At 63.3% G+C, this 57,671-nt stretch carries 39 protein-coding genes and 1 tRNA gene (1 of these 40 running past the window's edge); 23 read left to right on the forward strand and 17 right to left on the reverse strand.

Annotation, left to right across the window (positions count from 1 at the left end; genetic code table 11):
- A protein-coding gene (locus G3574_RS07250) for a bifunctional protein-serine/threonine kinase/phosphatase (RefSeq protein WP_163961518.1) crosses the window boundary here: on the reverse strand, positions 1-781 show its beginning. Its footprint begins 923 nt before the window's first position; only the first 781 of its 1,704 coding nucleotides appear in the window; the start codon lies at positions 779-781; its stop codon lies beyond the left edge, outside the window.
- Between the two features lie 99 nt (positions 782-880).
- A complete protein-coding gene (locus tag G3574_RS07255) occupies positions 881-2,095 on the reverse strand; it encodes a nitrate/nitrite transporter (protein WP_163961521.1) in 1,215 nt (404 codons plus the stop codon).
- 309 nt (positions 2,096-2,404) lie between these two features.
- On the opposite strand from G3574_RS07255, the gene nirB reads away from it, so the two are divergent.
- From nirB to G3574_RS07320, 14 genes are all read left to right on the forward strand, one after another.
- A complete protein-coding gene (nirB, locus tag G3574_RS07260; protein ID WP_163961522.1) occupies positions 2,405-4,843 on the forward strand; it encodes a nitrite reductase large subunit NirB in 2,439 nt (812 codons plus the stop codon).
- Between the two features lie 86 nt (positions 4,844-4,929).
- Positions 4,930-5,052 (forward strand): hypothetical protein, encoded by a 123-nt coding sequence (locus G3574_RS28650; RefSeq protein WP_268958867.1) that lies wholly within the window; start codon positions 4,930-4,932, stop codon positions 5,050-5,052.
- A gap of 12 nt (positions 5,053-5,064) precedes the next feature.
- Positions 5,065-5,436, forward strand: a complete 372-nt coding sequence (gene nirD / locus G3574_RS07265; RefSeq protein ID WP_163961524.1) for a nitrite reductase small subunit NirD — start codon at positions 5,065-5,067, stop codon at positions 5,434-5,436.
- Positions 5,433-8,216: a nitrate reductase gene (locus G3574_RS07270; RefSeq protein WP_205609689.1), complete on the forward strand. Its 2,784-nt coding sequence runs from the start codon at positions 5,433-5,435 to the stop codon at positions 8,214-8,216. The genes nirD and G3574_RS07270 overlap by 4 nt, the downstream gene beginning before the upstream one ends.
- Positions 8,217-8,305: 89 nt before the next feature.
- Positions 8,306-9,313, forward strand: coding sequence for a DNA-binding protein YbiB (ybiB, locus tag G3574_RS07275; RefSeq protein ID WP_163961526.1), 1,008 nt, complete (start codon positions 8,306-8,308; stop codon positions 9,311-9,313).
- Positions 9,279-10,073: a uroporphyrinogen-III C-methyltransferase gene (cobA, locus tag G3574_RS07280; RefSeq protein WP_163961528.1), complete on the forward strand. Its 795-nt coding sequence runs from the start codon at positions 9,279-9,281 to the stop codon at positions 10,071-10,073. The genes ybiB and cobA overlap by 35 nt, the downstream gene beginning before the upstream one ends.
- Before the next feature lie 158 nt (positions 10,074-10,231).
- Positions 10,232-11,425 carry a BaiN/RdsA family NAD(P)/FAD-dependent oxidoreductase gene (locus tag G3574_RS07285; protein WP_163961530.1) on the forward strand — a complete coding sequence of 398 codons (1,194 nt, stop codon included), beginning with the start codon at positions 10,232-10,234 and terminating at the stop codon, positions 11,423-11,425.
- Positions 11,426-11,526: 101 nt separating this feature from the next.
- Positions 11,527-11,739 (forward strand): 30S ribosomal protein S21, encoded by a 213-nt coding sequence (gene rpsU, locus G3574_RS07290; protein WP_005665410.1) that lies wholly within the window; start codon positions 11,527-11,529, stop codon positions 11,737-11,739.
- Between the two features lie 122 nt (positions 11,740-11,861).
- Positions 11,862-12,311, forward strand: coding sequence for a GatB/YqeY domain-containing protein (locus G3574_RS07295; RefSeq protein WP_163961532.1), 450 nt, complete (start codon positions 11,862-11,864; stop codon positions 12,309-12,311).
- 137 nt (positions 12,312-12,448) lie between these two features.
- Positions 12,449-14,242 (forward strand): DNA primase, encoded by a 1,794-nt coding sequence (dnaG, locus tag G3574_RS07300; protein WP_163961534.1) that lies wholly within the window; start codon positions 12,449-12,451, stop codon positions 14,240-14,242.
- A 284-nt stretch (positions 14,243-14,526) separates the two neighbouring features.
- Complete coding sequence (gene rpoD / locus G3574_RS07305; protein ID WP_163961536.1) at positions 14,527-17,022, forward strand: RNA polymerase sigma factor RpoD; 2,496 nt, start codon at positions 14,527-14,529, stop codon at positions 17,020-17,022.
- 87 nt (positions 17,023-17,109) lie between these two features.
- Positions 17,110-17,188 (forward strand) — tRNA-Ile (locus G3574_RS07310).
- A 182-nt stretch (positions 17,189-17,370) separates the two neighbouring features.
- Complete coding sequence (locus tag G3574_RS07315) at positions 17,371-19,722, forward strand: YHYH protein (protein WP_163961538.1); 2,352 nt, start codon at positions 17,371-17,373, stop codon at positions 19,720-19,722.
- Positions 19,719-20,795, forward strand: a complete 1,077-nt coding sequence (locus G3574_RS07320; RefSeq protein WP_163961540.1) for a HupE/UreJ family protein — start codon at positions 19,719-19,721, stop codon at positions 20,793-20,795. The genes G3574_RS07315 and G3574_RS07320 overlap by 4 nt, the downstream gene beginning before the upstream one ends.
- A gap of 59 nt (positions 20,796-20,854) precedes the next feature.
- Here G3574_RS07320 and G3574_RS07325 read toward each other — a convergent pair whose 3' ends face one another.
- Positions 20,855-21,547 carry an endonuclease III domain-containing protein gene (locus G3574_RS07325; RefSeq protein ID WP_163961542.1) on the reverse strand — a complete coding sequence of 231 codons (693 nt, stop codon included), beginning with the start codon at positions 21,545-21,547 and terminating at the stop codon, positions 20,855-20,857.
- A gap of 118 nt (positions 21,548-21,665) precedes the next feature.
- Entirely contained in the window at positions 21,666-21,860 is a 195-nt protein-coding gene (locus tag G3574_RS07330; protein ID WP_163961544.1) for a hypothetical protein, read from the reverse strand.
- A 498-nt stretch (positions 21,861-22,358) separates the two neighbouring features.
- Between G3574_RS07330 and G3574_RS07335 the strand changes: the two genes are divergently transcribed.
- A complete protein-coding gene (locus G3574_RS07335; protein WP_163961546.1) occupies positions 22,359-23,792 on the forward strand; it encodes a DEAD/DEAH box helicase in 1,434 nt (477 codons plus the stop codon).
- 87 nt (positions 23,793-23,879) lie between these two features.
- Here G3574_RS07335 and gluQRS read toward each other — a convergent pair whose 3' ends face one another.
- From gluQRS to G3574_RS07395, 12 genes are all read right to left on the reverse strand, one after another.
- A complete protein-coding gene (gene gluQRS / locus G3574_RS07340) occupies positions 23,880-24,755 on the reverse strand; it encodes a tRNA glutamyl-Q(34) synthetase GluQRS (protein ID WP_163961548.1) in 876 nt (291 codons plus the stop codon).
- Positions 24,756-24,888: 133 nt separating this feature from the next.
- Entirely contained in the window at positions 24,889-25,632 is a 744-nt protein-coding gene (locus tag G3574_RS07345) for a class I SAM-dependent methyltransferase (protein WP_163961550.1), read from the reverse strand.
- 40 nt (positions 25,633-25,672) lie between these two features.
- Complete coding sequence (locus tag G3574_RS07350; protein ID WP_163961552.1) at positions 25,673-26,011, reverse strand: DMT family transporter; 339 nt, start codon at positions 26,009-26,011, stop codon at positions 25,673-25,675.
- A complete protein-coding gene (locus G3574_RS07355; protein WP_163961553.1) occupies positions 26,008-26,937 on the reverse strand; it encodes a glycosyltransferase family 2 protein in 930 nt (309 codons plus the stop codon). Before G3574_RS07355 ends, G3574_RS07350 begins: the two co-directional genes overlap by 4 nt.
- 31 nt (positions 26,938-26,968) lie before the next feature.
- Positions 26,969-29,212: a hypothetical protein gene (locus G3574_RS07360; protein ID WP_163961555.1), complete on the reverse strand. Its 2,244-nt coding sequence runs from the start codon at positions 29,210-29,212 to the stop codon at positions 26,969-26,971.
- Positions 29,213-29,217: 5 nt separating this feature from the next.
- Positions 29,218-32,412 (reverse strand): glycosyltransferase family 4 protein, encoded by a 3,195-nt coding sequence (locus G3574_RS07365; RefSeq protein WP_163961557.1) that lies wholly within the window; start codon positions 32,410-32,412, stop codon positions 29,218-29,220.
- The gene (locus tag G3574_RS07370) at positions 32,409-33,758 is read right to left on the reverse strand and encodes an FkbM family methyltransferase (protein ID WP_163961559.1); all 1,350 of its coding nucleotides are present in this window, start codon (positions 33,756-33,758) and stop codon (positions 32,409-32,411) included. The genes G3574_RS07365 and G3574_RS07370 overlap by 4 nt, the downstream gene beginning before the upstream one ends.
- The gene (locus tag G3574_RS07375) at positions 33,755-34,978 is read right to left on the reverse strand and encodes an ABC transporter ATP-binding protein (protein ID WP_163961561.1); all 1,224 of its coding nucleotides are present in this window, start codon (positions 34,976-34,978) and stop codon (positions 33,755-33,757) included. The genes G3574_RS07370 and G3574_RS07375 overlap by 4 nt, the downstream gene beginning before the upstream one ends.
- Before the next feature lie 343 nt (positions 34,979-35,321).
- Positions 35,322-36,425: an acyltransferase family protein gene (locus G3574_RS07380; RefSeq protein ID WP_163961563.1), complete on the reverse strand. Its 1,104-nt coding sequence runs from the start codon at positions 36,423-36,425 to the stop codon at positions 35,322-35,324.
- Positions 36,426-36,645: 220 nt separating this feature from the next.
- Positions 36,646-37,485 carry a Crp/Fnr family transcriptional regulator gene (locus tag G3574_RS07385; RefSeq protein ID WP_163961565.1) on the reverse strand — a complete coding sequence of 280 codons (840 nt, stop codon included), beginning with the start codon at positions 37,483-37,485 and terminating at the stop codon, positions 36,646-36,648.
- A 187-nt stretch (positions 37,486-37,672) separates the two neighbouring features.
- A complete protein-coding gene (locus tag G3574_RS07390; protein ID WP_163961567.1) occupies positions 37,673-38,968 on the reverse strand; it encodes a tetratricopeptide repeat protein in 1,296 nt (431 codons plus the stop codon).
- Positions 38,965-40,800, reverse strand: coding sequence for a CHASE2 domain-containing protein (locus G3574_RS07395; RefSeq protein ID WP_163961569.1), 1,836 nt, complete (start codon positions 40,798-40,800; stop codon positions 38,965-38,967). The genes G3574_RS07390 and G3574_RS07395 overlap by 4 nt, the downstream gene beginning before the upstream one ends.
- Positions 40,801-41,071: 271 nt before the next feature.
- On the opposite strand from G3574_RS07395, the gene G3574_RS07400 reads away from it, so the two are divergent.
- The 8 genes from G3574_RS07400 (at position 41,072) to G3574_RS07435 (ending at position 56,873) form a co-directional block, all read left to right on the forward strand.
- Positions 41,072-42,418: a FecR family protein gene (locus G3574_RS07400; protein ID WP_235953130.1), complete on the forward strand. Its 1,347-nt coding sequence runs from the start codon at positions 41,072-41,074 to the stop codon at positions 42,416-42,418.
- A 499-nt stretch (positions 42,419-42,917) separates the two neighbouring features.
- Positions 42,918-49,094: a beta strand repeat-containing protein gene (locus tag G3574_RS07405; protein ID WP_163961571.1), complete on the forward strand. Its 6,177-nt coding sequence runs from the start codon at positions 42,918-42,920 to the stop codon at positions 49,092-49,094.
- Positions 49,095-49,335: 241 nt separating this feature from the next.
- Positions 49,336-50,118 (forward strand): SapC family protein, encoded by a 783-nt coding sequence (locus G3574_RS07410; protein ID WP_163961573.1) that lies wholly within the window; start codon positions 49,336-49,338, stop codon positions 50,116-50,118.
- A 274-nt stretch (positions 50,119-50,392) separates the two neighbouring features.
- Complete coding sequence (locus G3574_RS07415; protein ID WP_163961575.1) at positions 50,393-50,578, forward strand: DUF6447 family protein; 186 nt, start codon at positions 50,393-50,395, stop codon at positions 50,576-50,578.
- A gap of 310 nt (positions 50,579-50,888) precedes the next feature.
- Positions 50,889-51,770: an SAM-dependent methyltransferase gene (locus tag G3574_RS07420; RefSeq protein WP_163961577.1), complete on the forward strand. Its 882-nt coding sequence runs from the start codon at positions 50,889-50,891 to the stop codon at positions 51,768-51,770.
- 517 nt (positions 51,771-52,287) lie between these two features.
- Positions 52,288-54,027 carry a type I secretion system permease/ATPase gene (locus G3574_RS07425; RefSeq protein ID WP_163961579.1) on the forward strand — a complete coding sequence of 580 codons (1,740 nt, stop codon included), beginning with the start codon at positions 52,288-52,290 and terminating at the stop codon, positions 54,025-54,027.
- Positions 54,028-54,048: 21 nt separating this feature from the next.
- Positions 54,049-55,401, forward strand: coding sequence for an HlyD family type I secretion periplasmic adaptor subunit (locus tag G3574_RS07430; RefSeq protein ID WP_163961581.1), 1,353 nt, complete (start codon positions 54,049-54,051; stop codon positions 55,399-55,401).
- 2 nt (positions 55,402-55,403) lie between these two features.
- Positions 55,404-56,873 (forward strand): TolC family outer membrane protein, encoded by a 1,470-nt coding sequence (locus G3574_RS07435; protein ID WP_328804756.1) that lies wholly within the window; start codon positions 55,404-55,406, stop codon positions 56,871-56,873.
- A gap of 132 nt (positions 56,874-57,005) precedes the next feature.
- On the opposite strand, the gene G3574_RS07440 is transcribed toward G3574_RS07435, so the two are convergent.
- A complete protein-coding gene (locus G3574_RS07440) occupies positions 57,006-57,455 on the reverse strand; it encodes a GNAT family N-acetyltransferase (RefSeq protein WP_163961583.1) in 450 nt (149 codons plus the stop codon).
- Positions 57,456-57,671 lie beyond the last annotated feature (216 nt).

The raw sequence follows: 57,671 nt of genomic DNA on the forward strand, positions 1-57,671 counted from the left end.
TGAGCCTCGGCGGCAAGGGCAACTGCTGCGAGACGGACAGCGCGTCGCGCAGGTTTTCTTCCGGCAGCGCGTCGATGCGCAGCATCAAGGCGCTGACGTTGTCCGACGAGCCGGCCCCGAGCGCGGCATCGACCAGCCGGCGCGACCCGTCATCGCAATTGCAGTTGCCGAGCGCCACGTCGGCCAGGCAGCGCACCACGTCGATTTCGCCGAGCGTCGCCCACACGCCGTCAGTCAGCAGCAGGAAGATATCCCGCTCCTGCAGTTCGCCCATGCCATGGTCGATGGCCAGCAGGGAATCGAGTCCGATGGCGCGCGTGAGCACATGCTGCATCTCCGGGCGGTCCCACACATGGTCGGTGGTGAGCTTGCTGAGGGCGCCGCCGCGGTAGAGGTAAAGCCGGGTGTCGCCGACGTGGGCGAAGTAATAGAACCGTCCGCGCAGCACGACGCTGGTAAGCGTGGTCGCCATGCCGGACAGCTCCGGCCGCACCGACCCCTGGCGCTGCACCCAGCTGTTGATCGCCTTGAGCACCTTGTCCATGGACTGCGTCACCGGCCAGGTTTCCGGCGTGGCGTAGTAGTCTGCCAGCAAGCCGCGCACGGTGTACTCGGACGCATCCCTTCCCCCGGCGTTGCCGGAAACGCCATCCGCAATGGCGGCGATCAGCCCCTTGCTGGAAAGCTCGGGCTCGTTAGGCGTGACCATGCCAACGAAGTCTTCGTTGCGTTCGCGCAGCCCGGCAGCGCTGGCATGGCCGACTGAGACGGTAAGGGACATGAAGTTCACGGGTGAATGCAGGGATTGTAGCGTCGCGCAAGACGAACGCCGTTCACGCGATGCATGAACGGCGTTACCGGAAGGGACAACAGGTGTCGGTCAGATCTTGGCCGAGGTCAGGGCGGCGCTGCCCCAGGTGGTACGCCAGCGGGTCTTCACCATGCTCAGACCGAGCAGGGCAAGGACGGCCAGCATGGCGAACAGGGTCAGGCCGAGCTGGTAGCTGCCCGTCACCTGCTTGGAATAGCCGAGGCTGGAGGCGAGGTAGAAGCCGCCGACGCCGCCGGCCATGCCGACCAGGCCCGTCATCACGCCGATCTCCTTGCGGAAACGCTGCGGCACCAGCTGGAACACCGCGCCGTTGCCGGTGCCCAGCGCCAGCATCGCGCAGACGAACACGACCACGGCCGCGGCCGCGGACTGCAGGCCGGTGCTGGCAATGAACAGGAACAGGGCAGCCAGCACGTACATCACCGACAGCGTCTTGATGCCGCCGATCCGGTCGGCGATGCGTCCGCCCATCGGCCGCACCAGCGAGCCGGCGAACACGCAGGCGGCGGTGAAGTAGCCTGCGGTGACTGGCGACAGGCCGTACTGCGAATTGAAGTAGATGGTCAGCGAAGAAGCGAGCCCGGAAAAGCCGCCGAAGGTGACGCTGTAGAAGAACATGAACCACCAGGCGTCGCGGTCCTTGAGCACATGCAGGTATTCCACCAGGGACTTGGGCGGCGGCGCGGACGGGGCGTCCTTGGCAAAGACCAGGTAGATGGCGAACGCGACGCCCAGCGGGATGAGGCACAGGCCGAAGACGTTCTGCCAGCCGAAGGCGATTGCGAGGGAAGGCGCGAACAGCGCCGCGAAGGCGGTGCCGGAGTTGCCGGCGCCGGCGATGCCGAGCGCCGTGCCCTGGTGTTCGGGCGGGTACCAGCGCGACGCAAGGGGCAGCGCGACCGCGAAGGCGGAGCCCGCAACGCCCAGCAGCACGCCGAGCGCGAGCATGGTGTCGTAGGACTTGAGCGTGCCCAGCCAGGCCCAGGCGAGGCCGGCCATGACGATGACCTGCCCGATGGCGCCTGCCTTCTTGGGCTTCAGGTGATCCACCAGCACGCCCATCACGATGCGCAGCAGCGCCCCCGCCAGCAAGGGAGTCGCTACCATCAAGCCCTTCTGCGCGGGGCTTAGGCCGATGTCCTTGGAGATCTGCACGGCCAGCGGGCCGAGCAGCACCCACACCATGAAGCTGAGATCGAAGTAGAAGAAGGAAGCGAGGAGGGTCGGGGTATGGCCCGCCTTCCAGAACGACGTCGTTTGCATTGATGCTCCTTTGCACCGGGGATGGATTTGCGCTTGCCTGATGCAATCGCTATGCCACGGTGAAATCGCCGTATTTCGCGGTGTCTTCAATGGCGACCGGCCATGAATTGCACCATGGCGCGCACCAATCCCGCCGCTTCCATCGAACCGCGGCAAGGTTTTGCACCGCTGCAGTGCACAAATCGTCCTCCGCCCGGATCTTTTCCCCGCAAATCGCGTGGCACCGCTTTTGCTAAGACAGCAGGGAACACTCTTTTCACCAGGCTTCAATGGCGAAGCTGTTGTGCTCTGAACGCTGGAGGCGCTTTAATGAAGAAGCTCAAGTTGGTCATGGTTGGCAATGGAATGGCAGGCGTGCGCACGCTCGAGGAGCTGATCAAGCTCGCTCCCGACGTGTATGACATCACCGTCTTCGGCGCCGAACCGTATGCGAACTACAACCGCATCCTGCTGTCGCCCGTGCTGGCAGGCGAGCAGACCATCAAGGACATCATGCTCAACGATGTCGATTGGTATGAGCAGAACAACATCACGCTTTATCTCGGCAAGAAGATCGTGCGCATCGACCGCGTGAAGCGCCAGGTCGTTGCCGACGATGGCGTCGTTGCCGAATACGACCGGCTGCTGCTGGCCACCGGCTCGAATCCCTTCATCCTTCCCGTGCCCGGCAAGGAGCTCGATGGCGTGATCTCCTACCGCGACATCCAGGACACCAATGCCATGATCGACGCGGCCGGGCGCCACAAGCATGCGGTCGTGATCGGCGGCGGCCTGCTCGGCCTGGAAGCGGCCAACGGCCTCAAGCTGCGCGGGATGGACGTCACCGTCGTGCACCTGCCTGCCTGGCTGATGGAGCGCCAGCTCGACCCGACGGCCGGCAGAATGCTGCAGCAGTCGCTCGAAGACCGCGGCCTGAAATTCCTGCTCGACAAGAACACCAGGGAACTGGTCGGCGACGAGCAGGGCCGCGTGAAGGCGATCCGCTTCACCGACGGACTGGAAGTGCCCGCCGAGCTGGTGGTCATGGCGGTCGGCATCCGTCCCAACACCACGCTGGCCGAATCGGCCGGCCTGTACTGCAACCGCGGCATCGTGGTCAACGACACCATGCAGACCTACGACCCGCGCATCTACGCGGTGGGCGAGTGCGTCAATCACCGCGGCACCGCCTACGGGCTGGTCGCGCCCCTGTTCGAGATGGCGCGGGTTTGCGCGAACCATCTCGCGAACTTCGGCATCGGGCGCTACCAGGGATCGGTGACGTCCACCAAGCTGAAGGTGACCGGCATCGACCTGTTCTCCGCCGGCGAATTCATGGGCGGCGAAGGCACCGAGGAAATCGTGCTGTCCGATCCCATCGGCGGCGTGTACAAGAAGCTCGTCATCAAGGAAGACAAGCTGGTGGGCGCCTGCCTCTATGGCGACACCGTGGACGGCAGCTGGTACTTCAAGCTGCTGCGCGAAGGCCGGAACATCAGCGAGATCCGCGATTCGCTGATGTTCGGCGAGTCCAATACCGGCCGTCCCGGCGACACCGGCCACGAAGGCTTCACCAAGGCCGCCGCCATGCCCGACGAAGCGGAAGTGTGCGGCTGCAACGGCGTCTGCAAGGGCAACATCGTCAAGGCGATCAAGGAAAAGGGGCTATTCACCCTGGAGGACGTGCGCAAGCACACCAAGGCATCCGCTTCCTGCGGGTCCTGCACCGGCCTGGTGGAACAGATCATCATGGCCACCGCCGGCGGCGACTATTCTTCGTCCGCCAAGGCCAAGCCCTTGTGCGCCTGCACCGACCATACCCACCAGCAGGTGCGCGACGCCATCAAGGTCAACAAGCTCCTGACGATCGCGGACACGATGCGCTTCATGGAATGGCGCACGCCGAACGGCTGCCATACCTGCCGGCCGGCGATCAACTACTACCTGATTTCCACCTGGCCGCACGAGGCCAAGGATGATCCGCAGTCCCGCTTCATCAACGAGCGCGCGCACGCGAACATCCAGAAGGACGGCACGTATTCCGTGATTCCGCGTATGTGGGGCGGCGAAACCACGGCCGGCGACCTGCGCAAGATCGCCGACGTGGTCGACAAGTACAAGATCCCCACCGTCAAGGTGACCGGCGGCCAGCGCATCGACCTGCTGGGCGTGAAGAAGGAAGACCTGCCCGCCGTCTGGAAGGATCTCGACATGCCCTGCGGCCACGCCTATGCCAAGGCGCTGCGCACGGTGAAGACCTGCGTCGGCTCGGAATGGTGCCGCTTCGGCACCCAGGATTCGACCCGGATGGGGCAGGAGCTCGAGCGTGCGCTCTGGAAGATGTACGCGCCCCACAAGGTGAAGATTGCCGTTTCCGGGTGCCCGCGCAATTGCGCCGAGTCCGGCATCAAGGACGTCGGCGTGATCGGGGTGGATTCCGGCTGGGAAATCTATGTCGGCGGCAACGGCGGCATCAAGACCGAAGTGGCGCACTTTTTTGTCAAGGTGAAGTCCCACGAGGAAGTCCTGGAATATTCCGGGGCTTTCCTGCAACTCTACCGGGAAGAAGGCTGGTACCTTGAGCGCACCGTGCATTACCTCGCGCGAGTCGGGCTAGACTATGTAAAGAAACAGATCCTGGAAAACGCGGAAAACCGCAAGGCCTTGTACGAACGCCTGCTGTTCTCGCTCGATGGCGAACCCGATCCCTGGCACGAAAAGGCCAAGGCCCTGGTCGATGAGCGCCAGTTCGAGCCGTTGAACATCTGAGCAGAACGCGCCTCCCCGCGAGGGGAGGCAACCAGAACGATGCCGCGCGGTTCCGTCAACTTCAATCGAACTTGAAAGGAACGACCATGAGAATCTATCTGACCGCCATCGTGCTGACCGTTGCCGCCACCGCCGTCATCCTCAGCACCTGCATCGGAAACTCATCGACCACCCGGGCCGCGCCGGTGAAAGTCATGCAACTCATGTAAAGGAAGCCACACATGTCGCAACAGTGGAAAGCCGTCTGCAACGTCGCAGACATCCCCGTGCTCGGCGCGCGGGTCGTCAAGCGGGCGCAGAAGCCTGACGTGGCGATTTTCCGTAACGGCGAAGACAAGATATTCGCGCTCCTCGACCGCTGCCCGCACAAGGGCGGACCACTGTCCCAAGGCATCGTATTCGGCGAAAAGGTCGCCTGTCCGCTGCATAACTGGAACATCCAGCTCGATTCCGGCTGCGCCACCGCGCCCGACGAAGGCTGCACCCAGACCTTCAGCGTCAGGGTGGACGACGGCCAGGTTTTCCTCGATGTCAACGAACTCGATGCGCTGCCCGGCGTGAACCCGGCAACGACGGAAACAGAGGCGGCATGAATGGTTTGCGTGAATCCAAGGCCACCTGTTGTTATTGCGGAGTAGGTTGCGGCGTCATCGTCGAAACCGACGGCCAGCGCGTCACCGGCGTGCGCGGCGATCCGGACCACCCCGCCAACTTCGGCCGGCTTTGCACCAAGGGCAGCACCCTCCACCTGAGCGCCGATCCGCTCCTGCAGCAGCAGGCGCGCGCCCTGCATCCCGAGATGCGCCTCCATCGCGGCGAACCCCGCGGACGCGCGAGCTGGGAAGAAACGAGCGGCCATCTGGCGGCGCGGATCACCGACACCGTGCGCAGGCACGGACCGGACAGCATCGGCTTCTACATCTCCGGGCAGCTCCTGACCGAAGACTATTACGTCTTCAACAAGCTGGCCAAGGGCCTGCTGGGCACCAACAACATCGACACCAATTCCCGGCTGTGCATGTCGAGCGCGGTCGCCGGCTACAAGCAGACCCTGGGCGCCGATGCGCCGCCAGCCTGCTATGAAGACATCGACCATGCCTCGCTGATCTTCATTGCCGGGTCGAACACCGCCTACGCCCATCCCATCCTGTATCGCCGGATCGAGGCGGCGCGCAAGCGCAATCCCGCCCTGAAGATGATCGTTGCCGATCCGCGGCGCACCGACACCGCGCGCGATGCCGACCTGCACCTGGCCATCCTGCCGGGCACCGACGTGGCGCTCTTCAACGGCATGCTGCACCTCTGCCTGTGGGAAGACCTGATCGACCAGGCCTACATCGATGCGCATACCGAGGGCTTCGCCGACCTGAAGCGCACGGTGCGCGACTACACGCCGAAATTCGTCGCCGATACCTGCGGCATCAGCGAAGACGACCTGGTCAAGGCCGCGCGCTGGTTCGGCGAGGCGCCTGCGGCGCTGTCGTTGTATTGCCAGGGCCTGAATCAGTCCAGTTCGGGCACGGCGAAGAATGCCGCGCTGATCAACCTGCACCTTGCCACCGGCCAGATCGGCAAGCCGGGCGCCGGGCCATTCTCGCTGACCGGGCAGCCGAACGCCATGGGCGGCCGCGAAGTCGGCGGATTGGCCAATCTTCTGTCCGGCCATCGCGACATGGCCAATCCCGGCCATCGCGCCGAGGTGGCGAAGCTGTGGGGCGTGGATGACGTGCCGGCCACCCCGGGCAAGACCGCGGTCGAAATGTTCGAGGCGGTGCGCAAGGGCGAGATCAAGATCCTCTGGATCGCCTGTACCAATCCTGCCCAATCCCTGCCAGACCAGAAGCTGGTGCAGGAAGCCTTGCAGAAGGCCGAGCTCGTCATCCTGCAGGAAGCCTACCGCACCACCGCGACGGCGCAATTCGCCGACGTGCTGCTGCCGGCCACGACCTGGGCCGAGAAGGAAGGCACGGTGACCAATTCCGAGCGGCGCATCACGCGCTTCAAGCCGGTGCTGCCACGGCCCGGCGAAACGCGGCACGATTGGGAAATCGCAGTCGACGTTGCGCGCCGCATCGAAGCTTTGCTTGGCCGGACCGGCACGCTGTTTCCCTACGCGGACGTCGAGCAGATCTGGAACGAACACCGCGAGAGCACGCGCGGCCGCGACCTCGACATCACCGGCCTGAGCTACCGCATCCTGGAAGAGCAGGGGCCGCAGCAGTGGCCCTTCCCCGAGGGCGCGACCGCCGGCCGGGCGCGCCTCTACGAGGACGGCGTCTTCCCCACGGCCAGCGGCAGGGCGAAGTTCGTGAACACGGTTTACCAGCCGGTGGCCGAGCCGGCCGATGCGCGCTATCCGTTCCGCCTCACCACCGGCCGCCTGCGCGACCAGTGGCACGGCATGAGCCGGACAGGCACCGTCGCCCAGCTGTTCTCGCATGCCGCCGAGCCGGCGGTGGTGATGGCCAGGCTCGACATGGACCGGCGCCTCATCCGGGACGGCGACCTGGTCCACGTGACCAGCCGCCGCGGTTCGCAGATCCTGCCTGCCATCGCGGGCGACGACATGCGCGCCGGGCAGGCCTTCGTTGCCATGCATTGGGGTGAGGAATACGTGTCGGGGCGCGGCGGCCATGGCGTCAATGCACTCACCACCTCCGCATTCTGCCCGAGCTCCAAGCAGCCCGAACTGAAGCACGCGGCAGTGAAGATCTTGAAGGCGGAACTGCCTTGGCGCTTCCTGGCGTTCGGCTGGGCCGCGCGCGACGAGGCGCTCAAGGTGCAGGCCGCCCTGCGGCCCTACATGCGCCATTTCGCCTATGGATCCTGCACCCTGTTCGGCAGGGAAAAGGTCGGCGTGCTGTTCCGCGCCGCCGATGATTATCCGGCGTCTCCCGAACTCCTGCGCGAGATCGAAACCCTGTTCCGGCTCGAAGGCGCGGACAGCGCCGGCGTGTTGCGCTACGACGATGCGCGGCGCGGCAATGCCCGCCACATCCGCGTCGAGGACGGCAGGCTCGCGGCCGTGTCCCTGGCCGGCGATACCTCGGCCGAGCACTGGCTCAAGGATTACCTGCAGGCCGAACAGCCGGTCGCCGCCCTGGGCCGCCTGCTGCTCGTGCCGTCGTCCAAGGCGCCGCAAGGATTCAAGCCGCGCGGACGCATCGTGTGCAACTGCTTCAACGTTGCCGAAACGCAGCTGTTCGATGCCCTCGACGGCAACGACTGGGCCAAGTGCAGCGAACCGGGCCAGGTCCTGGCCTCCTTGCAGCAGCAGCTCAAGTGCGGGTCGAATTGCGGTTCCTGCGTGCCGGAAATCAAGAAGATCATCGTCGAGCGCAGTCCTGCCGAGAAGGCTGCGAAGGCCGCCTGAAAGCCGGCAAGATGAGGCGAGGGGATCAGGCGAGAGGTTCAAGGCGAGAGGATTTCCTCTTCGCGCCCTAATCGGTGTACCCTCTCGCCATGAATGCAGAACGACTCGAAGCGTTTCCCGCGGCACGCTTCATCAAGGAAATCGGCCGGGGCAGGAAAGGGGCGCGCAGCATGTCGCGCGACGATGCGCGCCAACTGTATGCGGCGATGCTCGAAGGGCGCGTCTCCGACCTCGAGATGGGCGCGATCGTGCTCGCCATGCGCATCAAGGGCGAGTCGGTGGAAGAGATCGCCGGCTTCCTCGATGCCGCCGAAGCCGCCATCGACAAGCTGACTTCGCCGCCCGGTCCCTATGCGCCGGTCATCATCCCGAGCTACAACGGTTCGCGCAACGTTCCCAACCTGACGCCATTGCTGGCATCCTTGCTGGCCCGCGAAGGCGTGCCGGTGCTCATCCACGGCGTGTCAGCCGATCCGGGGCGGGTGACCACCGCGGAAATCCTGCAATGCATGGGAATCGGCCCGGCGACCGGTCACGACCAGGCGCATGGCGGCTTTGCGCGTCGTGCGCCGGTCTTCATGCCGATCGAGGTCCTTGCGCCGCGCCTGGCCGGACTGCTCGCGCTGCGCCGCGTGCTGGGCGTGCGCAACTCGACGCACACGCTGGTGAAGATGCTGCAGCCCTTCGACGGACCGGCGCTCCGGCTGACCTCGTACACGCATCCGGAATACCTCGAGATGCTGACTGCCTATTTCACGACCGCCGCGCCGGCGGAACGCGGCGATGCCTTCCTGATGCGAGGCACCGAGGGCGAGACCGTGGCCAATGCCAAGCGCGCGCAGCAGATCGAATGGTTTCATGCCGGAACGCGCACCGTGCTGGTGCAGAAGCAGGATCCGGTCGACGACTTGCCGCCATTGCCGCCCCAATCCGATGCATCCACGACCGCGCTCTGGATCCAATCCGCCCTCGAGGGCCGCGAACCGGTGCCTGCGCCCATCGCCGCGCAGGTGGAACACTGCTTGCATATATCGAAGCAACTCAGGCAAACGCAGGTGTTCCATGACGATTCACGACACACAGGGCAGGCACGGTAAGGTCACGCTGGTTGGCGCCGGGCCAGGAGACCCCGATCTTCTCACCGTCAAGGCGGTCAAGGCCATCGCGCAGGCTGACGTGCTGCTCGTGGACGACCTTGTCAATCCGGACATCCTCCAGCATGCCTCTCCCCAGGCGCGCACCATCCACGTGGGCAAGCGCGGCGGCTGCCAGTCGACGCCCCAGGAGTTTATCGAACGGCTGATGATCGCCGAGGCGCGCGCGGGCCATCGTGTAGTCAGGCTGAAGGGCGGCGATCCGTTCATCTTCGGACGCGGCGGCGAAGAACGCCAGCACCTGCGCGCGGAAGGGATCGACGTCGATGTGGTCAACGGCATCAGCAGCGGCCTTGCCGCTCCGACCGCCATCGGCGTGCCCCTGACGCATCGCGCCTGGAGCCAGGGCGCGGTCTTCGTCACCGGACACGGCAAGACGCCTGATGCCAATCCCGATTGGGCCACCCTCGCCACGCTGGGCATGACGCTGGTGATCTACATGGGTATCGCGCGCTGCGACGACATCCAGTCCGCGCTGCTGGCCGGCGGCATGCGGGCCGACATGCCGGTCGCGGTCGTGCGCTCGGCAACGACGGGCTCTCAGGCACAACTGCTGACGACCCTGCAGCACATGGCGCGGCACATTGCCGAGGCCGGTCTCGGCAGCCCAAGCATCATCGTGATCGGCGACGTGGTGCGCTGCGCCGACGCCGCCATCCTGGCCGATGACGAACCGATTCCGGAGGCCTGCGCCGCCGGATGAACGCCGCAGCAATTTTTTGATGTGAACCCAGGGAAGCTTTGGGGCCGTCGCCGACGGCCCTTTTTTTCGTCCGCGGGCCAGCGTTGGGCTTCGCCGCGCCGGGAAGGCCAGCCGCGCCTGGCATACAATCACGGCTTCCCTCAATCTTTCCTTTCCAGATGAATCACTTTGACGTCGCCGTGATCGGCGCCGGCGCGGCCGGCATGATGTGCGGCGCGGTCGCCGGCCAGCGTGGCCGCTCCGTGGTCATGATCGACCATGCGACTCGGCTCGCGGAAAAGATCCGCATTTCCGGCGGTGGCCGATGCAATTTCACCAACCTGCATGCCGGCCCGCAACACTTCGTATCTGAAAACCCGCACTTCTGCCGCAGCGCGCTTGCCAGGTACACGCCGCAGGACTTCCTCGGCCTCGTGAAGCGGCATCGCATCTCCTATCACGAGAAGCACAAGGGCCAGCTGTTCTGCGACCGCTCGGCCGAAGACATCATCGACATGCTCAAGGCGGAGTGCGGTCTTGGCAACGTGGCATGGCGCACGCCGTGCAAGGTGGAAGCCGTCGGCAAGGACGGCGAGCGGTTCCGTCTCGACACCAGCGAGGGCATCATTACCGCCAGCAATGTCGTCATTGCCAGCGGCGGCCTGTCGATTCCCAAGATCGGCGCGACCGACTTCGCCTTTCGCATCGCGAAGCAGTTCGGGCTGAAACTCGTCGAGCCACGCCCCGGCCTCGTTCCCCTGACCTTCGATGGCGCGGCCTGGGAGCCGTTCGCGCCGCTGTCCGGCATCGCGCTGGAAGTCGACATCGAGACCGGGCAGAAGAAGTCGCGCATGCAGTTCCGCGAAGATCTGCTGTTCACGCACCGCGGCTTGTCCGGGCCGGCCGTCCTGCAGATCTCGAGCTTCTGGCAGCCCGGGACGCCGCTCAGCGTGAACCTCGCGCCCGGCGAGGATGTGGGCGAAACCCTCATACAAGGTAAGGGCAGCTTGAAGAAAAACCTGGGCAACCTGCTGGCGCAATGGCTGCCGTCGCGACTGGCCGAAGGCCTGCTGCAGGCGAACGATCTGCAGGCGGGGGCAAGGATCGCCGACATGCCCGACAAGCAGCTGCGCCGGCTCGGCGATGCCATCAATCGCTGGAGCCTTGTGCCGAACGGGTCGGAAGGCTACCGGAAGGCCGAAGTCACTTGCGGCGGGATCGATACGCGGGAGCTGTCGCAGCAAAGCTTGATGGCAAGCAAGGTCCCGGGCCTGCATTTCATCGGCGAGGCCGTCGATGTCACCGGCTGGCTGGGCGGCTACAATTTCCAATGGGCGTGGGCCTCGGGCGTGGCCGCCGGCTTGGCGGTGTAGTAAGGCAATTCGGCGACATTGCGAAAAAGGGGTTTGCTTCGCTTGGGGTTGCTGCTACAATCGCGGTCTTTCCTTTTGAAACCCTACTTGGTTTAGCTTACATGACCACGATTCGCCTTAAAGAAAACGAGCCTTTCGAAGTTGCCATGCGTCGCTTCAAGCGCACCATTGAAAAGACCGGTCTGTTGACCGAACTGCGTGCGCGTGAGTTCTACGAGAAGCCGACTGCAGAGCGCAAGCGCAAGCTCGCTGCTGCCGTGAAGCGCCACTACAAGCGCATCCGCAGCCAGCAACTGCCGAAAAAGCTGTACTGATTCTTGGCGACCGCACTCCGCGTGCGGAAATTGAAACCCGCTCCGGAAGTAGCCGCAGCGGGTTTTGGCGTTTTTAGCCTGGCAAGCCATACTCCCCTGCATTCCCTCGGATTGGAGAAAAAATGAGCCTCAAAGAGCAGATCACCGAAGACATGAAGGCCGCGATGCGCGCCAAAGACAGCGCGAAACTGGGCACCATCCGCCTGCTGACGGCGGCAATGAAGCAGAAGGAAGTCGACGAGCGGATCGAACTCACCGATGCCCATGTCCTTGCCATCATCGACAAGATGATCAAGCAGCGCAAGGATTCCATCACGCAATTCGAGGCTGGCGGCCGCCAGGATCTTGCCGACCAGGAAAAGGCCGAGCTCGCCGTCCTGTCCGGCTACATGCCAGCCGGCCTGTCCGACGCGGAAATCCAGGCCGAAGTCCAGGCCGCCATTGCTGCCGCCGGCGCAGCGGGCCCGCAAGACATGGGCAAGGTCATGGCGATCCTCAAGCCCAAGCTTGCCGGCCGTGCCGACATGACCGCGGTGTCCGGACTCGTCAAGGCGGCGCTGGCGAAAGGCTGAAGGCAGGCTGGCCCGCGCCAGCATCCACTGGATGGACGGCCGGCGTTTAAAAACACGCTGCCGTCCCCACCTTCTGTACACGGGGCAGTTGTCTGCGCCGTTGATTCAGCCAGCGACAGGGACAACCGTTCAACGCCGTGATTCCACAGACTTTCATCCAGGATCTGCTCAACCGTGTCGACATCGTCGACGTGGTCGGCCGCTACGTCCAGCTGAAAAAGGGCGGCGCGAACTACATGGGCCTGTGCCCTTTCCACAACGAAAAATCTCCCAGCTTCACCGTCAGTCCAACCAAGCAGTTCTACCACTGCTTCGGTTGCGGCGCGCATGGCACCGCCATCGGCTTCCTCATCGAGTATTCCGGCCTGAATTTCGTCGAGGCGGTCAAGGACCTCGCCCAGGGCGTGGGCATGGTCGTGCCGGACGACGACAGGCTGCCGCCCGCCCAGCGGGCCGAGGTCCAGGCAAAGAGCCTCGCGCTGTCCGAAGTGATGAGCAGGGCGGGCGAATTCTACAAGCAGGAACTGCGCACCGCGCCGCAAGCGATCGCCTATCTCAAGAAGCGCGGGCTCACGGGCGAGATCGCCGCGCGCTTCGGCATCGGCTATGCGCCATCCGGCTGGGATGGCTTGCGCAAGGTGTTCGATCGCTACGATGCATCCGAACTGGTCGAGGCCGGTCTCCTGATCGACCGCAGCGATGAGGAGGGCGGCAGTGGCAAGCGCTATGACCGCTTCCGCGACCGCATCATGTTTCCCATCCGGAACATCAAGGGGCAGACCATTGGTTTCGGCGGCCGCGTGCTGGAGACCGGCGAACCGAAATATCTCAACTCGCCGGAAACTCCCCTGTTTCAAAAAGGTCAGGAATTGTACGGCTTGTTTGAGGCGCGTCAGGTCATCCGGGAGGCCGGCTACGTGCTCGTGACCGAAGGCTACATGGATGTGGTTGCCCTGGCCCAGCTTGGTTTCCCGCAGGCAGTTGCGACGCTCGGGACGGCGTGCACCCCGACCCACGTGCAAAAGCTGCTGCGCCAGACCGACCACGTGATCTTCAGCTTCGACGGCGATGCCGCCGGCCGCCGCGCCGCGCGCCGGGCGCTCGAGGCCTGCCTGCCGCACGCCGGCGACGACAAGACCTTGAAGTTTCTGTTTCTGCCGCCAGAGCATGATCCGGACAGCTACGTCCGCGAGTTCGGCGCGCAAGCATTCGAGCAGCAGGTGCGCGACGCCATGCCGTTGTCGCAGTTCCTGTTGCGGGAAGTGACCCAGGACAACGACCTGGCGACCTCGGAAGGGCGGGCGAGAACCCAATTTGACGCCAAGCCGCTGTTGCAAGCCATGCCGCCCTCGGCGCTACGCCTGCAGATCGTGCGAAGCCTGGCGCAGGTGACACAGACCACCGCGTCCGAGATCGAGGCCCTTTTCGAGCTGTCGCAGCCGGTCGCGCGCGTTCGCGTTGCGCCGCCCAAGGCCAAGCGAACCGCGCCGATGGGCCTGGAGCGCCAGATGATCCGCCTGCTCGTGACCTATCCCCAGCTGGCGGCCATGCTGGACCACGAAGCCCTGTCCGCCGCGGAGCAGCTGGCCCCGGACAATGCGGAAATGCTGAAGCAGCTGGTCCAGGCCTGCGTCGCCCTTGGCGAGAATGCCAATTTCGCTGCCCTGGCCGAACAGCTTCGCACCCAAAACGCCGATTTTGACCCGCTGATCGCGGAAATTGCTGCGGAAAGCGACGCCGACCCCGAAGCTGCGCGCCTCGAACTTGCCGGCGCGGTCAGGCAGACTAAAATGCAAGTTGTCAAAGCGGAAATGGACCGCCTCGCCGCCGGCGGGCTTGCGACGGACGAGATGCGGCAGCGTTACCGGGAGTTAATGCAAAGGCAGGAGCAACTACGGCGTCAGGCGGAGGTCGAAACCCTACCGAAATGACCTGAGGAGTGAGGGGTTTGCAACGGTTTGGCTGGAGAAATGTTGCTCTCTGTGGTAGAATTTAAAGCTTTTGATTCAAGGTCTTAGCTTCACTGTCGGCGCGGCCGAACCGACCGGGAACCATGCGGAGGCATGTAAAAACTGGTTGCAGAACGGCGTCGGAACAGAGGTGAGGGCAGGGCTGAAAACATTGTCGCGCGGGCGAATGCCGGGCCGGAAAAGCACAAGGCTCCACAACGCGTACTTCACTCGGCGCACGAGAGCATCCATTTGGTATTCGAACCATGGCAAACGCAATGAAAAAACCCGCGAAAACGACTGTTACCGCAAAAAAAGCCCCCGAAGCTGCAACTAAACCCGCCTCGGGCAAGTCGATGGCAAAGCCTGCCGTGAAGACCAACGCCGCTCAGGCCGAAAGCAAGGCGAAAACGCCAAGCAAGGCAGTAACCAAGACCGCTGCCCCGGCAGCACCGAAAAAGGCGCCCGCAGCGCCTGCGTCCAAGGAACAATCTTCATCCCGAGCCGACGGCAAGGCGGCTCCCGAGAAACTGAAAGCACCCGTGACGAACAAGAATCCTGAATCGAAGAGCGCCGCCAAAGCTGCCAAGTCTGCCAAGGCCGAAACCAAAACCGAATCCAAGGTCATGGCGGTGAGCCAGACCACCGACGCCGAGGCGCTGGCGGCCATCGACACCTCGGGCTATGTCCTGCCCACGGTCAAGGTGCCAGGCCGCCGCGGCCGCAAGCCCAAGGATTTTCAGCCCGAGAACGACGAAGTCGCCGCGCTGAATGCCGTCGAGCGCGCCGAGCTCAAGGCCGCCGACAAGGCGCGCGTCAAGGACCGCAAGGCCAAGGAAAAGGCATTGCTGAAAGACGCCTTCGCTTCCGATACCGAGGCAAGCGAGGAAGAACTCGAGCACCGCCGCCAGAAGCTCAAGACCCTGATCAAGCTCGGCAAGGACCGCGGCTTCCTGACCTATTCCGAGATCAACGACCACCTGCCGGACAACATCGTCGATCCCGAAGCCATCGATGGCATCATCGGTACCTTCAACGACATGGGCATCGCCGTCTACGAGCAGGCGCCCGATGCCGAGACACTGCTGCTGTCCGACAGCGTCGCGACCGTCGCCAGCGATGAAGACGCCGAAGCCGCCGCCGAAGCTGCCTTGTCCACCGTCGATTCCGATTTCGGCCGCACCACCGATCCGGTCCGCATGTACATGCGCGAGATGGGTTCGGTCGAGCTGCTGACCCGCGAAGGCGAAATCGAGATCGCCAAGCGCATCGAAGAAGGCCTCAAGGACATGATCCAGGCGATCTCCGCCTGCCCGACCACGATCGCCGAAATCCTCGCCGCTTCCGACCGCATCGAGAAGGATGAAATCAAGGTCGACGAGATCGTCGACGGCCTGGTCGATCCGAACGCCGTCGAGGAAAACGTTGCGCCGCCGGTCGCCGCTGCCGCGTCCGACGATGACGAGGAAGAGGAAGAAGACGCCGAGGAAGACGAAGAGGAAGAGTCCAGCGGCGGCGCCGCGGCCGGCTTCTCCGCCGAGCAGCTCGAGCAGCTCAAGCGCGATTCCCTCGGCAAGTTCGGTGAGATCCGCAACCAGTTCGACAAGATGCGCAAGGCGTTCGAGAAGGAAGGCTACAACTCCAAGCCTTACGTCAAGGCGCAGGAGACCATCTCCAACGAACTGCTGTCCATCCGCTTCACCGCGAAGTTCGTCGAAAAGCTGTGCGACACCCTGCGTGGCCAGGTCGATGAAGTGCGCCATATCGAAAAGCAGATCCTCGACGTGGCAGTGAACCGCTGCGGCATGCCGCGCGCTCATTTCATCAAGGTCTTCCCGGGCAATGAAACCAACCTCGACTGGATCGACGGCGAAGTCTCCGCGAACCACTCGTACAGCGCGGTACTGGGACGCAACGCGCCCGCCATCAAGGAACTGCAGCAGAAGCTGATCGACCTGCAGGCACGCGTCGTGCTGCCGCTGCCCGACCTGCGCAACATCAACAAGAAGATGGCTGCCGGCGAAATGAAGGCCCGCAAGGCCAAGCGCGAAATGACCGAGGCCAACCTGCGCCTGGTGATTTCGATCGCGAAGAAATACACCAACCGCGGCCTGCAGTTCCTCGACTTGATCCAGGAAGGCAACATCGGCCTGATGAAGGCGGTGGACAAGTTCGAATATCGACGCGGCTACAAGTTTTCCACGTATGCCACCTGGTGGATCCGCCAAGCCATCACGCGTTCGATCGCCGACCAGGCGCGCACCATCCGTATCCCGGTGCACATGATCGAGACGATCAACAAGATGAACCGCATCTCCCGCCAGATCCTGCAGGAGACCGGCGCGGAACCCGATCCGGCTACCCTCGCGATCAAGATGGAAATGCCCGAGGACAAGATCCGCAAAATCATGAAGATCGCGAAGGAACCGATCTCCATGGAAACGCCGATCGGCGACGACGACGATTCCCATCTTGGCGATTTTATCGAAGACAACAACACGCTGGCACCCGCGGACGCGGCCCTGCATGCCTCGATGCGCGGCGTTGTCAAGGACGTGCTCGATTCCCTGACGCCACGCGAAGCCAAGGTGCTGCGCATGCGCTTCGGCATCGAGATGTCGACCGATCACACGCTGGAGGAAGTGGGCAAGCAGTTCGACGTAACGCGCGAGCGTATCCGCCAGATCGAAGCCAAGGCACTGCGCAAGCTGCGCCATCCTTCCCGCTCCGACAAGCTGAAGAGCTTCCTGGAAGGCAGTTGATCGCTTTTCAGGCGAACTTGAGGACCACCATCGCGGCGATACTTGCTATGATGGAACAAGGCGGGCACGCCCGTCACCGATAACAACGGGCCTCTAGCTCATGCTTGGTTAGAGCAGCGGACTCATAATCCGTTGGTGCGCGGTTCGACTCCGCGGAGGCCTACCAGTCATCATTCAGGGGGACGACATGCGTCGTTCCCCTGAATGCGTTTACGCCCTCTCTTTACTTATCCCTTGCGCACCGCATTCCGCCAAACCCTCCAGCGCATTGCACAATAAAGATTCGTCAAAACTTTCCTGCTTTCATGATTAAATTGATTTACATCAAGAAAGATCAAGGGGAAGGTCATGGGCCACGCACTCAGGCATGCAGCTTCGGCAGCAATTGCGATCGGTGTACTGACAGGCTGCAGCGGCGGTGACGGCGCCAGGCTGGCCGGGACATCGACAGACAAGCAGCTTGCCCAATCGGCTGTGTATGCTGGCCAGCAAAGTACCTTCTTCTATTCCAAGAGGGCGAACTACAGCGTTTTCCGCTCCGGCAACGTCGTGACCGTCACCGACATTGTCGGCACCGAGGGAACCGTGACCTTGAATGGCGTTACCCGCTTGTATTTCAGCGACTCAGCCATTGCCTTCGACACCGATGGAATCGCCGGCCAGGTCTATCGCTTGTATCGGGCGGCATTCAACCGGCAGCCGGACGCCGTCGGCCTCGGTTTCCAGATCTCCGCCGCGGAAGTCTCCGGCCTGAGCTTGCTCCAGCTTGCGCAAAACTTCGCAGCAAGCCCGGAATACCAGCAGCTGTATGGCGCCAACAATACCAATTCGCAGTTCGTCACCCAGCTTTACATCAACACCCTCCATCGCAGCCCCGATGATGCCGGCCTGGCATTTCACATCAAGAATCTGGAGACCGGCATCGTCACGCGCGCGTCGCTTCTCTACGGATTTTCGGAGTCGCCGGAAAACAAGCAGCAGGTGGCCTCCGAAATCGCAAGCGGCATCGCCTACACCTCCTGGAACGTCAGCGCCCCCGCAACCGTCCCGGGCGCGCCGGTACTTGGCAGCGTCGCGCCTGGCAGCGGCCTCGCAACCTTGAGCTTCACGGCGCCCAGCTTCGACGGCGGCTCGGCAATCACGAACTATGCTGCCAGCTGCACTTCCGGAACCCTGGTACAGAGCGCCAATGGCACGGCGAGCCCGATCGTCGTAAAAAACCTAAGCAACGGAACGGCGTACTCATGCAGCGTCAAGGCGACGAATGCCATTGGCGTGGGCAGCGCGTCTGCGGCAGTGGCGGTCACGCCATCCGCAACCCCGGCCGCAACCGCGCCCGGTGCGCCTTCCATCACCTCTGCAATGCCCGGCAACGGCTCGGTCACATTAAGCTTCACCGCTCCGGCTTCCGATGGCGGCAGCGGCATCACGGGCTACAGTGCCTCGTGCGCCGCCGGAACCGCCACGCCAGTCACCGTTGCCGGAACGGCAAGTCCATTGACAGTGCCGGGCCTCACCAACGGGCTGGCGTATGCCTGCAGCATCAAGGCCGGCAACGCGGTAGGCCAGGGCATTGCCTCTGCCACCTCGACCGTCACGCCCTCTTCCAGCGTCGCCGGCGGCACCGCGCCTGGCGCGCCGACGCTGGTCACCGCGATCGCAGGACCAGGCACGGTCACACTGGGCTTCAATCCGCCGTCATCGACAGGGGATTCCGCCATTACCGGCTACACCGCCACCTGCAGCGCAACCACCGGCACCACGACCGCGGCAGGCAGCGTCAGTCCCTTGTCCGTCACGGGGCTCAGCAATGGCACGACCTACAGCTGCAGCGTCAAGGCCGCCAATTCGGCTGGAACGGGAACCGCATCCGGCGTGCTGACCGCCATGCCGGTCACGACCGGCACGCTGACCGGACACCTCTACTGCCCCTACAGCGCAAGCGTGTCCATGCCGGCACTGAACCTGACGAGTACGGTCACGATGAGCTGTACAGGCATGATGCGCGACATGACCGCGAACGGCGTACCGGACCATGTCACCGGCACCTTCCCGAACGCCAACAATCCGAACAAGATCGGGGCTGTCTCGGTGAAGTTCGGCAGCCCGCTCAATCCTGCCGTCGTCAGCACGACAGGCACGGCTCTCGCACACATCGTCGGGTTCGCCAACAATGGCATCAAGTTCGATCCGGCCACTGCGGAGTCATATCAGAACGCCGGCAAGTGGAACATCGAGGCGCTCGGCCAGACCTACATGAACCTCGGAACCGATTCGAGCAACGCGCACGTGCAGCCGGACGGTTCCTACCACTACCACGGCATTCCCGAGGGCTACGTCAACAAGCTCAATGCCAGCCCCTCCACGCAGATGACGATGCTGGGCTTCGCCAACGACGGTTTCCCGATCTACGCGCGCTACGGCTACGTGACGGCGAACAGCATGAGCAGCGGACTGAAGGTGATCAAGTCGAGCTACCGCCTCAAGGCCACGCCGGATTCCGGCCGGCCGTCGACGTCCATCGTCCCGCTCGGCACCTTCACCCAGGACTACGAGTACGTCGCCGGACTCGGCGACCTCGACGAATGCAATGGCCGTGTCGGCGTGACGCCCGAGTTCCCCGCCGGGATCTATCATTACTTCGTGACCGATACCTACCCCTACATCCAGCGCTGCATCAAGGGCACGGCAGCGCCATGAAGTGGGTTCGCCTGCTTGCCGCGCTGCTGTCGCTCGCCGCCGGCAATGCGCAGGCGCACCTGATGCCGGCCGGTCACGGCGGGCTGCGCGTCGACGAGGCGGAAGTGATGTCCGTCGTCTCGATCCCCGTCGCCGTGCTGAGCGGCTGGGACGATGACGGCAACGGCTTGCTTTCCCTCGCCGAGCTGAATACCCACCGCAGCGCGCTCGACAGGCAGCTCGCGCAACGGTTTCGCCTGTTCGATGGCGACGCGCCCGAGCGCATCATTTTCCAGGATCTCCTGTTTTCCGACGTGCGCAATGAGGCGCTGACGGGCACCGACCACCTCATCCTCATGCGCCGCAGCCAGTGGAATGAAAAGATCCACCAGCTGCGCGTGCAAGCCGATCTCTTCGCCAAGGCAGGTCCGGAACGCGAGCTGATGCTGAGCGCCGCGCGGGCCGGCACGACGGAGATGACGATCCTTCGCGCGGATCGTCCGGGTCATCGCTTCTTCCGCGATGCGATGGCGGTATTCGGGGATGCGGTGCGCAACGGCGCCGAACATATCCTGCTTGGTTACGACCACCTGCTGTTCCTGCTCACGCTCCTCGTTGCCGGGACCGGATGGCGGTATTGGCTCGCCACGATCACCGCGTTCACCGTCGCCCACAGCGTCACGCTCGCGCTCGCGGCGACCGGCATGCTGACTTTGCCTGGCGTCGTCGTCGAGCCCCTGATCGCCCTGAGCATCGTGGTCGTCGCGATCGGCAACCTGTTCCGGGTCGGCGTGGAACGGCGTCAACGCACCTGGCTGATATTTGCCTGCGGCCTGCTGCACGGCCTTGGCATCGCCTCCGCGCTGGACCTGGTCGGACTCGAAGGAACAGGCAAGTCGCTGACGCTCGCCGGCTTCAATGTCGGTGTCGAGATCGGCCAGCTTGGCGTGGCTGCATGCGCGCTGACCCTCCTCGCCGTCGTGCGGCGCCATGGCAGCGCGTCGATGCAAGAGATGGCGGCGCGCGCCTGTTCCGTGTTCGCGGCGCTTGCAGGAATGGGCTGGTTCATCGCGCGGGTTGCGCACGCGGGATAAGCGCATGGGAACGGACTGCGCGGTCGCCGTGTCCGGCAGTGATGAAATGGGTGGCGCCGCTAGCGGTGTGAGGTCACCCCGACCTGCTGGCACATGTCGAGTACCGGACACGTCGAGCAATGCGGCAGCTTGCCGGTGCAGATGTGTTTTCCGAACGGGACGAGCAGGCGGTTGATCTCTATCCAGTATTGCGGCGGCAGCTTCGCTTCGAGCACGGCCAGGGTCTTCTCCGGCGTAGCCGCCTGGACGTAGCCCCAGCGCGATGTCACGCGATGCACATGGATGTCGACGCTGATGAAAGGCGCGCCGCAGGCAATGCCGAGGACGAGGTTCGCGCACTTCGGGCCGACGCCCGCGAACGACATCAGGACGTCGCGCTCCCCAGGCAGCTCCCCGCCGAATTCGTCGAGGACGCGATGGGCGATGGCCAGGATCTGCCCCGCCTTGCGCTCGTGGAACGTGCTTGGGCTGATCAGTGCGTCCAGATCCCGCTCGCTCAAGGCAATCATGTCCGCCGGCGTACGCGCCCGCTCGAACAGCTTGCGCGACACGGGCAAGGTCACTTCGTCATAGGTGCGGATTGAAATGATGCAGGCGACCAGCTGTTCGAACGTGGAGCCGTAGCCTTCCTCCGCCAGCTGGAACAGCGCCGCCTTGGGCCAGGGCCGGATGGCGGCATCGATGCGGTCGAACGCCGTGCCGATGTCGAACGGCAGCTTGTCGCGGCGGCTTGTCTGCGCTTGCTTGTCCATGGTGCCTGACATCGTAGTACGTTCCGCCGGGCCTGCGGAGAGGCGTGCGGACGGGCTTTGCTGGCGCGCAAAGCCTGCCGCCGCGAATGCGCGCCAGGGCAAGCTGGTAACGATGGCATCAATGGCTCATCGGAAACGCGAGCACGTCTTCGCCCATCTCGCGGAGGCGCCGCGATTCTTCCTCCTGCCACGCGCGGTAATATTGCCGCTTGATGACGATGACGGTCCATGGATGAGGCAGGGGCGCCCACACTTTGTTCTTTTCCTGCGTCGATAGCTTGCGATGAAATTGAGGAGTGAAATCGAGTGGCATGCTAGCTTCTCCTTGCTGTCCGGCGGGACGCGTATTGCTGCGGCTTGTCGCATGGATAGAGTCTAGGAGGCCGCTATCGCAGGGAGAACGAAGGCTTTCGCGCTTGCATATGCGATCGCTTCCGAATGGCGCCAAGTGCTTGTCCGGCAGGCAAGGGCTTGCAGCGAGCGCGCGGTTGGCAAACCTTGCTTCGCTCCGCAAACAAGTGCCGCCTTACCTTGTCATATCTGTCATCGCGCTGCAAGGACGGCGCGGTAAAGTCTGCGGAACATCACTTTTTCAATATGCTTTTCCATGAAGCGTATAATGAAAGGTTGTGCTGCGCGATGATCGCACTGCCATCAGCCAACGATATCTTTCGCGCAATCCATGCGGATTCCGGTACACGCTCCCGTAGTCCGCCGTCAATGAACGAAGCGCGGCGCCGCCAGCATGCATGTCCCCCGGGCAAGCTTCCCGGCAGCGTCTAGAGCCCCTGCGCGGGCACAACGAAAGCATATGTCTGATTCTCTGATAGCACCCCAGTCTCAATCTTCATCATCGGCCGTCCGTTTCGAGGACTTCGGCCTGTCGCCCGACATCCTGCGCGCGCTGTCCGACCAGGGCTACGTCAACCCGACGCCGATCCAGGCGCAGGCGATCCCCATCGTCCTGCAGGGCCGCGACGTCATGGGCGCGGCCCAGACCGGCACCGGCAAGACCGCCGGCTTTTCCCTTCCGATCATCCAACTGCTGCTGGCTCACGCCAACACCAGCGCCTCGCCCGCCCGCCATCCGGTGCGTGCCCTGATCCTCACGCCGACCCGCGAGCTGGCCGACCAGGTGGCGGACAATGTGAAGGCCTACTCTCGCCATACCCCAGTGCGCGCCACGGTCGTCTTCGGCGGCGTGGACATGGCGCCGCAAACCGCCGCCCTGCGCGGCGGCGTGGAAATCGTCATCGCCACGCCTGGCCGCCTGCTCGACCACGTGCAGCAGAAGACCGTGAACTTGTCGCAGACCCAGATCCTGGTGATGGACGAGGCGGACCGCATGCTCGACATGGGCTTCCTGCCCGACCTGCAGCGCATCATCAACCTGCTGCCGAAAGAGCGGCAGAACCTGATGTTTTCGGCAACCTTCTCGCCGGAAATCAAGAAGCTGGCCAACAGCTTCCTCAGGAATCCGGTCACGATCGAGGTGGCGCGCAGCAATGCCACGGCCGACAACGTGACGCAGGTGCTGTACAAGGTCGAGGAGGAAGCCAAGCGCGACGCGGTTGCCCACATCATCCGCGAGCGTAACCTGAAGCAGGTCATCGTCTTCTCGAACACCAAGATCGGCGCATCGCGCCTGTCGCGCCACCTCGAAAAGGACGGCATCAAGGCGTCGGCCATCCACGGCGACAAGACCCAGGGCGAACGCATGGCGGCGCTGGAAGCCTTCAAGCAAGGCCCGGTGGAAGTGCTGGTGGCGACCGATGTCGCGGCGCGCGGCCTGGACATCGCCGAACTGCCCTGCGTGATCAACTACGACCTGCCGTACAACGCCGAGGACTATGTGCACCGGATCGGCCGCACCGGCCGTGCCGGCGCGTCGGGCGATGCGATCTCCCTGTATTCCGACAAGGATGCGCGCCTGCTGGCCGACATCGAAAAGCTGATCAAGCAAAAGATCACCCGCCTGGAACTCACCGGATTCGTGCCGGCGCGCGGCGAACGCCGTCCCCGCCATGACGACCACGAAGACCGCCCGGCGCCGAGCCGCAGCGCCTATGGCCGGGGCAGCCATACATCGCATCCGCCGCGCAAGGAAAAGGTCGATCCCTGGTTCCTCAAGCCGTATGAGCCCGCGCCGCCGAGCCCGCAATCGGAAGAGCCGCTCGACGGTCATCCGGCCAAGCCGGCCAAGCAAAAGGTGGCCGCCCTGCTGGGCGGCGGGCCGAAGCGCTGAGCCAAGCCAGCCTCAAAAAACAACAAAGGCCCCGCGAAGGGGCCTTTTTCGTTGCCGGACATGCCGGCGCATGAAAGGACTCAGGGTTCAGGGCGCGGCGAAGCGCTGCGCCCACTGCGCGGTGGCCTCTTTCCAGAAACCTTCCACGGTGTCCGGCATGGGCATGTCGAGCTGCAGGAAACTGGCCGCGTCCATCAGTTCTTCCAGCGGCCGGGACACGTCCAGGGGCAATGCGCCGGTCTGCTTCGACAATTTCTCGCCCCGGGTGTTGGTTACCACCGGAACGTGCATGTAGCGCGGGGTCGAGTAATCCAGAAGCTGCTGCAGGTAGATCTGGCGCGGCGTGGAATCGATGAGGTCGGCGCCGCGCACCACGTCGGTCACGCCCTGGTCTGCATCGTCGACCACCACGGCAAGCTGGTAGGCCCAGAAGCCGTCGGCCCGCTTCAGGACGAAGTCGCCCACATCCGTGGCAAGCTGCTGGACGACCCTGCCCATCCAGCGATCTTCGAAATATTGCATGTCCTTGCCCGCCTCGGGCACGCGGACGCGCCATGCGCGTGCCGTCTTGCCGGGGGCCAGGCCGCCGCGGCAGGTGCCGGGATACACCAGCGCGCCGTCGCTGCCCGGACCGACCGTGGAATCGGCGATCTCGCTCCGGGTGCAGCCGCAAGGATAGACGTGGGCGCCAAGCCGCTCGAAGGCCGCCTGGTAAAGCGGCTTGCGGGCGCTTTGCCACACCACCTCGCCATCCCATTGCATGCTGAAGGCTTGCAGGCATTGCAGGATGGATTGCGCGGCGTCCGGCACGGTGCGCGCTTCGTCGATGTCTTCCATGCGAACCAGCCACTGGCCGTGATGGGCCTTGGCGTCGAGGTAGCTCGCCATGGCCGCGACGAGCGAGCCCTTGTGCAAGGGGCCGGTGGGGGAGGGCGCGAAACGGCCAGTGTAATTCGTAGTCATCCCTGAATTATGCCCTGATTAAAAATCCTCAGGCGCAATGAATACGAATAAACAACGCGTCCGGCGGCAAGCCGCCTGTCGATCAGCCGCCCCTCGGCAGCCGGGCTTGCCCGGCCCGCCGCGGCGTCCGAATTCAGGCCGCGCCGTCCAGGTTTGCGTGCTGCGCGCATCGGTCCAGCTTGGGTTCGCGGCACTCGTAGAACTGGTAAAGCGAGAGCGGCTTGGCGAGCCCGAAGGCGCTGCTCCTGACGTCGGCAAAGAAGAATTCCAGGACTTCGCGGATTTCGCGCGCGGAATTCACATGTTCATGCTTCATCAGCAAGCCATAGTCCAGGCCGTATTTCATCCGGAATTCCAGCCCGGTGGTGCATTTCCAGCCCAGCGCCCAGAGCACCGTGCCTTCGCTGGGAATCGCCGCGCGCAAGCTGCCGCCCTTCGCAAGCAGCAATCCGCAGCGGGCGACCAGTTCGGGCAGGTTGAGGATATGTTCGAAGGTGGCGACCGAGGTGATGCGGTCGTATCGCTCGGATTCCGGCACCTGGGCGATATCGCCGTAGACGTGGCGCACCCTCGCCAGCCGCGGGGAGCCCGCGTAGAGGCTGGTGAAGGGTTCGACGATGTCGTAGGGCCCGACTTCCGGCTCGTGCTGCAGCTGGTTCAGGGTGCCCGCGCCGACTTCCAGCGTGGACAGCGGCCGGCCAGGCGGCCGGGCGATGTCCGCCGCCACCTTGCGGTGCATCCAGGCTTCGAGGCGCTGCGCCATCGATGCCGCGGTGGTATCGCCATCGCGATTTGACTTGTAGTGCGTCGAGTAGATTTCCTCTATCTCGCGCGGCAGCGGCGGGCGCGTTTTGGGAAAGTGCTCGAATGGATGCATGCCGGCTTTCTTCATGAGCGTTGACTCCCGAGGGTTGTTGTCAGCTTCTGGATAACATCACGATGCCAAAAAAGATGAGCGCGATGCCCGCGATCTTTCCAGGCCCGAAGGCTTCGCCGAGCAGCCAGGAACTGGCGATCGAAACGAGGATGAACACGCCGCCCGCCATCACCGGCGAGGCGACCGAAAGCGGATTGGCCGCATAGACGCGCACCATCAGGATGAAGGCCAGGCCATACATGGCGAGCGCGCTGATCAGCCAGGGCGAGAGCCAGGCGGCCCAGCCCTGGCCGGCCTGCACCGTGCCCGCCTGCTTGGAAGCGAGCTGGGCGCCTACGTTGAGGCAGATGGCGATCAGGGCGAGGAGGGGTTCTTTCATTGTGGCGGCTTTCTGTTCGGCTTGGTGAGGTAAGGCGGCCGGGCCTTGATTTCGTCGTACAGGCGGGCGAGGTAATGGCCGATGATGCCGAGGCTGATCATGATGGCGCCGCCGATGACGATGATCAGCAGGTTGACGGTGGTGAAGCCGCCGATCGCCCTGCCTTCGAACCAGTTGAGCAGGCTGAGGAAGCCGATGACGGCGCCCAGGGCCAGGATCGCCGCGCCGACGTAGGTGATCAGCTTGAGCGGTACGCTGGAGAAGCTCGTCAGGTTGTCGATCGCATACCGCAGCAGCTTGGCCTTGCTCCACTGGCTCGTGCCGCCGGCCCGGGCCGCGACCGTGAACGGAATCTGGACGCTGGGATAATTCGCCCAGCCGATCAGTCCGCGGAAGAAGCGGTGCTTCTCGGGGAAGGCAAGATAGGTGTCGACGACTTCCCGGTCCAGCAGCTTGAAGTCCGAATGATTGCGGATGTCCAGTCCGGCGAAGCGCGAGAAAAGCGCATAGAAGGCGTTTGCGAAGAAGCCATCCTGCAGCGCCTCTTCCCCGCGGTCGCTCTTCACCGCGTCGACCACGCACAAGCCTTTGCGCCAGAATTCGACCATCTGGGGAATGAGCTCCGGCGGATGCTGGAGGTCGCAGTCGAGGACGACGACCGCGTCGCCCTTGGCATGCGCCAGGCCGGCGTGGATGGCGGCTTCCTTGCCGAAATTGCGCGTGAAGAAGACCGGCCTGACCCGCGGGTCGCGCGCGGCGGCGCGCTCGATCTCGGCCGCGCTGTTGTCCCTCGAGCCATCGTCCACGGCGATGAGTTCGAGTTCGTAGCCCGCGCCCTCCGCGGCGCGCAGGATCTGCCCGATGTTGTCATGCACCATCGCCCCTTCGTTGAAGACGGGGATGACGAGACTGATTATTGGCGGCACGGATGACATTGCATTCGCATGATTCTGTTGGTTAGTTGTTTTGTCCATTGCAGGCCACGGCTGGATTGCTGCCCTTGCGCATCGTCGCCAGGTCGAACGACATGACGGTGAAGACCATCGAGCGCGGATCGCCCGGTGCGACGATCGGCGGCGACTGGCTGGCGAAATCGATGCGGCGCACCTCGCGCGGGTCCATGTGCAGGAGCGCGGACACCCGTTGCGGCGCCATGCCGCCCGCGACTTCCCGCTGCATTTCCTTGCCACTGATCCGCATCGGGCCGGTGGGCGCGACGACGTCGAACGCGATGCAGGCGGTCATGGGTTCGTCGCCGGGGTTGCGCAACTCCATGAATGCATGCTTCTTCGACCAGTGGAAACGGATGCCGTCGGGCCGGCGCTCTTCGGCGTAGAAACCGTCCAGCCAGTTCGCGTTGACCTTCGGCCCGATCAGCAGGTCCGCGCGCCGAGCGAATTCGGCCTGGCCGAGCTGGCTGCGGAGGGAGGCGGCCGCTTCGGCCAGGTCGAGCACGGCGTAGCGCGGATGTCCGACGTCAATCCGGCGCACGCCATCCACCGTCAGGGATTTCAGCAGCTGCTCGCCGCCGTCGGCATAACCCTTGCGGTCGATCCAGATGGCGCCGAAGCCGGAAAGAATCGCGGCGTCGACGAATTCCTTGCCCTTCAGCTCGCCCATCGTGTCCTGCCAGGCGCGGTGCGGAAGCGAGAACGACGGCCAGCTCCACTTCAGCGACGTGGACCACAGGTAGGGGCGCACGTGGTCATAGGAATCCATCTCGTGCTGGTGGTAGTTGATCGGGTAGCCGAAGAACGGCAATTGCAGCAATGCGGTGCCCGGCGGCAGCGCGTGCTCCAAGGTGGCGACCGCCTGGCGTTCCGCCGCGGCTTCGCGTTCGCCCTGCCGCTGGGTGGCCGTGAGCACGACCGTGTCGAGCAATTGGTCATGCAGGCTGAAGACGACGAGCGCGGCGGCCGCGATGCCGCAAGCCATGGTCCTGACGTTGAGCCTGCCTTGCCCGAGTCCCGCCAGGCCGCGCGCGAAGCCCATGCTGAGGGCGACGATGCAGAAGAAGTCGAGGAAGACCACGAAGCGGTTGTAGGCGCGGATGTCCGGGGATACCAGCAGGTTGAAGACCGCGCCGAGGCCGCCGACGGTAATGAACAGGAAGGTCGCCAGGCTCAGGCCGGTGATGGCCCGCATGGGCTGCTCCACGGCGGACTTGCGGCTGGCGCGCAGCAGCGAAACCAAGATCAGGAGAAGCCCGAGCGCACCGTAGATGCCGAGGCGGGCGGAGGTGTTTTCGTTTTCGTCGGGGAAATTCGCGTTCAGGTCCTTTTCCGCCCAAGCGGCAAGGAAGGGAACCGGATTGGCTACCTGGGGCAGGATCATGCGCCGCAGCTTGACGCCATAGACTTCCGCCTCCGCCGGCAGCTTGTAGCTCATCTCCGGCGGCAGGCCATCCTTCTTCCAGCTTTGCAGGCCCGGGAAAAGATTGATCGCCGTGCAGATGGACAGCACCGCCACCGCCAGCACGGGGAGCTTGAGCTGGCGCAGGTCGCGGCCGCGGAAGCCGATCAGCGCGGCCAGGCAGAACAGCGCGGCCGCGAAGAAGCTGTAGTACACGTAATCGAAACCCTGGAGCACGCAGGCGGCCAGGCCGGCGACGACGGCCTGCCCCGGACGGCGGACGCCTTCGCCGCGCGACGCGATCACGACCGCCAGCAGGCACAGCAGGGGGACGACGTAGAACACGAGGTTGACGTGGGCGAGGTTGCGCATCAAGCCGTAGGGCAGGAAGGCGTACAGCACGCCGTTCGCCAGGGACAGCGCGGCCGGCAGCCTGAGCTGCCAGCTGGCGTAGGCCGCGCTCCAGCCGTTCATCACCAGGGTGAGCAGCCAGAAAGCATTCAGCAGCAGGCCCGGATCCTTGCTGAAAACCGACATGACCTTCATCAGCATCCAGTCTGTGCTGGTCTGCAGCGGGAAGGCGGCGCCCGGATAGGTGAATGGCGCCGACAGGTGGGTGATGGTGCCCGTCCAGCCATCCTGCAGCAATCCCTTGACGTACAACAGCTGCGACAGGGTGTCGCCGGCGTAGTTCAGGGGCGCACGCAGGTTGTAATGCAGCAGGTCCAGCCGCCACGTGATCAGGGACAGGATGACCGCCGCCAGGAAAAGCGCGGCAAGCGCGAAGCGCGCCAATTCGCCCGCGCCGCCCAGGCGGGTTTGCTTGTGAAGCGGTACGTCAAGGTTCATCGGTCTCATTGGGCGTTCTCTGGATCGGCGTTCCGGGCGTTGATGCCGATGCGCTCGAGGAGCTGCAAGGCACTTTGCCGCCAGGTGAGGGTTTTGATCCTGAGTGCAAGTTCGAACCTCTCGGCAGCCGGCAGCCGATGCATTTCCTTCACCGCGTCGGCGAGGGAAGCAGGGCTCTTCAGCGAGAAATATCGGGCGCCTTCTCCGCCGACCTCGCGGAACACCGGGATGTCGCTCGCCAGGACCGGAATCTTGTGCAGGGCCGCTTCCACGATGGGCAGGCCGAAGCCCTCGGTGGTCGACGCGGCGATCAGGGCCGTCGAGGCGGCATAGCAACGCTCGATCTCTTCGTCGGACGCATTCTCGATCAGGACGAGGCGCTTGCCGAGTTCGGGATGGTTGCGCAGCCTCTGCATGGTCTCCTCGACCTTCCAGCCCTCCTTGCCGATGATGCACAGCCGAAGCCCCAGTCCTTCCCGCCACAGCAGCTCGAACGCGTCGAGGGCGAAGGCGTGGCCCTTGCGGGGTTCGATGGTGCCGACCATGAGGAAGAGCGGCGTGGCGGTGTCCGCAACCAGGTTTTCCACCAGCGGGCGGATGGTCTTGTCCGCATGCCTCGCCGCGAGGTCGGCGCCGAGATGCCACCAAGTGATGTCGAGTCCCGGCCGCGACAGCTGGTGCTCGGCGAGGTAGGCCGCCACGTCGTCGGCGACGGCGCGCGAAATGCAGACCAGGGCGTCGCTGTGCTGCGCGGCGAGTCCCACCCACTGCCGGAATACCTGGACCAGCGGCGCGGCGCACATCTCGGGATAGCGCAGCGGAATCAGGTCGTAGAACGCCGTCACGACCTTGCCGCCGGCGCGGCGCACGGCATCGAATACCGGCAGGAAGCCGCTGTACTGTTCCCAGGAGGAATCGAGCATCAGCAGGGTATCGCCCGGATGGATCGCCAGCGCTTCCTCGGGAACGCTGCCGCGCTCCAGCCCGAATACCGACGCCGTCACCGCGCAGGCGCGGTGCAGCCTGCCGTCTTTCAGGTGTACCAGTTCGACCGGAAGCCCCACCTCGCCGTCCTGCATGTGGCCGACTTCATAGGCGATTTTCTTGACCACGCGCTGGATGCCGCTGAAGGCATCCACCTTGGTCAGCTGGGTGGTGTCGATCAGCAGGCGCGGCTGGCGGCGCAGGCGCCAGTTGTGGTCGGCGTAATGGCTCAGGGTGCCGAGCAGCTGGTCGCTCGGCTGGATCGTCGCCAGCGCATCGACGAGCGCCCGGGCGGTATGGCGCGGGCTGCAGGCGATCGACTGTTCGATCGCGCTGGCATAGCTTGCGGTCCGGTGTTCGCGCTCGGCGGGAAGAATCGTCAGCGGCGGCAGCCAGGTGCTGCCGCATGCCGCATCCAGGGCCGGGCGCAAGCCCTCGTCTGGAAGGATCACGTGCTGCGCGAATTCGAGCAAGCGGCGGTTCGCATTCGCTTTCACGGTCGGTTTAGGATCGCCGCCGGCGCCGGTCTGCATCGCTTCCAGGAAGCCTCGCAGGCCCTGGCTGTAGAAAAGCTCGCCCATTGCGGTGTCCGGCATGCCGGTCGCCTGGCCGAGCGCCCCGAATGCCTTGCCGAAGGACTTGTCGTGCAAGACGAGCGCGCCCGGGACCTGTGCCAGGAGCGGCAGCATGAAGGCATGCTGCGCGCTGTCGGCGAGCTGGTAGATCACCGTGGCGTAGCGGTCGGCGTTACCGGGCAGGGCGGTATGCGGATAAGCGTCGAAGCTGGCCTGCAGCAGCGAGGCGGCGACGGGCTTGCCGCTTTCGGTGTAGAGATCGATGTCGAAGTCGTGCCCGAGGGCGGGCAGGGCATCGATGCAATGGCGGGCCGACGGGTCGGCATCTGATTGCAGGTTGCATACCACCGCGATCCGGGGCCGGCGGCGCGGCGCGATGCGCGCCTGCTTGCGGGCATCCGCGCCGGCGCCCTGGCTTGCCCGGAGCGCACGGGTTGCTTCCTCGATGGCGTCCCAGGCCAGGTTCGCGCTCCTGTCCCAGCTGAACAGGGTGGCGCGGTCGAGGCTGTACGCGCGCAATTCGGCGCGCAGGGCGGCATCGGTCAGCACCCTGGCCATCGCATCGGCGATGGAGTCTGGGCGCGCGGCATCGAACAGCACGTCGCTGCGGCCCATGACTTCCGGGATCGAGGAATTGTCGGCGGCGATCACGGGCGCGCCGCAAGCCATCGCTTCCAGGATGGGCAGCCCGAAGCCTTCGTACAGCGACGGGAAGACGAACAGGGCGCACTGCGTGTACAGGCAGGTCAGTTCCTCGTCGGTGATGTGGCCGGTGACCACGACTTCGTCGTCGGACAAACCGAGTTCGCGCACGCCGCGGCGGAAGCCGATGATGTCGGCGCCCACCTGGTTCAGCACCAGCTGGTGGGTCTTGCGCACTTCGAGCGGCAGCAGGGAATAGGCCTTGAGCATGCCGTGCAGGTTCTTGCGGTAATCCGCGTTGCCCGTGTAGAGCACGAAGGGGCGGACGATGCCGAAGCGGCCGATGTTCTGGCGGCCCTGTTCCGCCTTGGTCATCGGCCGGAACCGGGCGGTGGCCGCGCCCGAGATGTTCACCACGCGCTCGGGCGGAATGCCGAGGATGTCGATGGCATCGCGCCGCGTGGCCTCGGAGATCGCCAGCAGCAGGTCGAAGCGATGCAGGGCCATCAGGCGGCGTTCGTACCAGGGCCGGTAGCCGTTAGCGGTGTGCAGGTACTGGTCCGGAAACAGCCAGGGAATGAAGTCGTACAGGACGGCGGTGCGCAAGGCGCCCGGCGCATTGGCCTCGGGGATGGCGACGACGCCGTCTTCCCCCCAGCCTTCGAAAGGCGTGGCGTACAGGACGGCGTCGGGCGTCAGCGACTGGTAGGCGTGCTGGATGAGCGCGCTGGATGCCCGCGCGTGCGCCTGCTGGTCGCCGCCAAGCTGTCCCCGGTTCGGGCAGCCATAGGTGGCGAAGCGGCCCGGCGGCAGGACGGGCGCGAGCGCGCGGCGCAAATCCTCGACGCTTTCAGGATGGTAGTCGTTGGCCAGGGCGTGCACCGCGTGGCCGCGGGGCGAGCGAGCCATCGCCTCCAGCAGCGACATGGTGAAGCGCCCGATTCCGCGGAAGCGGGAACCGGTCTGGCAGGGGAAGAGGTCGTATACCAGCCGCATCATTGTTGTCCGTCAGTCTGTTGTTGCGCGGGGCGGCGCTGCTTCATTTCCTGCATGAGCATCGAATGGAAGGCGCCCTGCGCCGCGCCCGCCGTCCAGGCCACGGCGTCAGCCGCCGCCGGGGGCACGCCGGCCGGCTGGGCGGGAGCGAGGGCGGGACGCACCCTGTCCATGATGCGCTGCCACTGCCCGGGATAGCGGTTGCGGAACACGAAGGCCATCCTCACCACGTGCTGGTTGTTCTTGGCGACGGGCGCCACGCGGCGCAGGAATCCCATCAGGGCGCGCTTGATGAAGCTGCGGGGCGAGGTGAGCGCCAGCCGGCACCAGAATTTTGCCTTGATGACGACCCTGCCAAGCAGGCGCACCGGCGCGGAAATCTTCCACGAGGTGCTGGCATAGAGGCTGGCGATTTCCGCCCTGAGGTTGGCTTCCTGCACCTTCGCGACCGAGACCGTATGCAAAGCATGCAGCTCCATCTGCTCGGCGCGCTTGGTGGCCATGGCGATTCTGTTTTCCGCTTCGGCAAGCTTGTCGCGCAATTCGATGCGCAGCTCGTCGCGCTCGGCGTGCGCGCGCTGGGTCCGCAGGTCGGCCTGGTAGGCATTGAGTTCGAAGTCATGCAGCCGCACCTGGAATTCGGTCAGCGGATAGCTGAAGGCGTGTCCCTGGCGCAGGATGAAGTCATCGAACACGTTCGGCGGCAGCGCGAAGGCATCGGCCAGCTCCGGGTGCTCGGGCGACACGTAGTAGTGGTTCAAGCCGTCGAAGTACGCCAGCCGGTAGCCGCTGGACAGCACCATCGGCTCCCACTCGGCATGGTTCGTGACCTGGCTTTGCGGGCGCGTCGCCTCGATGACCATGATCCAGGGCCGCCAGCGCTGCAGGTCCATGCCCCGCAGGACGGCGGCTTCCAAGCCTTCGACGTCGATCTTGAGGAAGTGCACCGGTCCGCGCACGTGCTCGGCGCAAATGTCCGACAGCGTTCTGACGGGCACCGTTTCCTCGACCACCTGCTTGCCTTCGCGGCGATGGTTGTCGGCGATGGCGGCGTCCATGGTCGACAGGCCGGTATCGGGGATGTCGTAGAAGCGCAGCTCGCCCGGCGCGTCGCTCACGGCGACCGCGAGGTTGATGTCGCCGGTCCGCTGGGCCGCGAGCAGTTCGGCGTACTGGCGCATCGGCTCGATGTTGATGCCGCGCCAGCCGCGTTCATGGAAAGCCTTGGTGACGGAGTCGATCACCGGATCGTTGGCGCCGACGTCGATGTAGAAGCCCTGGGCGACATGCTTCAGCGCGCGCCACAGCATCACGTCTTCAAAGTTTTGGGCGTAGGAAACGAGGCTCATGGTCGTTGTATGGCGATTTCCGGATCGATCCAGGTGCAGCCCACGAAGTGGGTGCGGCTGATGTTGACCACGCTGAAGGTCAGCGCGAGGTCGCGCCATTCGTAGTTGTCGACGAGATGGGTCTCGCCGCTGGTCAGGGCGGTGGCCACGGAATAGCTGCCCGGACCGAGGTTGGCGGGGAAGCGGAAGCGGTAGCGGATGCTCTCGCCTGCCTCGACGTTCTCGAGGGGCAGGTCCTTCAGGTGGGTATTGGTGCCGAACATCGGCTGGCCGAGCTTGTCCTTGATCATGTAGCCCAGCACCAGGCGGGGAATCGGCCGGTGGACCTTCACGTCGATCTGCAGCGTGACGTCGCTGCCCACGTCGATCATCTCTACCTGTTCGCCGGCCGCGTTGAGCAGGACGATATTGGAGACGGTGGCTTCGCCGGTGCCGGAGATGGTCTGCACCTTGCCGTTGTCGAGCTTGTTCTGGCGCACCGTCTGGTTCTCGCGCTCGGCGATCATGGCGTTGTAGTAATCCATGATTTCCTCGGGCGCGCCTTCCTTCGCGAGGTGCCCGGCGTCGAGCAGGATCGCCCGGTCGCAGATGGTCTGGATGGCGGTCTTGTCGTGGGAAACGATCAGCAGCGTGGTGCCCTGCTCGCGCAGCTGGCGGATGCGGTCGAAGCTCTTGTGCTGGAAGTAGGTGTCGCCCACCGAAAGGGCTTCATCGACTATCAGCACGTCGGGCCGCTTCGCGGTGGCGACGCTGAAGGCGAGGCGCATCTGCATGCCGCTGGAATAGACGCGCACCTGCTGGTCGATGTAGTCGCCGATCTCGGCGAAGGCCTCGATCTGCGGCATCATTTGCGTGATTTCGTCGGTGCTGTAGCCCTGCAGCTGTCCGGCCATGTAAACATTCTGACGGCCGGTGAAGTCCGGATGGAAGCCCATGCCGAGTTCCAGCATGGCGGCAACGCGGCCGGTGGTCTGCACCTCGCCGGTGGTAGGCTGCACCGTGCCGGTGATGAGCTTGAGCAGCGTGCTCTTTCCCGCGCCGTTGATGCCGATGAGGGCGACGGCTTCACCCGGCGCGATATGGAAGTTGATGTCGCGCAGGATCCATTTGAGATGATGGCGCTTGCCGGCGAACGGCAGCATCCACTCGAGCGCGCGCGACCAGCGGGTGGGATATTGCTTGTATGCCTTGCCTATGTTCTGGACGAGAATGCTGCCCATGTTGGATGGCCCTATGAGGAGTACGCTGCTGCGCTGATGTTGGAGCGGATGCCAACGGAATTGCAGCCAGCGGAACCTAGCGAGGTAAAGTGATCAATTATGCCGCAAGCACATGCTCTATCGACATGTCCGCGGGGCGCGGCCGCGAAATCCGGTCGGGTCGGGATGGCTGGGTGTTTGTGCCCTGTACGGCGGAAGGTTGCAGAAAAAAGGCCGTATTATATCTTAACGAGAATTAATCCATAGGCAATTCCCGGGTTGCAAAAGGCAAGCAATCGCAACTAAACGCAACAAGGATGATGTTGCTCAAACCCAATGATTTCTCATCGAGTATGGCCCGTCCTTACTGGGCGTACCGGCGCCGCAGTTGCAGGAACGGCTTCTCGATCGTCGCATAGCTGAGCGAAGAGACGGCCCAGGTAGCGGCATACGCAATCGCCGCAAGCAGCAGTCCGTCGACGATGCGCTGCCCGGTCCACGATGGCTTGCCGAGCGCCTGCGCCACGAGATCGATCACCAGGGCATGCAGCAGGTAGAGCGAGAAGCTGATGTCGCCGCCATGCTGCATGGCGCGCGCCAGCGGCCGGGGCAGGCGCAGGTCCGCCGCCAGCCAGCCGAGGATGAACACCGACCATGCCAGGCTTTCCTGCAGCGACCAGGTGATCCAGAACGCCTGCTTCGGTTCGGGCAGGAAGAAGCTGGCATAACGCGCCTGCAGCATGATATTGCCGGTCACGAGCAGCGCGGCCAGCAGCAGCCACACCTTGCCATGCCTGCGCAGCTCCTGGCCGAAGCGGGCATGGACGACGGCCGCCAGCATCCCCACCAGGAACTGGTCGAACCTGCCCACCAGCGTGGAGAACAGCATGTGGGTACTGCGTTCCGAGACGCCGTAGGCCGCCAGCTTGAAAGCCAGCATCAGCCCGAGGCATTGCAGCAGGTAGCGCGGCCCCTGCGCCAGCGTGAAGCGGGCGATGAAGGGAAAGACCAGGTAGAAGGCAAACTCCACCGAGATCGTCCATGCCGCGCCGGTGATGAAGTATTTCGAGGTCGGCGATTCGCCCAGGTTGCTGAACAGGACATACAGCGCATCTTGCGGGCGGAAGGCATCGCGCCCGATGGAAATCGCGATCACGAACACCGTGATGAACAGCGGGAAGATGCGCAGGAAGCGGTTGCGGATGAATTCCCGGTAGACCAGTCCCTTCCGCTGCTCCGCCTGGTACAGCGCGATCTGCATGAACAGGAAGCCCGACAGCGTGAAGAACAGCCCGACCCCGGTATGCCCCTCGGTCACCAGGCTGAACGGCGTCCACCCCGGATGCGCCAGCACCTCGATCGGCGGCGCGTAGACGTGGTGATAGAAGTGGAAGAAGAACACCAGGCTCGCGGCGAGCCAGCGGATTTCATCGATGCGCGGATTGTGGGGGAGATTCAGCGAAAGCATGGCGAAGGGGATGCTTGTTGTCGCCGGTATCGTATCAGGTATGTCACTTCGGGCTAGGGGTTTGTCGTTGATGACAAGCCTTGGCGTCTGCGACGCGCGCTGTCGGTCGAAGCACTTGCTGTCAGTTGCGCTGTCATCCCCGCCTGCGCGGGGATGACAGTGGAACGGCAGGACGACAGCGCAACGGCAAGATAACCCCGCAAAGACGACCCCAGCCCCGTCAGTCCAATCCCTGCGCAAGCCGCTGCAACGCAGCCGGCTTGCAAATGATCAGCCGATGCGAGTCCTTCAGCACGATCCCCTGGCTCGCAAGGTTGGCCAGCACGCGCGACACCGTCTCGCGGCTGGTATTGATCATGTTGGCGATATCCTGGTGCGTCGGCAAATTCTCGACCGCCTCGACGTTATCCGCCCCCTTCTGCTTGATCAGCTCGAGGTAGCTGCAAATCCGGCGCGAGGTATTGTTGATGCTAAGCAGGGCGCGGAATTCGGAGTCGCGCTGCACCTTCTCGGCAAGGTGGCGCAGCATCTGGTTGGCGACGGAAGGGGAGTGGGAGAACAAATGCACCGCCGTCTGCCGCGGCAGGAAGGCGACCAGCACCGGGGACAGGGCGACCACCGAAGCCGAACGGGTCGAACCGTTGATGACCGCGATCTCGCCGAAGAAGTCGCCCGGCTTGAGCATGCGCAGGCCGATGGCTCGGCCGTCCTCGGTGATGTCCACCACCTGCATCTGGCCCATCAGCAGGAACAGCAGGCTGTCGCCGACGCCGCCCTTCTGCAGCACCACTTCGCGCCGGCCATATTGGCGGAAGCGCAGCTCGGGCTTCAGGCGTTCGATTTCCTCGTCGCTCAGGCCGGCCAGCAAGGGAATCTTGCGAAGCTGGACCTGGTAGTTGATCTGCTGGCCGGGCGCGAGCTTGGTGATGCGCAGCTGGACCGTGGGCCGCAGCTGCGCGGCCTGCTGCGCCACCTGGAGCGCTGCTTCCGACGCGGCAACCGGCGCGGCCGTGGCATCGGCGGCGTCGCTCAGGGCTAGGTTGTCATTGGATGCGGTCATGGAATCAGCCGGCAGGGGGATGCGGCAAATTATAGCCGCAGCTTTCGCGTAAAAGTTTGCACCCGGCAATAAAGTTGCGCCTGGTTGCAAAACAGGGTGAGCAGGCTGGCAAGAAGCTTGTGCGGCGGACAAGGAAAACGCTGCGGGCGCGGGCCGGGCGATGCCTTTCAGCCAAGGAAGACGGTCTTCAATCGCCCTGCCATTGCCAGCTTAGCTGCACCTGCCGGCTGTTGTACTGGAAGAGCGAAATGTTTTCGTCGTTCTTCACCGCGCGCACTTCCAGGTTGAGGTTCTGCTGCTTGCTCAAGGGGTAGGTCAGCACGCCGCGGATGATCTGCGTGTCTTGCTTGCGGCGTTCGTCGATCAGGCCGGGCGAGTACACCGCTTCCGAAAGCCAGGTCTGGCGCAGCCACGACAGTTCGCCGGTCAGCCGGTAGGGCAGCAACGTCTTGGCGCTGATCGATGCATTCCAGCCCTGGCGGTCCTTGCCGGGACGGGTGGATACGCCCCGGTCCGTGTTCAGTCCCACGCCGGCCTGCGCCTGGGTGAACTCGGAACGGTAGTTGAGCTGGGTGCGCAGCTCGAACATGTTGGCGTTGTAGTCTTCCAGCGTGGCGTACTCGATGTGGTTAACGCCAGCGCCCACGCTGAACTGCCACGATGGCGGCAAGGGCAATGGCGGGGTGAGCCTGGCCTGCAATTGCGCCTGGCGCTGGTAGAGCCGTCCGCCGAGACCGAAGGCCGCGAGCGTGCCGGTGCCGCGCAGGCTCCAGTTGCCGAAGCGCCATGGCCGTTCCATACCCATCGCGATCGACGAGGTGTTGTAGGCGGCGAGCGCATCGTTCACTTGCAGCCGTCCCTGCACGAAGCCGATGCTGCCGTTGTTGTCGAGCTCGCGCAGGTAATCGAGCGACACGCTGGTGTAATGGTCGCTGCGGGGCAGGTATTCCGGCAGCAGCTGGAGCTCCACGCGCGAGGAGCCGGTGCCGATGCCGAAGTTGGGGTTGCTCGCGCCCTGGTTGACGTTGGTGTCGAAACCCCGGCTGGCCATGAAGGTCAGGCCGATGCGCGGCTGCCACTGGCTGCAGCCCAGCGAGCGCCAGCGCGAGATCACGTCCATGATGATAGGCGGGGGCGAGAAGCGGGTCTCGATGATCTTGAACAGGCGCTCCGCTTCTTCCGCGCGGCCGAGTTCGCACTGGATGATCGCCAGGTCCAGCCAGGCTCCCGCATGCTGCGGCTCGCGTTCTATCATGCGCGCTAGGGCGTCGCTGGCATCGTTACGCCGGCCCTCGTTCAGCGAGCGCATCGCATCGATGTACAGGTCGTTCTGCGCCTGGGCGAGCGTCTGTATCGAGGTTTGCGTCTGCGCTTGGGCCGTGGCCGGTAGCGGCAGCAGCGCCGGCAAGGCGAGGCCGAGCATCGCCAGCCAGCGCGTCGGACGCAAGAGGGAAAGGGAAGGGCGGAACGGCTTGCGCGTCATCCGTTCTCCCCGGCGGCCAGGGTAAACAGCTTGGTCGGCTTTTCCTTCCCGCGCAGCATGCGCTCGGCCAGGAAGCGCAGCTCGTGCCGCTTCGCGCGTTCCGCCGTGCCCTCGCCGATGATCACGCTGTGCGGATATTCGCGCGCCATCTGCTCCAGGCGCGACGCGGTATTCACGCTGTCGCCCACCGCGGTATAGATGCTGCGAAACGAGGAGCCGAAGTCGCCCGCCAGCGCCAGCCCGCTTTCGATGCCGATGCGCACGCGCACCTTCGGGAAACCCATCTGCTCACGCATTGCGCTGAAAGCCTGCACTTCCTTCAGGATGCGTCCGGCCGCATCCAGCGCCCGGTCGGCGTGTTCTTCCAGCGGCAGCGGCGCGCCCCAGAAGGCCACGAGTCCGTCGCCGGTGTATTTATCCAGCGTGCCGCCGAGTTCGATGACCGGGCGCGTCAGGCAATCCAGGAAGTCCCGCGTCAGCTTGCCCGACTCTTCCATCGAAAGCGACTCCACCTGGTGGGTATAGCCCTCCATGTCGGCGATCAGGGTCGTCACGTCGAGACGCTGCGGCGACAACGGGTCTTTCAGGTCGCGGCGCAAGAGTTCGTCCACCACCGCCTGCGCCACGTACTGCCGCAGGGTGTCGAGCAGCTGGCGCGACTTGCGCTGGGTGACCTGCCAGTCGTAGGGCACGGCGATCGACAGCAGGAAAAGAATCGATGCCAGCGGGCCCATCGCTGCGAGGTCGGGATCGTGCGGCGTGACTATATAAGCCAGCGCCAGCCAGGCGACGGCGCTGGCCGCGAGCAGGCCGACGTTGAGCACCGCCGAGAGGCGCGGGAAAGCATAGGCCGCCGCCAAGGCAACGACCAGGCTGAAGGCAAGGGCGATTGCCGTTCCCGGCAGGCGGGCCGGCGCCTGGCCGGCCTGCTCATCGAGCAGGCGCGATGCCTGGATGGCATGGATCAGCATGCCGGGCGTGGACGGGTCGAGCGGCGTCGAGACGCGGTCGCTCAGGCCGAGCGATGACGAGCCGACCAGCGCCAGCTTCCCCGCGACCATGGCGGGCGGCACGCTCTGGTCGAGGATGCTCGACGCGGAAATGACGGTGTAGGCGCTGAGTTCGCGCTCGAAGGGAATCCGGCGCATGCCTTCCACCGCCGGCGCCGGCTTGCCGGAACAGCATTGCACCAGCGCCAACGAGAGGGTGGGAAACTGGCGGCCGTCGAAGCGCGTCAGCATGGGCAGGCGGCGGATGGTGCCGTCCGGGTCGGGCACGAAGCCGATGTTGCCGGGATGCGCGGCGCGGCCGAAGCCGGAATGGTTGCCGATGAAGCCGGTCGCGACCGGCATGGGCTTGCCCGTGGCCGGCATGCCGCCGGCGATGGTGCCGACCTTGACCGGCAGCGGACGGGTTTCGTAGTCGAAGGCTTGCGCCATCACGACCGGTCCCTGTTCGGCCAGCATGGCGAGGCGCTGGTCGCCGCCATCGCTGCCCGGCTCAGGGAAAACCAGGTCGAGCGCGACGCCGCGCGCTTCGTAGGGGCCGATCAGCTTTTCCACCAGGTCGGCAAGCCGCTCGCGCGGCCAGGGCCAGGGGCCGGCCGCCTTGAGGGACGCTTCGTTGATGTCGATGACCACCACGCGGTTTTCGGCCTTCTCGGTCGCCTGCATGCGAATGAACTGGTCGCGCAGCCACTCGCTCGGCAGGAACGACGTGGCCAATGGCGGGGACCACTGCACCCAGGCGGTGACGACCACTGCCAGCAAGGCAATCATTGCCCGGGCCAGTGTCAGGCGCGACGCGGACGAAGCCGCTTTGGTGGGACTCATGTAAAAAAGCGCTCTCCGGAAAGTCGAGCGCGTCGCGTAGCGCACATCGTTGTCTCTATTTTGATATCCAGCAAGTATAGCGCCTCGTTCCTGCAAAATCTCAAGCGCGGGGCAAGTTTGCCCGTCTTGGATGCCCACTTTTTGCGCATTGTTGCTCTTTCCCCAGCAGAAATAAAAAACTGCCACAAATCAAGTCGTTGCCGGTTAGAATGTGATCGGTGTCACAGAAATTATTAACAAGAAACGGAGAATGGCTAACAAGGAGAAATCTATGTTGCGCAAAATCATTCTTTCCGCTCTGTTGTTGTGTTCCGCCAATGCCGTACTGGCTGGGGAAGCGGCGCGCGTGGTCTTCGTCGCGGGGCAGACCGTCCTCGACGGCAAGCCGGCCGAGCTCGGGCGCGTGGTCAATGAAGGCGACGAGATTTCCACCCAGGGCGACGGCTACGTCTACCTCAAGACCGTGGACAACGGCTTCCTGATCCTGCGTCCCAACAGCCGGGCGCGCATCACGGCCTACCACATCGACAAGGCGAACCCTTCCAACACCCGCGTCAAGCTCGAGTTGCTCAACGGCGTGGCCCGCAGCATTTCCGGCGAAGCGGTCAAGGAAGCGCGCCAGAACTTCCGCTTCAACACCCCTGTCGCCGCCATCGGCGTGCGCGGCACCGACTTCACCGTCTTCACCGACCAGGAAACCTCGCGCGTCGCCGTCATCTCGGGCGGCATCGTGGTCAGCGGCTTCACCGGCGCCTGCGGCCCGGAAGGCACCGGCCCCTGCGAAGGCAAGTCCAGCCGCGAACTGTTCGCCAGCCAGGTCGGCCAGCTCCTGCAGGTCCGCAAGGGCCAGTCCGCGCCGCAGATCCTGCCGAGCAGCGGCATCTCGCCCGACGTGGCCGCGCCGCCCCGCAACGATGAGCCGATTGGCAAGTCGACCTCCGGCTCCATGCCCCTGCCGTTCAACGTCGCGGACGTGAGCCTCGATCCGCTGAAGAACCTTGGCCTGCTCGCGCGCTTCCAGCAGTTCTCCAGCCAGCAGGCCCAGCAGCCCGCCGTCGTCACGCCGCCGGTCGCCGTCACGCCGACGCCCACCCAGGAAGTCGTTCCCGAGACCAGCAAGATCGTCTGGGGCCGCTGGCAGCCCATCGTCGACCAGAGCGCCGCCATCGACCTGGCGAAGATGATGAACGAGAAGAACACGCTCAATGCGCTGAACTCCTACTTCGCCGTCCTGCGCACCCAGGGCACCTTCACCATGCCCGCGACCGGCAACGTCGGCTTCGGCCTGAAGAACGCCGAGGCCTACATCCTCGACGAGCCGACGAACAAGTTCTCGGTGGCCTCCTACCAGAACGGCAAGCTGCAGGTGGATTTCGCCAAGTCCAGCTTCAACACCAGCTTCGACGTGGTCAGCCAGAAGAACGAGCGCTTCAGCTTCCAGTCCGTCGGCGAGATCGACAAGAACGGCAAGATGGTCGGCGGCAACCAGTTCATCGCGCCGACCAATGTGTCGGTGAGCGGCGCGCTGGGCGACAACGGCAACTCCGCCGCCTATATCTTCCAGGGCCGGGTCGACGACCGGCGCGTCACAACGGGGGTCACCTACTGGACGCGCTGACCTTCCGGCGAACCGCCCGGCCGGCACTCTCTATATAGAAGGGGATGGAAGGTCAGGGGCGGCAAAAGAAAACGGCGCATGACGCGCCGTTTTGCTTTTCAGGGGAGGTTGTCGCCCGGACGCGACAATCCGGAGCTCCGCAATAAAACTTTCCGACAGCCATGAAACCTTCCGAGGCCACGCCGAAAGCGGCCTACACGACCCAAAACCGAGAACTGAAACGGCTTTTCCTAATAGTTCCGCTAATCATCCGGGGATCCTGTGTTAAGTCAAGGAAAGTTATTGCTTTTGGAACAAGTTCAAATATAATCCCCGGGGCGTACTGTGTGGCTAAAAAGCATCAACGGAATTGCGCCTGGATAAGTGTGACGACCATCACATTCCACCCAAGACCGATCTGCCACTATACGTCCGCAACCTTGCACAAACGCAAGGACATGCGGATCCGCAACAAACCCCTTTGTTTTGTTGTAGTTACTTTCCTTCCTAGGAGTTTTACATGGCAACAATGAACGATACCGTCCAGCAGATGTACGTGGCGTTTTTCAACCGCCCCGCAGATGCTCTCGGTTTGGCATTCTGGGTGAGCAAGCTGCAAGGTGGCCTGTCGGTCAGCTCGATGGCAGCTTCGTTCGCCGCTTCGGACGAGTACAAGGCACTGTACGCTGGCAAGGACGCCGCTACGACCGTCGCCATCCTGTACACCAACCTGTTCGGCCGCACGGCTGCTCCGACCGAAGTGACTTTCTGGGGTCTGCGTCTCCTGCAAGGTCTGGAAACGGTTGACGGCATCGCCCTCAAGCTGACGAACAGCGCCCAAGGCACTGACGCAGCAACGATCACCAACAAGATCGCCGCTTCCACCGCTTTCACCACCGGCCTCGATTCCACCGCCAAGATCACCGGCTACACCGGCCTGCAAGCCAACCTGGCTGCACGCGCATGGCTGGCTGGCGTGACCGATGCTGCCAGCCTGGCTGGTGCTACCGCTGCTGACGCTCTGAACGCAGCAATCAACACCGCAGTCAACGTCGGTTCTGGTTCCAACTCCGCAACCTTCAACCTGACTCCTGGCGTCGACAACGCAACCGCGAACCAGTTCTACGCTTCCGAGACCCAGTTCAACGTTGACGGCAAGGGCCCGACCATCAACACCGGCGACGTGCTGACCGGTCAGTCTGGCCGTACCGACAACACCCTGACGATTACCGACCTGACCCCCAGCGTCGCTAACGGCAACATTCCTGCCGGCGTCAAGCTGCAGAACATCCAGAACGTCATCCTGAACACGTCGAACAACACGGCCGCATCCGGCTTCAGCGTTGTGCCTTACTCCGACGTCGTGAACGTTCAAGTCAACACCAACGGTACGGGCGGTGACGTCGTCGTTGCTAGCAACGGTGGCACGACCAACCCGACCAAGCAATCCGTCGTTGTCAACCACCAGTCCTACACTGGCGGCACCGTGCAAGTTATCGGTGGCTTCGACGTCAACGTGACCCAGAACGCCAACGCTGCCATCACGATCGGCCAGCAAGCTGCTGGTACCGTTCCCCAGCCGAACAACGTTCCGACCGGCCCGGTCACCGTGACCCAGAACAGCACCGCTGGCGGCGCTGTCAACGTGGTTGGCGGCAGCAAGGTTACCGTTACGACCACTGGCGCTTCCTTCACCGGCGCAATCAACATCGGTAACGTTTCTGCCTCGGGCAACAGCCTGGCAGGCGCACTGTCCAATTCGACCGGCGCTATCGTTGTCAACAACGCTGGTACGACCAGCACCACCAACGTCTCCGGCGGCTCCACCGTCAACGTGACGGCTGCAGGCGGTGTTGTGAACGTCGGTGACGCAGGTGCTGTCATCGCTTCCAACATGCCCACGGGCGCAGTCACTGTGAACGATACCGCTCCGGTGGCATACGACAACCTGAACATCGCCAACAACGTCAACCACAATGCAACCGCACGTGGCGTGAACGTTTACGGCGGTACCGACGTCAACGTGACGACCAATGCCGGCGGCGTTGTCATCGGCACCAACACGCTGACCGCAACCCTCCCGACCGGCAACATCACGATCACCAGCACGGCAAACGACCAGCAAGCTGCTGCCAAAGCCAACGCTGCGATCACCGCTTTCGGCGGCAAGAACGTGACCGTCAATGCGGCTGACGTCGACGTGACCCTCGGCGGCACCACCGGCTACAACCCGACTGGCGTTATCGCTGTCAAGGAAACTGCCGCTTCCACGAACCGCGATGTCGCAACCGGCAACGTCCATACCGTCACCATCAACGGCGGCAATGGCGTCACCGTCAACGCACAAGGTCAGAACGTTTCCGTCGGTGCAGCTCAAGGTACGGGCGGCGCACAAGTTGTTACGCAATCCGGCGTGATGACCGGCGCAGGCATGGGCGGCGCGAACGGCACCGTTGAAGTCGACGGCGGCTCCACCGTTTCCGTTACCACGACCGGCGGTGCAGTTACCGTTGGCAAGGGTTCCGCAGCAGGCGCAGCATTCAACGCAACGGGCGCAGTCACTGTTACCAACACCTTCGGTGCTGGCAACGCAGGCAACGATGCAACGACCGTCTTCGGCGGCGCAGCAGTCAACGTTTCCTACAACAACGCCAACAAGGGCGCTGTTCTGGTTGGCGATACTGCAAGCTACGATGCAAACACGATGCTGAACGCCACCGGCACCGGCCTGAAGGCAGCATTTGCCATCCCGACCGGCGACGTGACCATCAGCAGCAAGCAGACCAACGGCACGACCAACACCTTCGGTACGGGCGCTGTCAAGGTCGTTACCAATGGCGCAGCCAACGTTTCCATCACTGGCGACGCACCGGCTTACGTTGTTGACGCACAGTCCATCCTGGCAACTGGTGGCGCCAATGCCAACAAGGCAATCGGCACCAGCACGCTGGCTAACGTCAAGTTCGACGGTGTGCGTACTGCTGGCGCAATCGCCATCCAGTCCGACGCTTTGTCCAACCTGACCGTTACGACCAACACCGTTGCAGGCAACAGCTTCAACATCACCAACAACACGGCTGGCCATACCCTGAACATCACCACTGGTGGCAACACCGCCGGTATCACCGTTCAGGACAACGTTGCCACGACGATCAACCTGGCCGACAACGGCACGGCTTCGACCGGCGCAACGACCCTGACCGCTGCCAAGGCAACCACGCTGAACGTCAACACGACGGCCGCAGCTACCGTTGCTGCAGCTGGTGCATCCGCACTGACCAAGATCGTCCTGACCAACAAGGGTACGGTCGCTCTGGGCAGCGTTGCAGCACTCAGCAGCCTGGCAATGATCGATGCAACCGCATCCACCGGCGCAGTTAGCGTTGCCATCAACACTGCCGTCACCAGCTTCAACGGTGTCGGCGGCACGGGCAACCAGACCGTTACCATCAACAACAACAGCACGGTTCAGGCCAACGGCACGACCTTCAACACCATCTTCGGTGGTTCGGGTTCCAACACCCTGGTCGCGAACTACGTTGCAGCTGCCAATGACACCGCTCTGGGCAACAATGCACGTATCAAGGGCTTCTCGACCCTGTCCCTGGGTACTGCTGCGTCGTCCTCTACCGGCCACGCTGCATATCAGGCTGGTGTGACTGCTCAGGCTCAAGTGTCGACCGTCACCATCAACGGTGGTAACGGTGTCGCCACTCAGACCTACACTGTCCAGCTGAACGCAGGTGCTACTTACACGTTCACCTCCGCTGGCGGCGAGACGCCGGCCCAGATCGCTGCAAACCTGGCTGGTGGTCTGCTGGCTCAAGGTAACTCTGGCTACACCGTCGGCTACACCGCGGGCAACAACACGTTCACCGTGACCGGTCCTGCCGCAGGTACGGCATTCACCGTGACCGTGGGCGGTACGGCAGCAACTGCACCGACTCAGGCTGTCACCACGACCGGCGCAACCTCTGTTACCGGCGACAACTTCTATGACGCTACCGGCTTCACCGCTCTGACCGTTGGTCAGACCGCTGGCGACGTGACGTTCAAGAACGCTGGCGCAGGCTCCACGCTGACCCTGACCGATGGCCAAAACGCCGCATCCACGAACCTCGTCAACTACCTGCTGACCAACTCGGCTGGCACGAACGACACGCTGGATCTGACGGTCAATGCCACCGCTGCTCGCGCTCACGCTACCAAGGGCACGATCAACGCGACGGTCCTGACCACCGGTATCGAAAACCTGAAAGTCACCAGCACGGGTACGCTGGTTGACGCTCTGGGCAACCGCGTCGTCAACACCGTGACGATCGGTGACACCGCAGCTAAATCCGTGACCGTTTCCGGCGCACAAGACGTTACGCTGACGCTGAAGACGGATGCAAACGCCACGCTGGCTGGTGGTGCAAGCAACGTCACGACGCTCGACGCTTCCGCTTCTACGGGCAAAGTTGACCTGACCGGTGTTGCTCTCAAGGACAATACTGCTCACACCATCACTGGCGGTAATGGCCAACTGGTCGCTAAGGGCGGCACGCACGTCGCTGACGTTGACACCGTTACCTCGGGCGCAGGCGGCATCGACTTCTCGATCGGTACCGCTGGTAAGTGGGTTGCAGTCGCAGGCGCCGGCAACAACGGTGCCTACGCCGCAGGTAGCACGACGATCAACCTGTCCGCTTCGGCTGGCGCAACCGACACCCTCAAGTTCGTCGATGGTGCAGTCTCGACCTTCAACGGCACCAAGGGCGGTATCACTGGTTTCGTCACCGGTGTGAGCAAGGCTGACGCGCTGAACTTCCAGCGCACCGCTGGCGTCGCTCAAACCAAGTCGATTCTTGCAAACGTCGCAACGCCGACCGTGGTTTCCTCCCTGGCTTCCGCTCAGAACAGCGCTCTGTCGATCGACAAGACCGGCGCACTGTTCACGGCACTGGGCAACCTGACCTACACGATCTCCAACGGTGTCATCACCTTCGGTGCAACTGCTGGTCACCAGATCGCCGACTTCACCAGCGGTCAGCTGGTAAGTGCAGCAGAAATCATCGTCAACGATGCAGCTGCTGGCGATATGATCGCGGCCTTCTCGTACAACGGTAACTCCTACGTTGTGGCGAGCGACCAGAACCGCCTGCTGTCTCAAAACGGCGGTGCAGCTGGCGCGCACACCAACGGCGACACGCTGGTCAACCTGATCGGTGTCGGCACGGTGACGGGCTTCGGTTCTACCGGTGCTGCTGGTACGATCGTCGCTAACGTGGCCAACATCGCTCCGACGATCGGCCAAGTAGCCAACACTGGTAACGCAACTGCTCAGGTCTACAACGATGCAGGCTTCGCAGTTGAGCAACTGGGTGTCGGCGGCGGTCACATTGCTGCATACAACACGACGAACGCAGCATCGCTGTCTGGTCTGCAGAGCTACACGTTCAACAACCTGGCAGCATCCGCAGTGTTGAACATCGGTGCAACCGGTACCGACAACCACCACATCGGTGATGTCACGGTGAACCAAGCTGCAGCAGCAGGTCAAAACAGCCTGACCGTGAACCTGAACGCAGCAGCTACCAAGTCCTTCATCGACAAGCTGACGGTCAATGGTGACGCGGTTCTGGTGCTGAATGGTGCGTCTGGCGGCACGTCGGAAGTCGTCTCCCTGGTCGATGGCACGAACACGCTGTCTTCCGTGACGATCTCCGGTGCTAACAGCGTTGCAGTGGACAGCATCACCAGCAGCTCGCTGGCTGGCGTGACTGTCACCAACACGGCAACGACGACTCTGGCCGGTGCAACGGCTGTGATCGCAAAGGACGCGTTCACGGTTACGGCAACCACGGCAAACCAGGGCACGATCGTGATCGGTAACTGGACAGTTCCGGCAAGCCCGACCGCTGGTCTGACTGGCAATGCAAACGTCATCACCATCGGCAGCCTGGCTAACCAGAACAACAACGCGAACAAGATCTTTGCATCCGGTACCAACGACGTCATCACCATCGTTGGCGCAGGTGGCAACTCCATCACTGCAAACGGTGCTGGCACGAAGATCGACGTTGGTGTTGACACCACGACCTACGGTGGCGTGCAGACGGTTGGTAACGTCGGCGCTAACACCATCAGCGCTCTGGGTGCGAACGAAATCGTGACCTTCCATGGCACGGCTAACGGCGCATCGACGGTTGCTCTTGGCCCGAATGGCACGGTCACGTTCTCGACCACCACTGGTGCAAACAGCCAGACCATCACTCTCGCAGGTGATGTGGCAGGTGCAGCAACTTCCGGCAGCTACTCCTTCACGACCCTGAACAACGTCGTGACGGGCACTGGCGACAAGATCGTCCTGCAAACCGCTGGTGCTGAAGCGCTGGCAGGCGGCACCTTTGCTGCCTCGCTGGTGAACGTAGCCTCGGCAACGACGCTGGCTCAGGCTCTGGACCTGGCAATTGCACAAGCTGCAATCTCCCAGGACACGAACCCGAACAGCGCCACCTACGCCAAGATCGCTGCCAACACCGGTGTGATCAACTGGTTCCAGTTCCAAGGCAACACCTACGTTGTTGAAGCTGTCAATGCAACGGGTGCTGCTGCTGCTAACCCCGCACTGGACGCCAACGACATGATCGTCAAGATCACTGGTCTGGTCGATCTGGGCGCTGCAGCACTGGCTGGCCACACGATTACTCTGTAATCAACCTCCTTACCTCCCCCCATCACTCCCGCAAGGGAGTAGGGAGGAGGCAGGAACCCAAAACCCCGCAGTTCGCTGCGGGGTTTTTTTTTGTATTGGTTTTAAACTCGGCAATCGGCGCGTCATCCCAGAAAACTTTTTCCATTCAGCGGATAATTGGGCCGTGGTTGGCACTCCAACCTTGCCGTTGTGGTGATCACTCAGGTCGGCATTCAACTACTCCAAAAACGAAAGTATCAATATGGCCTTGCAAGCAATCACGAAGGAAGAATTTCACCAAAAGCGTTGGCAGCCCCATTCCCGATTATTTTTCGCAGCTTCCCGTGCAGTGGTGGAGCTTGACCTCTCCGAGCTACCCGTGGCTGCTGCCAACTTTACGTTTGGATTTCTCAAGCAAGGCGATGGAAGCTTCCTGCCGGCTGTACTGATGGGAATCCAACCCGATAAAAACCTGTTCGTTGCGAAGGATGGCAGCTGGCTTGCCGGCTACGTTCCTTCACTATTTCGCGTCTCGCCGTTTGCGCTTGGCGTGACCGAAGAAGGGAAAAAAATCCTTTGTTTGGATGACACGTTCTCAGAGCCGCCCGCTGAACAAGGCTTCGCTTTCTTTAATGAGAATGGTGAGCCTGGCCCTGAACTGCTGCAGGTGAACCAGTTGCTCTCCACGATGGATTCGAACCGATTAGTTACTTCAAAGGCTTGCGCGGCACTCGATGAGGCGGGTGTGCTCCAACCTTGGAAAATTACCCTCCAGACAAAAGACGGCAATAAAACCTTGGAAGGCCTTCACCACATCGATCAAGCTGCGCTGGAGTCGCTCCCGGGTGACAAGTTGGAAACCTTGATGAAATGCGGTGCACTGTCCATCGCCTACTGCCAAATGGTCTCGACGCAGCATTTGCAAAAGCTAGGCATGCTCGCGGATTCCCACGCCCATTACGAGGCGATGCAAAAACAGCAGCCTGCAAGTAAGGATATTGACCTGTCCTTCCTGAGCAAGGGTGGCACTCTGAATTTCGGATAAGCGGGTTACTGTAAGCGAGAGAATCTCGTTGCGTTAACAAAAAAGCCGTAAAGCGATGCCCGGCTTTTTTCGTTTGTTCTTCAGTGCACCGCAGTGAATTCATGACAAAAGACAATGATTGCAGGGAAAATATTACGTAGAAGCCTGGTTTTAACGATAAAGGTATAAAAAACTGGCCTTTCAGAACCTTTTGCCATCGAAAAACGAAAAACGCCTCGGGTAAAATACGCGGCGTTTAACCACCCTCCACTCAATTGACGTTAAGGAGCTTCTCATGGCAATGATCACCATCAACGACAAAGAATACGATCTGGACTCCCTGTCCGACGGCGCCAAGCAGCAGATCAACATGCTGCAAATCACCGAGCAGGAAATCCAGCGCCTGAATGCCCAGCTGGCCATCGTGCAGACTGCGCGCATCGCCTACGCAAATGCTCTCACCGAAGAACTGCCCAAGTAATACGGTTGTTGGATTCGATAGAAAGAAAATCTTTCCTAGTGGTACAGAGGACGTGTTCTTCTTTATAATGTCATCAAAGCAAAAGAGGCATAGGCGGTTACCGCACAAAAATAAGACCTAATTACGTTGTTTGGCTTGTCTCAAGCTTGATGCACATTCTGCCGATGACAGCCAGGCAAGCAGCTATGATGAAATCGACCCCTAGGAAGGTCCTTGTTTTCAGCCGCACGGCGCAAGCCTGCGGCTTTTTCTTTGGGCGAACGCTTTATACTTCAGCCTTTGCTGCCATCAAGCTCATCGTTGCCGTCCCATGCTGACTTCCTGCCTCTGCACCCAAGCATCGCTCCTGTCGCCGCAAATGCAGGAATGGCAGCTTCGCTTCAAGGAGCGGCCCATTCACCTGCACCGCAAGATCTGGGAATGGTGCTACATCAGCGAGGCGCTGGCCGAGCGCGGGATGCTGCGTCCCGGCATGCGCGGGCTGGGATTCGCGGTGGGCCAGGAGCCGCTCACCGCCATGTATGCGCGCATGGGCGCGTCCATCGTGGCGACCGACCTGTTCGTCGAGAAGGCGGAGGAGAGCGGCTGGGTCAGCACCGGCCAGCATGCCGATGGCTTCGACGCACTCAACCAGCGCCAGCTCTGCGACAAGACCGAGTTCAACCGGCTGGTGGATTTCCGTTTTGCCGACATGAACGACATCGGCGGCAGCTTCAACGGCAGCTTCGACGGCCAGTTTGATTTCCTCTGGTCTTCCTGCGCCTTCGAGCACCTTGGCGACATCGAGAAGGGCTTGCGCTTCGTGCGCGAAGCCATGCGCTGCCTGAAGCCGGGCGGCTTTGCGGTGCATACCACCGAATTCAACCTCTCCTCCGACGCCGATACCGTGGAAAGCGGCGCCACCGTGCTGTTCCGCAGGCAGGACATCGAGCGCCTCGCCGGCGAGCTGCGCGCCGAGGGCCATGCCATCGAGTTCGACTGGGACCAGGGCGAGGGCTATGCCGACAAGACGGTGGATCTGCCGCCGTACAAGCAGCATGTGCATCTGCGCATGCAGATCGAGCAGTATGTGGTGACCTCAATCGGGCTGATCATCCGGAAGGCGGGGGCGGCGCATGCCGACGCGACGGACAAACGGCCGGCACCGGGCAGGCTGGGGCAGCTTTTCGGGCGGCTTGGCGGCAAGGACTGAATTCGCCGGTCGCTGAAATGGGATTCCCGCCCCCACGCGTTTTTGCTGATTACGCGTCAATTCTCGCCGTCATGTTCCCTCCCCTTCAAGGGGAGGGCTAGGGTGGGGATGGGTTTCCAGTGCGACCAAAGGACAGCATTAATTTTGCAATGAACTAATGCTGTTCTTTGTACACGAGCGAAACCCATCCCCACCCCAACCCTCCCCTTGAAGGGGAGGGGGCCGAGACAGAGCGGCATTCCCACGCACGCCGCAAAAAAGTCTGGCACATCCCCGCGCTAGCAGGAGTTCTAGATCTATCCGCAAAACCTATTCTCCCCACCCAAATCCCGCCACTTTTTACCTCCCGCAACGGAACTTTCAGGTCCGCAAAATTGCTTGCAATCAGCAAGCGATATGTTATTCTTCTCCGCAATGTGATCCACATCACGTTAAGCACTTCCAAGTCATTGATAAATTAGACTTTCTTAATTTTCAAGGCAACTCAACAAGACCTCTGCAGAGACGATTGCTCGACATGAAACCCCTATACCAAGTCCCTAAAAACGAAATCATGGAGGCGCTGACGGCATTCAAAGGCGCCTTTCGCACGGTTGGCGTCTTTTCCGCGATCATCAACCTGCTGATGCTCGTGCCGTCTCTGTACATGCTGCAGGTCTACGACCGCGTGCTGCAAAGCCGCAATGAAATCACCCTGCTGATGCTGACCATGATCATGCTGGGCGCCTACGTCTTCATGAGCGCCCTCGAACTGGTGCGCAGCTTCATCCTGGTCCGCGTTGGCGCCCAGCTCGACATGAAGCTCAACAAGCGGGTCTATACCGCCGCCTTCGAGCAGAACCTGAAGAAGGGCGGCGGCAATGCCGGCCAGTCGCTGCAGGACCTGACCAACATTCGCCAGTTCCTGACCGGCAACGCGCTGTTCGCCTTCTGCGACGCGCCCTGGTTCCCCTTCTACCTCATCGTCATCTTCATGTTCGAGCCGACGCTCGGCATCTTCGCGCTGGCCTCGACCGCCATCCTCGTGGTGCTGGCCTTCGTCAACGAGAAGGTCTCGAAGAAGCCGCTGTCCGAAGCCAACACCATGGCGGTGACGTCCACCGCGCTGGCATCGAGCAACCTGCGCAATGCCGAAGTCATCGAATCGATGGGCATGCTGCCCAACCTGATGAGCCGCTGGTTCAAGATGCATGGCCGCTTCCTGCAGCTGCAGGGCGAGGCGAGCGAGAAGGCGGGCATCGTCACCGCCGTCACCAAGTTCGTGCAGGTTTCGGTGCAGTCCCTCGTGCTGGGCCTCGGTGCGCTACTGGTCATCGAAGGCAAGATCTCCCCGGGCATGATGATCGCCGCCTCCATCCTGCTGGGCAAGGCAATGGGTCCGGTGCAGATGCTGATCGGCGTGTGGAAATCGTGGTCGAGCACCCGCAGCGCCTATGGGCGCCTGGTCAAGCTGCTGTCCGACAATCCCGCCCGCGAGGCCGGCATGTCCCTGCCCGCGCCGCAAGGCGTGGTGAGCGTCGAAGGCGCTGTCGCCGCTCCTCCCGGTTCGCAGATTCCCGTGCTGCGCGGCCTGAGCTTTGCCTTCCAGCCCGGCGACGCCGTCGGCATCATCGGCCCCAGCGGCTCCGGCAAGTCCACGCTGGCGCGCCTGCTGGTCGGCATCTGGCCCGCCGCTTCCGGCAAGGTCCGCCTCGACGGCGCCGACATCTACCAGTGGAACAAGGATGAGCTCGGCCCACACATCGGCTACCTGCCGCAGGACATCGAGCTCTTCGCCGGCACGGTCAGCGAGAACATCGCCCGCTTCGGCGACATCGATGCCGAGAAGGTCATCGATGCCGCCAAGCGCGCCGGCGTGCACGACATGATCCTGCACTTCCCGAAGGGCTACGACACCCTGCTGGGTGACGGCGGCGCCGGCCTGTCCGGCGGCCAGAAGCAGCGCCTCGGCCTGGCGCGCGCCATGTACGGCGATCCCGCGCTCGTCGTGCTCGACGAACCCAATTCCAACCTGGACGACCAGGGCGAGCAGGCCCTCGTGCAGGCGGTGCTGGACATGCGCCGCCGCGGTAAGACCGTGGTGCTGATCACCCACCGCACCAGCATCATCGGCGCGACCAACAAGCTGCTGCTGCTGCGCGAAGGCGTGTCGCAGGTCTTCGGTCCGACCGAACAGGTATTGCAGGCGCTTTCCCAGGCCAGCCAGCAGGCTGCCGCGGAACAGGGCCAAGGCCGCATCGCAGCGCAGGCTGCTTGAGAAGAACGCTGAGGAGTCATCATGAGAATGCTATTCAACAAGGACGGCGCTACCGAAGTCGTCATCAAGCCGGCTGACGCCGCAATGGTCAATACCGATGCCACCAAGCACACCCGACTCGGCTGGTGGATCGTGCTCGCCGGCGTCGGCGGCTTCATCCTCTGGGCCATGTTCGCGCCGCTCGACAAGGGCGTGCCCGCGCCCGGCACCGTCATGGCGTCCGGCAACCGCAAGCTCATCCAGCACCAGAGCGGCGGCACCATCGAGGACATCCTCGTCAAGGAAGGCGACAAGGTGAAGGCCGGACAGACCCTGGTCAAGATGAACGACGTGATCGCGCGTTCCAACGCCGACACCGCCCGCGCCCAGTACATTACCGCGCGCGCCGTCGAGTCCCGCCTGCTTGCCGAACGTGACGGCAAGGGCGAGATCGCCTTTCCGGACGAGCTGAAGAACGCCAAGGACGATCCCCGCGCCGCCAGCGCCATGCTGACGCAGCAGCAGCTGTTCTCGTCGCGCCAGATGTCGCTGCGCAGCGAACTCGGCGCGCTCGACGAAAGCGTTGCAGGCCTGAAGTCGCAGGTCCGCGGCCTCAAGGAAGTGCTGGAAAGCCAGCGCGAGCAGGGCAAGCTGGTGAAGGACCAGCTGGACAGCCTGCGTGACCTGGTCAAGGACGGCTATGTGGCGCGCAACCGCGTGCTCGACCTCGAGCGCACCTATTCGCAGATCAACGGTGCGGTGTCGGAAAACATCGGCAACATTGGCCGCGCCGAGCGCCAGATCGCCGAGCTCAACCTGCGCCGCGTGCAGCGCCAGCAGGACTACCAGAAGGAAGTCCGCACCCAGCTGTCCGATACCCAGAAGGAAGCCGAGGCGCTGCAGAGCCGCCTCAAGGCTCTGGACTTCGAGCTGAACAACGCCGACGTCAAGGCGCCGGTCGATGGCACGGTGGTGGCGCTGAACGTCTTCACCCGCGGCGGCGTCGTGCCTCCGGCATTCCGCATGATGGACCTGCTGCCGACCGATGATCCGCTGATCGTCGAATCGCAGATCCCGGTCAACCTGATCGACAAGGTCCATCCCGACCTGCCGGTCGAGCTGATCTTCAGCGCCTTCAACCAGAATCAGACTCCGCACATCCCCGGCGTCGTGACCCAGGTGTCCGCCGACCGAATCACGGACGAGCGCACGGGCATGCCGTACTACAAGATGCGCATCCGCGTGACCGACGAAGGCAAGAAGCTGCTCGGCTCGCTGCAGGTGCGCCCCGGCATGCCGGTGGAAGCCTTCATCAAGACGGGTGAACGCACCATGATGAGCTACCTGCTCAAGCCGGTGTTCGACCGCGCCAAGTCTTCCCTGAGCGAGGAGTGAGCGTGACCGTGCAAGTGAATCTGAAGAAAGGCCTGCTGGCGTCGGCCGTGATGATGGCGCTGGCGTCGCAATCCGGCGGCGCGTTCGCGATCGGTTTGCTCGACGCCTACCAGGCGGCATTGCAGAACGACCCGACCTACCAGTCGGCCGTGAATGAAAGCAAGGCGGGCCAGCAGTACAAGGTCCTCGGCCGCTCCAACCTGCTGCCGCAGGTATCGGCCAGCTACTCCACCAGCAAGAACCGCGCGGATTACACCTCGCCGAACATCTTCGGCATCGTGGACACGACGCACCCCGAATACACCAGCAACTCCGGCGTGGTCCAGCTGCGCCAGCCGGTGATCAACTTCGACGGCTATGCGCGCTACAAGCAAGGCATCGCGCAGACCAACTACACCGATGCGCAGTTCAACGGGCGTGCCCAGGACCTGATCATCCGCGTGCTGTCGGCGTATGCAGATGCAAAGTTTGCCGAGGACCAGCTTGCCCTCTCGACGGTGCAGCGCGACGTGCTCGCGGAGCAGCGCACCGTCAACGAACGCATGTTCAAGGGCGGCGAAGGCACCAAGACCGACGTGCTGGAAACCCAGGCCCGCTTCGACCTGTCCGAAGCGCAGCTGCTCGAATCCCGCGACAACGTGGTCAACGCGCGCAACACCCTGGCCGGCCTCATCGGCCAAGATGTGACCGAGCTCGACGGCTTGAACGACCAGTTCAAGGTCATGCCCATGAACCCGGCTTCGTTCGAGGATTGGAAGGCGCTCGCCCTGCAGAAGAACGCCGACCTCGAGGCGCAGCGCTATGGCGTGGAAATCGCCGAGCAGGAAATCCGCAAGAGCCTGGCCGGCCACGCGCCGCGCCTGGACGTGGTGGCCGCGCTGAGCAAGGGCAAGTCAGAATCGCTGACGACGCTGAACCAGGAATCGACCACCCGCAGCGTGGGCGTGCAGCTGAACATCCCGCTGTATTCCGGCGGCGCCGTCGATGCCACCGCCAAGCAGGCCGTGGCCAACCGCGACAAGGCCAAGTCCGACCTGGAGGCCAAGACCAATCAGGTGCTGGTCGACCTGCGGCGCTACTACAACATCGCCACCAGCAGCGCCGCGCGCATCGACGCGCTGGTCAAGACGGTGCAGTCCGGCCGCGAACTCGTCACCGCCACGCGGCAAAGCGTGAAGGGCGGGGTGCGCATCAACCTCGACGTGCTCAATGCCCAGCAGCAGGTCATTACCGCCCAGCGTGACCTGGCCCAGGCGCGCTATTCCTATCTCGTGGCCTACCTGCGCCTGCGCAATACGGCCGGCGTGCTCAACGTCGACGACCTCAACACCGTGGCGAGCTACTTCGCCAAGGGGACGGGAAGCGCCACGACCGCCTCATTGACGTCGACGACGCCTGCAAGCGTCGACATGCTGGCGGAAAGCGCGAAGATGAAAGGCATGGTCCGCGGCGTGAGCCTGCCGGCGCAGTAAGCAAATCGGCAAGGGCGCGCATCATCGCCCGACAGCCCAATAAAAAGGGGAGCGATCACGCTCCCCTTTTATTTTCCTTTTTTCATTTTGCCGGCCCGGATGCGGCCGGCAAGGACTTTCCTCCGCTGCCCATCAAGCCATCACTGCCGGTTTTGCGACAACGAAGATGTTCTTCGTGTAGATGCCGGGCAGCCTCGGCTCGGGCGCGAAACCTACCGACTGGTAGAAGGCCTGCGTTCCCGCCCCCGGCTCGAGACAGAGGCGCCGGATCTTCGAACGCATCGCATATTGCTCGATGTTCCTGATGAGCCAGCGGCCGATGCCGTGACCACGGTATTCCTGCAAGATGATCAGGTCGGAAACGTGGCAGAACTCCGGCGGCGCCAGTTCAAGGCGCGCGATGCCGACCTGCTTTTGCGCGGCGTCCACCGCGACCCATTGCACCTTGCCCAGCGGATGAGCGGGCCGATGATCGCGATCGTTGCTGACTTGCCAGCCGGCGTGGCGGCGGAATTTCTCGATGGCTTTTCTTGCCATCGATTCCGAAAGAAGTTGAAAGGTGAGTTGCTGCGTCTTGCTCATGATGTTTTTCTGGAACTGCTATTGTTCGAGGCGCGGCTGCATGCCGATCATGCAAGAATCAGCCGCTTCGCTGGCGATAAGGGGTGATGCGCGGATCACTCTCCATGCGAGTCGTTTCATTCTATACCGCAGCCCGCGTTGCGCCAGGCAATCTTTACAAATTCAAACCGATGGCTGATCCGATTCGGTATGATGGCTGACCTCGTCATGCCACCC

It is taken from the genome of Noviherbaspirillum galbum (genome assembly GCF_010974945.1).
GTDB lineage: Bacteria > Pseudomonadota > Gammaproteobacteria > Burkholderiales > Burkholderiaceae_D > Noviherbaspirillum > Noviherbaspirillum galbum.

What these genes read in the sequence shown, in the direction of transcription:
- G3574_RS07395 (WP_163961569.1), bottom strand. Translation starts at nt 40,800, where the DNA reads ATGAGTCCCACCAAAGCGGCTTCGTCCGCGTCGCGCCTGACACTGGCC.
- rpoD (WP_163961536.1), top strand. Translation starts at nt 14,527, where the DNA reads ATGGCAAACGCAATGAAAAAACCCGCGAAAACGACTGTTACCGCAAAA.
- nirD (WP_163961524.1), top strand. Translation starts at nt 5,065, where the DNA reads ATGTCGCAACAGTGGAAAGCCGTCTGCAACGTCGCAGACATCCCCGTG.
- G3574_RS07410 (WP_163961573.1), top strand. Translation starts at nt 49,336, where the DNA reads ATGGCCTTGCAAGCAATCACGAAGGAAGAATTTCACCAAAAGCGTTGG.
- G3574_RS07350 (WP_163961552.1), bottom strand. Translation starts at nt 26,011, where the DNA reads ATGAAAGAACCCCTCCTCGCCCTGATCGCCATCTGCCTCAACGTAGGC.
- G3574_RS07385 (WP_163961565.1), bottom strand. Translation starts at nt 37,485, where the DNA reads ATGACCGCATCCAATGACAACCTAGCCCTGAGCGACGCCGCCGATGCC.
- G3574_RS07345 (WP_163961550.1), bottom strand. Translation starts at nt 25,632, where the DNA reads ATGCATCCATTCGAGCACTTTCCCAAAACGCGCCCGCCGCTGCCGCGC.
- G3574_RS07430 (WP_163961581.1), top strand. Translation starts at nt 54,049, where the DNA reads ATGAGAATGCTATTCAACAAGGACGGCGCTACCGAAGTCGTCATCAAG.
- G3574_RS07400 (WP_235953130.1), top strand. Translation starts at nt 41,072, where the DNA reads ATGTTGCGCAAAATCATTCTTTCCGCTCTGTTGTTGTGTTCCGCCAAT.
- rpsU (WP_005665410.1), top strand. Translation starts at nt 11,527, where the DNA reads ATGACCACGATTCGCCTTAAAGAAAACGAGCCTTTCGAAGTTGCCATG.
- G3574_RS07335 (WP_163961546.1), top strand. Translation starts at nt 22,359, where the DNA reads ATGTCTGATTCTCTGATAGCACCCCAGTCTCAATCTTCATCATCGGCC.
- G3574_RS07320 (WP_163961540.1), top strand. Translation starts at nt 19,719, where the DNA reads ATGAAGTGGGTTCGCCTGCTTGCCGCGCTGCTGTCGCTCGCCGCCGGC.
- G3574_RS07315 (WP_163961538.1), top strand. Translation starts at nt 17,371, where the DNA reads ATGGGCCACGCACTCAGGCATGCAGCTTCGGCAGCAATTGCGATCGGT.
- G3574_RS07420 (WP_163961577.1), top strand. Translation starts at nt 50,889, where the DNA reads ATGCTGACTTCCTGCCTCTGCACCCAAGCATCGCTCCTGTCGCCGCAA.
- gluQRS (WP_163961548.1), bottom strand. Translation starts at nt 24,755, where the DNA reads ATGACTACGAATTACACTGGCCGTTTCGCGCCCTCCCCCACCGGCCCC.
- G3574_RS07285 (WP_163961530.1), top strand. Translation starts at nt 10,232, where the DNA reads ATGAATCACTTTGACGTCGCCGTGATCGGCGCCGGCGCGGCCGGCATG.
- G3574_RS07405 (WP_163961571.1), top strand. Translation starts at nt 42,918, where the DNA reads ATGGCAACAATGAACGATACCGTCCAGCAGATGTACGTGGCGTTTTTC.
- G3574_RS07380 (WP_163961563.1), bottom strand. Translation starts at nt 36,425, where the DNA reads ATGCTTTCGCTGAATCTCCCCCACAATCCGCGCATCGATGAAATCCGC.
- nirB (WP_163961522.1), top strand. Translation starts at nt 2,405, where the DNA reads ATGAAGAAGCTCAAGTTGGTCATGGTTGGCAATGGAATGGCAGGCGTG.
- G3574_RS07370 (WP_163961559.1), bottom strand. Translation starts at nt 33,758, where the DNA reads ATGAGCCTCGTTTCCTACGCCCAAAACTTTGAAGACGTGATGCTGTGG.
- G3574_RS07365 (WP_163961557.1), bottom strand. Translation starts at nt 32,412, where the DNA reads ATGATGCGGCTGGTATACGACCTCTTCCCCTGCCAGACCGGTTCCCGC.
- G3574_RS07440 (WP_163961583.1), bottom strand. Translation starts at nt 57,455, where the DNA reads ATGAGCAAGACGCAGCAACTCACCTTTCAACTTCTTTCGGAATCGATG.
- ybiB (WP_163961526.1), top strand. Translation starts at nt 8,306, where the DNA reads ATGAATGCAGAACGACTCGAAGCGTTTCCCGCGGCACGCTTCATCAAG.
- G3574_RS07360 (WP_163961555.1), bottom strand. Translation starts at nt 29,212, where the DNA reads ATGAACCTTGACGTACCGCTTCACAAGCAAACCCGCCTGGGCGGCGCG.
- G3574_RS07255 (WP_163961521.1), bottom strand. Translation starts at nt 2,095, where the DNA reads ATGCAAACGACGTCGTTCTGGAAGGCGGGCCATACCCCGACCCTCCTC.
- G3574_RS07270 (WP_205609689.1), top strand. Translation starts at nt 5,433, where the DNA reads ATGAATGGTTTGCGTGAATCCAAGGCCACCTGTTGTTATTGCGGAGTA.
- G3574_RS07425 (WP_163961579.1), top strand. Translation starts at nt 52,288, where the DNA reads ATGAAACCCCTATACCAAGTCCCTAAAAACGAAATCATGGAGGCGCTG.
- cobA (WP_163961528.1), top strand. Translation starts at nt 9,279, where the DNA reads ATGACGATTCACGACACACAGGGCAGGCACGGTAAGGTCACGCTGGTT.
- G3574_RS07325 (WP_163961542.1), bottom strand. Translation starts at nt 21,547, where the DNA reads ATGGACAAGCAAGCGCAGACAAGCCGCCGCGACAAGCTGCCGTTCGAC.
- G3574_RS07330 (WP_163961544.1), bottom strand. Translation starts at nt 21,860, where the DNA reads ATGCCACTCGATTTCACTCCTCAATTTCATCGCAAGCTATCGACGCAG.
- G3574_RS07390 (WP_163961567.1), bottom strand. Translation starts at nt 38,968, where the DNA reads ATGACGCGCAAGCCGTTCCGCCCTTCCCTTTCCCTCTTGCGTCCGACG.
- G3574_RS07415 (WP_163961575.1), top strand. Translation starts at nt 50,393, where the DNA reads ATGGCAATGATCACCATCAACGACAAAGAATACGATCTGGACTCCCTG.
- G3574_RS07295 (WP_163961532.1), top strand. Translation starts at nt 11,862, where the DNA reads ATGAGCCTCAAAGAGCAGATCACCGAAGACATGAAGGCCGCGATGCGC.
- G3574_RS07375 (WP_163961561.1), bottom strand. Translation starts at nt 34,978, where the DNA reads ATGGGCAGCATTCTCGTCCAGAACATAGGCAAGGCATACAAGCAATAT.
- G3574_RS28650 (WP_268958867.1), top strand. Translation starts at nt 4,930, where the DNA reads ATGAGAATCTATCTGACCGCCATCGTGCTGACCGTTGCCGCCACCGCC.